The sequence below is a fragment of the Flagellimonas sp. 2504JD4-2 genome (assembly GCF_053642935.1).
In genome coordinates this window covers 863,411-921,081 of sequence record NZ_JBSIOV010000001.1, presented here as the reverse complement: position 1 = coordinate 921,081, position 57,671 = coordinate 863,411, and the positions used below count along the sequence as shown (strand labels likewise).

Here is a 57,671-nt window from a genome sequence, read left to right as displayed (position 1 = left end):
GACTTGGAAACGCGTCAACAAAAGTCTTTACGATCTCTGAAATACCAACGCTTCCTTTTTTGGTGTTTCCGGTATAGCCTTTTCTTTTGGCCCATATCACGGTCACTATCATTAAAAATAGTCCTGTTAAAATACCGGGTACATATCCAGCCAAAAACAATGCCGCTATGGACACTCCTCCACTGGCCAAAGAATAAACAATTAGGATATTACTTGGTGGAATTACCAAGCCGGTTGTCGCCGATGTAATGTTAACGGCCGCGCCAAATTCTTTTGAGTATCCTTCTTTTTCCATTTCGGGTCCGAGGATGCTTCCCATGGCCGATGCCGATGCCATTGCTGATCCCGCAATAGCTCCCATCAGCATAGCTGCAACAACATTGATCAGAGCAAGTCCACCAGGAAGTGCCCCTACCAAAGTCTTGGCAAAAGCAATGAGTCGATGCGCCATACCCCCTTTGTTCATCAGGTTCCCTGCCAGAATAAAAAAGGGAATTGCCAAAAGCGCAAAACTATCGAGCCCCGCTCCCATTCTTTGTGCAATGGTTGTTGTCGCCGGCAAAAAGGGAATACTAACCAGCATGGTCAACAAGGCTGAAATTGAGATACTCCATGCCACTGGAGTGCCTATGGCCAGCAAACCCAAAAAACTTATGATCAACACTAAAACCGGAATGTACTCCATCAAGCAGTAGGTTTTAAAATATCCGAAATTTTGTAATACACTATCAATAGCCCACTTATCGGAATTACAAGATAAACGTAAGCCAATGGTATTTGTAAAGCTGGTGACAATTGTTCCAAGACATAGGTGACATAGACCAATCTGCTACCTCCTACAATCATCGCTGTTAAGGCGAACAGTATTACCACTAATTTGACCGTAATGGACAACTTCCGTTGTGTGTCTTTGTCAAACTTCTGCGGCAACACATCAATGGCCACGTGCATGTCCTTACCTGATGCAAATGCGGCTCCAAGGATTCCAACCCAAATCATCAAATAGCGGGCAAGTTCATCCGTAAACGAACTTGGTGTGCCAATCACGAATCGCGTAAATACCTGCCACAATACATTCAAAACCATAACGGCCATTATTATAATCAATGCCCAACCCAATATTTTGTCTATAGCTTTTCTAATTTCCATGGTCAGTTTACCGCTCTTATTTGTTGTATTAAAGAATAAAGTGCTTCGTCGTTTTGATACTTCTCGTATAACCTGTCCGTTCGTTCAGAAAAAGGAATCTTGTCCGGCCTTATGATTTGAACGCCCGATTTTTGAATTGCCTCTAAGGCTTCGGCCTCGGCCTTGGCCCATAATTCCCTTTGGTAAATGACTGATGCATCTACGGCCTGTTGAAGCCAATTTTGTTCTTCCTCAGTAAGGCTATCCCAAAATTGTGTTCCTACAATCACAACATCCGGTGAAAAGGTATGCTCGTTCAGCGAATAGTATTTACAGATTTCATAGTGTTTGGATAGGTAAAAACTTGGAGGATTGTTCTCGGCCCCATCCACTACACCCTGCTGTAATGACGTATACAATTCTCCCCATGAAATTGGTGTAGGCGAACCTCCAAAACCTCGAACCATTTCCATGGCAGTTACACTTGGCATTACCCGAATCTTTTGTCCTTTTAAATCATCAGGATGCTCAACCACTTTTTCTTTGGTGTAGAAGCTTCGGCTACCAGCATCGTAAAACCCAAGGCCCTTCAGCCAATATTTTTTGCCGTCATTCAGTAATTCCTGACCAATGGGGCCATCGAATACCTTAAAGGAATGTTCCCTATCCCTAAAAAGGTATGGAAGTCCCAAAACCTTGGTCTTTGGGGCAAAGTTTTCAAGAATTCCTGCAGAGACCTTGGTCATATCCAAGCTACCGATTTGCAGCAATTCCATAGTCTGCCGTTCCGTGCCCAATTGTTGGTTGGGATATATCTCCACGGAAAGTTTGCCATCGGAAAGTTGAGCCAAATCCTCCCCCATTTTTACTAAAGCCATGTGAACGGAATGATTCACATCCAGACCATGCGCCAGTTTTATGGTCTTGGACGTTCCAACTTTATTACACCCCCATAGCAGGAAAGTTAAAGCGGCCAGAAAGAGATATTTGGACTTCCTCCTTATCATTTTTTAAGCTCTCAATTTTTTAATTAGGTCCAATGTTTCTGAAACCTTTTCTTGAAGACCTTTATAGTCTTCATTGGCAATAATCTCTTTGGAAATTAATTTTGAACCCATACCCACACAGGTTACTCCAGCATCAAACCAAGCTTTCAAATTATCTTCATCTGTGCTTACCCCTCCTGTGGGCATGATATTCGTCCAAGGTTGCGGAGCTCTTACCGCCTTTACAAACTCAGGTCCATATATTGAACCAGGAAAAAGTTTAACAATCTCGCATCCCCATTCTTCAGCTTGTGCTATCTCCGTTAGCGAACCGCAACCAGGAGACCACAATACCTTTCTTCGATTGCAGACTTTGGCAATATCTTCCCTAAAAACAGGTGTGACCACAAAATTGGCCCCCAATTGCATATATAGGGATGCTGCTCCCGCATCTGTAATGGAACCCACCCCTAAAATCATTTCTGGTAAGTCACTTTGGGCATATTTCACCAGTTCTCCAAATATCTCAAAGGCAAAATCACCGCGTGCCGTGAATTCCATCAATCTTGCCCCTCCATCATAACATGCTTTAAGGACTTTCTTTGCCACGGAAACATCGGAATGATAAAATAGCGGAACCATTCCTGTCTCCTTCATTACCATAGCTACTTCCAATCGTGAATACTGCGCCATTCCTTTCTTGTTTATCTAGAGACCCTTCCCGAGGCATCTCCTCCCATTAATTTTTCAACTTCCTCAACTGTGACCAAGTTCGCATCGCCCTTTATGGTATGTTTTAAGCAGGATGCGGCAACAGCAAAATCCAAAGCGTTTTGATCATCATCTGGATAGGTCAATAACCCATAAATTAATCCTCCCATGAAAGAATCACCTCCACCCACGCGATCCACAATATGGGTGATTTGGTACTGACGGGTATCGTACATTTTCTTGCCATCGTAGAGGACTCCCGCCCATGTATTGTGTGAAGCGGAAATAGAACCTCGCAAAGTTGTGATTACTTTTTTGGCATCGGGAAACTTCTCCATCATCTGTTTACAGACCGATAAAAATGCTTCGGCCTTCACTTCATGTCCCTGGGTGGTGATATCCAAATCTTTTGGTTTGATGCCGAAGTGCATTTCCGCGTCTTCTTCATTGCCCAAGATGATATCGCAATAGGATGTGAGCTCTGTCATTATTTTTTCACGATCCCCTCCATATTTCCATAATTTTTTTCGATAATTCAGGTCGGTGGAAACGGTAATTCCCATTTTTTTTGCTGCCTTTACAGCTTCCAGACAAGCATCTGCCGCTCCTTGGGAGATGGCCGGAGTAATTCCGGTCCAGTGGAACCATTGGGCTCCATCAAATACTTTTTCCCAGTTGATCATTCCTGGTTCTATCTCTGCAATGGCCGAATGTGCACGGTCGTACACCACTTTGCTCCCACGGCTCACCGCTCCGGTTTCCAAAAAGTAGATACCCAATCTATCCCCGCCATAAATGATGTTATCTGTGTTCACCCCTCGTTTGCGCATTTCCATTTTTGCGCATTCTCCCAAATCGTTTTTGGGTAAACGAGTCACAAAATCAACAGGAATCCCATAATTGGCCAAAGAAACGGCCACATTGGATTCTCCTCCTCCATATACAATATCGAATTGGTTGGTCTGCGAGAACCTTAAGAATCCCGGTGGGGACAACCGCAACATAATTTCACCGAAGGTGACTACTTTTTTCATGTGTCTATAAGTTTTTAAAATCGAAATATTCCTTTGCATTAAAGTAACAAATATCTCGTATGATCTTCCCGATCAAATCCATATCATTTGGCAATTCGCCTTGCTTTATTTCTTCTCCAAAAAGATTGCACAACACCCTTCTAAAATATTCATGTCTTGGGAATGACAGAAAACTTCTGGAGTCCGTCAACATCCCCACAAAACAGCTTATTAGTCCAACATTGGACAGCGCATTCAACTGCTTGGTAATTCCATCTTTCTGATCCAAAAACCACCATCCAGAACCATATTGAACCTTCCCTTTAACGGTACCATCATTAAAATTTCCTGTCATGGCCGCGAAGACCTCATTGTCCGCAGGATTGGAATTGTATAAAATGGTCTTGGCCAGTTTGTCCTTGGAATCCAGGGCATCCAAAAAACGGGACAGGTTTCTGGCCTGTGAAAAATCTCCAATGGAATCCCATCCTGTGTCGGGACCCAAGGTCTTCAACATTCTGGTGTTATTGTTTCGTAAGGGTCCTAAATGAAATTGTTGGACCCAACCATTATCGCTGTACATTTCTGAAAGAAATAACAACAGCGCTGTTTCAAATTGTTTGATTTCTTTTTCTTCAAGTTGATGTCCACTTCTCCTTTTAGTGAAAATTTTGGATACCTCAGTTGGCGTCGCCGGTTCGAAAGGTATGTTCTCCAATCCATGATCCGATAACGTACATCCATTGGCAGCAAAATATGCAACTCGTTCTGCCAAAGCTCCGCATAAATCATCATAAGAGCTTATCTCAACACCCGACACCTCTGCCAAAGTATCGATGTATTCATTGTAGTTCTGTGACCCTATCAAAATCGCCTTGTCGGGCCTGAAAGAAGTCCCCATAAACAACCTTGGGTTCTCTTCAGCCATTTTTTGATGGTGCTCCAAAGAATCCGTCGGGTCTTCGGTAGTGCAAACCACCTCTACCTTCATTTTGGAAAGCAGGGACCTGCACGAAAAATCGCTCGACCCCAACTGCTCGCTGGTTGATTTATAAATTGTTTGGGCATTGTTTTCGTTCAACAAATCGAATACATCGAAATAGCGAGCCAGTTCCAAATGTGTCCAATGGTACAATGGATTTCTAATGGTTTGCGGAACTGCCTTTGCCCAAGCCAAGAACTTCTCCTCATCGGAGGCACTTCCGGTAATGTATTCCTCACCAATTCCAACTGTTCTCATGGCGCGCCATTTATAATGATCTCCATGAATCCAAGCTTCCGAGATATTATTAAAAATACGATCGGTTGCTATATCCGCAGGAGAAAGATGGCAGTGGTAATCTATTATGGGTAAATCTTTTGCATAGTTGTGATACAGTTCCTCCGCAAAACTGTTTTGCAATAAAAAATCTTTATGTATAAATGATTTTTGCATCATGACAACAACACGTAAATTAAGATAGTCACAAAAGTTAGGGCCACTCCAAAAGCATTAACAAAGCGCCAAGGTTTCTCATCCCTACCTTTTGTTTCAACATATGCAGCTTCAGGATACATTCGCGACACCAAAAACATGATGATAAAATTCAGCACAAATTCTATTCCCCAGAGGTGGACAAAATGGATATCCACATTCAAAATAAAGGTGGTCAGAATGTAAAATGCAAAGCCAAAGAAAAGGCCCGCCTTAGCTCCAGTTTTGTTGATGTTCTTAAAGAAAATCCCCGCTATAATCACCGACGAAATGGGAATAAAAAAGATTCCATTGAGTTCTTGAAGTAAAAAATACAGGCCATCAGGGGCATAAGCGACCAAAGGCGCAACACCAATGGCCAATACCGCAAGGATGACCGAGGTGATTTTTCCGTAGTGCACCAATCTAGCATCCGATACTTCCTTGTTAATTAGTTTTTTGTAGATATCATAACAAAAAATAGTACTTGCCGAATTGAGCACACTGTTGAAGGTACTCAGTACAGCTCCCAAAACCACCGCTGCAAAAAATCCAAAGAGGTAGGTCGGCAATACCTTTTTGACCAAAAGTGGATAGATCAAATCTGGTGTATCTATATATTGATCTTGAAAATAGTAATACGCAATCAACCCTGGCAACACTATGATCAAGGGTACGAATAGTTTAAGTATGCCGGTATAAATCAGTCCCTTTTGTGCTTCGACCAAATTTTTGGCACCGAACGCTCTTTGTATAATGGCCTGGTTCATTCCCCAGAAATACAATTGGTTAATCATCAAACCTGTAAACAGCACGGAAAACGGCATCACTGAATCTTCACTTCCCACGATATCAAACTTGTCTGGCGCAAAGTCGTACACTGTGCCCAATCCACTAAGAATATTTCCATCACCGATTTGATACAAGGCAATGGCCGGAATCAATAATCCTCCCAACAAAAGTCCTACGCCATTCAAACTATCGGAATATGCCACAGCCTTTAGTCCACCAAAAATGGCGTACATGGAGCCAATAATCCCTATTACAAACACGGTAAAGAGCATAGCTCTTTCCTTTCCAATGCCGAACATTGTGGAAAAGTCAAAAACACTTTCAATGTTAATGGCACCCGAATATAAAACAATGGGCAAAAGTGTTATCACAAAGGACAACATCAACAGGAAGGCAACTATAGAACGTGTAAACCCATCATATCTTTCTTCTAAAAATTGGGGAATGGTGGCCAGTCCCATTTTAATGAACTTGGGAATAAAAAATATGGCCGCAATTACCAAAGCAATGGCCGATGTGACTTCCCAAGCGATCACGATAATCCCATTTTTATAGGAACTGCCGTTCATCCCGATCAAATGCTCGGTAGAGATATTGGTCAGAATCATAGATCCCGCGATAATGGGGCCCGTAAGACTTTTACCGGCCAAGAAGTACCCCTTGGCAGATTTAAAGTTGTCTTTGCGTAATCTGTATGTGGTATAGATGATTACGAAAAGAGTAAATCCAAAAAAGCCTATATAGGTGGCCAGCATTTGGTTGGATGGTTAGGTTAAAGGGATTAAAATTTCAGTTTTTCAGGTAAATACTTGGCCACTAAATCTTCATAATAGGGTCTCAGCGCCTTGGAATCAGGAGGCACCGGTGCCTTGGAGTACAAGTCGTATGGATTGAATTTTTTCACCCATTCGAACATCTTATGGTCATGTTCACTCATGAGATGGTCATATGCATTTTCACGATGTTGTGCATAGAATGAATGGTATCGAATCATGTACAGGGCCGGTTCCGGTAAATAGTCTTTCATGATTTGATAGAGATATTCATCATGACCCCAACTCATTTTGACATTGTCCAGACCGCAATTTTCTTCATAAACTCCATATGTATGATTGTAACGCTCGTCCTTTGAATCCGTGTTGGTTTCAAAATATTCTGGATATACAATTTTATCCGAGAATTTGCATCCCACTGGGAATGTATCGCCAACAACGGCCCACTGAGGTTCTCCAAACAAGCACAATACCTTGCCCACATCGTGAAGGAAACCCGTTAACACAAACCAATCAGGGTGACCATCAGCCCGAATAGCTTCACTGGTCTGCAACAAATGCTGCAATTGGTCCAAGTCAATATCAGGATCGCTATCGTCCACCAAAGTATTCAGAAAGTCTACGGCTTCCCATAACGACATTTCCCTTTTATCGAACTTTAAAAACTCTTTTTCCTTTTCGCAGACAAAATCATAGGTCTGATATTGGTGATTGAGTTTGTAAAATTCCCGAACGGTATCCACCCTATCCGAATTCTGATAATCCCTGAATTCTTCTTTTTCCTTTTTTGGGGCATCTGGATCGGGGTAACGTTTCAACACATCATCTTCCCAATGTTCCAAAGATTCCAAAGGGTTGTTTTTATCAATATTTTGCATGTCCGGTAGTTTTTTGAATTATCATTGATTCACAAGGGATTTTGCAATCCCTATTTCCAATCCTCTAAGCTCTGCCAACCCCCTTAGTCTCCCAATACAGGAATATCCAGGGTTTGTTTCCTTCTTGAGGTCATCTATCATTTGGTGCCCATGGTCTGGTCTCATCGGTATTTCAATATCCTTCCGACCTTCATCAAAGCGTCTTTGCTGCTCCAAAAGCACCAATTTTATCATTTCGTACATATCCGTATCGCCATCCAAATGATCGGCTTCGTAAAAATCTCCCTTTTCCGTGCGTTTAGTATTTCTAAAATGCAGAAAATGAACGCGATACGCAAACTTTTTAAAGATTTCTGACAAATTATTGTCTTCCCTAACCCCCAAGGATCCCGTACAAAAGGTTATCCCATTATGTATGGATGGAATCTTATCAAATATATATTGATAGTCTTCTTCGGTACTCAAAATTCGAGGTAAACCAAGAATCGAAAAAGGTGGGTCGTCCGGATGGGCGCAAAGAAGCACATCAACTTCTTCTGCCACTGGAACAATTTCCGAAAGAAAATGCACCAAATGCTCTTGCAGTTTGGATTTTGAGATTCCCTTATAGGCATCCAAAACGGCCTGAAAACTTTCCAAAGAATACTCCTCCTCCGCACCGGGCAAACCGGCCAGAATGTTTTTGGTCAATTTGGTAATATCCTTTGGAGTCATCAGTTCACATGCGGACTTGGCCTTTACCTGTTCTTCCGGGGAATATTCCTTTTCAGCTCCAGGTCGTTTCAGCACATACAAATCGAATGCGCTGAACGCATTCTTTTCAAAAAGAAGCGCCATTGAGCCATCTTCCAGCTCATAATCCAATGAAGTACGGGTCCAATCCAAAACGGGCATGAAATTGTAGCAGACAATATTGATTCCACAATCTGCCAAATTTCGAATGCTTTGCTTGTAATTTTCGATGTATTGTTGAAAGTTCCCTTTTTGGGTTTTGATATCTTCATGGACCGGCACTGATTCAACAACCGACCATTCCAACCCCTGAACCTCAATGCTATCTTTTCGTTTGTTTATTTCGTCTACGGGCCACACATCCCCATTGGCCATATGATGCAATGCGGTAACAATCCCGGTAGCTCCAGTTTGTTTGATATCTTGCAAAGAAACAGGGTCATTTGGACCGTACCACCTCCAGCTTTGTTTCATCCTCAACTCCATCATACGCCACTAAAAATATTAAACCCTCCATCCACTGGAATTACCGCTCCCGTCATAAATTTTGATGCATCACTACACAGAAAATGTAATGCACCGTTGAGCTCATCGGGTTCACCAAACCTGCCCATAGGCGTATTTCTAATGATATCTGCACCCCGCTCTGTAAACGAACCATCTTCATTCAGGAGTAAGTTTCGATTTTGGTTTCCAATGAAAAAACCGGGAGCAAGGGCATTGACCCTTATTTTATCGCTGAACTTCGTTGCCATTTCAACAGCCATCCATTTAGTAAAATTTTCCATAGCCGCTTTGGAAGCGGAATAACCGGCGACCCTAGTAAGCACTCTCGGTACCGCCATGGACGAATAATTAATGATGGTTCCGGACCCTTGGTCAGCCATCACCTTACCAAATACCAAGGAAGGAATCACCGTGCCGTTTAAATTCAATTGGGTCACCTTATCGAAATCTTCCAGCTCCAAATCAAAAATGGATTGTTCCGGACCAATAGTTGCACCAGGCATGTTTCCTCCAGCGACATTGAGAAGAATATCAACCCGTCCAAACTTTTCCAAAACAACATCCCGGACTTCTTCCATAGAAGTTTTGGACAAAACATTCCCTTCCAACAACAATATTTCACCGCCATTATCATGAATTGTTTTCTCCAAATCCGCACCGTTCTGCCTGTTTGTTGTCAATACGGCCAACTTAACCCCGGCTCCTCCCAAACTCACAGCTGCGGAACTACCTAAAACGCCAGTACCTCCGGTTATCACGGCAACCTTATTTGTTAAGTCGAAAATTGATTTCACAAGCTTGTTTTTTTATGCATTTAGAGCAATTCCGTGTGCGCACACGATAAAAATATAAATTCATCCCACATAATACAAATTCACAAGGCAAAAAATTATTGAAGGTTGTATATTAACGGCTTTATTTGACCTATGATCACCATTAAGGAAATAGCCAAGCTTGCCAATGTATCGCCGGGAACAGTTGACCGGGTCATACATAATAGAAAGGGTGTTTCCGAAAAAACGGCGCAACGGATACGGGAAATTATGAAGGAACATAATTTCAAGGTCAACCGCATTGCCCAATCCTTGGCAAGGAAAAAGAAATATACCATAGCCGTTCTGTTACCCGATCATGATGAAGAAAATCAATTTTGGAAGTCTCCCTTGGAGGGTATTCAAAAAGCCAAAGAGGAGGTGATGAGTTTTGGAGTGGATGTCAAAACCTTCGCTTTTGACCAAAAAAACCCCAAATCCTATATAGATTCTTTTGATTCACTCTTAAAAGCCAATCCTCAAGGTGTTGTTTTGGTCCCAACTTTTAAAAAGGAGACCAAGAAGCTTACCAGCTTATTGCTGGAAAAGGAAATTCCGTTTATCTTTCTGAATATCGCCTTGACTGGGCATGAAAACCTCTGTTTTGTCGGACAGGATTCCTTTAAAAGCGGTTTTCTGGCGGCCAAGCTCATGCAGCTTTGTCTTAACCAGAATGACCATATCCTTACCATCCACTCAAGACCTGATCTTTCCAACGTCAACAATATATCACAGCGGATTGAAGGTTTTGACCATTACTTCGCGGAACAACAGCTCAACAATGTCAACCATAAAATTGAAGTGGAGGATTTTTGGGATGCCAAAAGGTTCCCGGACAAAATTGCTTCGTTACTGCAGGAAAATCCAAAAATCACAGGAATTTTTGTACCCAATAGTAGAGCCCATATTATAGCAAAGCATATTGAAAACTTCAGGGGTCAAATCCCATATTTGATCGGATTTGATATTACGGAACATAATTCAAAGGCACTTGTAGACGGTAAAATCACTTTTTTGATATCACAAAAACCATTTCAACAAGGATATCGGTCTGTGAGCAGTCTTTCGAAGTACTTACTTTACAAAACACCACCTCAAGCCAAGATTTTATCTCCCATTGAAATTATTACCAAAGAAAATTTACCGAACGGACAGCAAAAGGAGCATGCCATATTTCCATAAGGGTTTGGCCTCTTATGTGTTTGAAATGTATCTATCTTGAAAAACCGTCAGTTCGAGTTTTCCTGTCAGATTGAACGCAGTCGAAATCAAAGGAAAAGTCCCTCTGGTTTTGCTACAAAAATTCGGATTCTCGATACAATTTTTCAGGATCGAATCCAGAAAAATCACTCGAATTGACGAATTTGAATCAAGATCTAGTTAAAAACCAACTCGTCCAAAAAGATAAAGCTGTTTCCGCCCGGAACTGCGTGCCAATCCGGATTCTTCAAGGGGCTTTCTACCAGAAGTCGTACCTTTTTCAAAGCTACCGGGTCAAAATCTATACTGTAGGCCTTTCGCTCAATAATTACAGATGGTTTCTGAACTCCAATTTTTACCGTTTTAAGTTTACTAAACGTATTCCCATCGGTGGATCCCCAAACAGTATAGCCCACGGGAAAGAATATCCAATTGTTGGGTATCGAAAGGCTGCCCACGGAAACGTTGGAGACAACGGTCGGTTCTTTGAACTCGATTGTGGCCGTCATATGTTGCGCTTCAAAGCCTACCCAATTTCCATCCACAAAATTTGTTGTCCCCCTCCTTAAGTCCATCAAGGTCTTGCCTCCTTTGGCCGCATATTTAGGGTGTGGTGCGCGCGCCAAGGACACACCGCTTATTTCCGCTTTGCTCTTTAGGAAATTAGCGTGACTTGGTTCACTGGGCTCCCAATCATTTAAGGTGGCATATGCCTTTAAAGTAGTTGTTTCTTTAACATAAAATGGCCCAGTATATTTCTTTGGAAGGGTATCATTTTTGGCATTTTCGGTAACATAATACACTTTAGCTCCCTCAAAAAACTGTTCAATCGATACCTCTACCGAATCTTTAAATATTTCGTTGTTAGCCACTATTGTGGGAGGTGAAAGGGAACTTGCGGCAAATACACTATCTGCAATCTGCCCCTGAACCCTTACCTGATTGCTTTGGTCCTTGAAAGCCAAAATCCCTTCATCCGACATTTTGGTCCTCCAAATAAAGAGTGTTTTCAGATTTGGAAATTTTGCCAAAGCCTGCAAAGCAGCATCATCGAGTTCCGTTCCATACAGGTTGATCGATTCCAAATAATCAAATTTCGCCAGCTGCTTTATTGTTTCGTTGCTAACATCGGTATGCTGCAACTGAAGATTGGTCAGGTTTTTAAAGGGCTTTAAAAGCTTAACCAATTCATCGTTGAAATTCGTATACCCCAAGTTCATGCCCACAATGTTCTTTTTATGTTCTTTTAAAAGATCAAAGTCGGCCTCAGAAACATCTTTGCGTTTCATGAAATTCACCGATATGAGGGGCATATCTTCAGAAATACGTCGCGCTGAAATCTTGTTTTGGGCAAGAATGGAAATAAATTCCAACGGAACCTCATCCACTTTTTCAGCGATCAAAGCCCTTGTGGAGGTATCCTTTTCCAAAGAGGCCAAAATGGCATCCAGTTTTGGACTCCGGGGCAAATCTTTCGTAACACAAGCAAAACAATTCTGGTTTTGCACCCACCATTCCATCAATTGCATTTCTTCTGAAGTCAACTGCACCTTTCCTTTTGGTGGCATATGGTCCTCGTCTTCCAACGGGAGTTTAAGGTGATACATAAAACGAGAGGTTTGCTCCACTTCCAAAGAATCAAATAACGATCCGGATTCCCCTCCAGCCAGCAACTCCTTTTGGGAGGTTAGCAATAATTCTCCCTTGGACTTCCCTTGATTATGGCAACTAACACATTTTCGCTGCAGTACGGGTTGGACGATATCAGCAAAAACCATGGCTTTGTTCACATCCACAATCACGGGGTCTTCATACTCCTCTTGAAACAAAAAATCTTCTCCGTGGGTAAGGCTACCTCCATAATGCCCTGTTAATGTCAAAAGCACCAACACTACAATAAAAGCAGGAAAATAAGCCCTTTGAGCTATACTTTTGGTTGACCTCTTTAGAAAAAAGAGCAGCAAGCTTCCAACTGCAAAAGCCACGGCTATCCACTTGTGATTGGACAACAAGGTTTCATCGTATCCTCCCCCATCACCTAAAAACCACCCGGAAACTACTGAAAATATTGAACTGAGGGCACCGATGCCTAAAGCAAACAAAACTGTTCCGTTATCCTTTGGTGCCGGCCTATTTTTGTAATACAGCTCCATAAGAAAGGCCAGAATCAAAATACCAATAGGTAAATGGACAAATAAGGGATGTAAATTGCCTAATTGCATGCTTCGTTTTTCGGTTATTCAATCAAAATTTCATCCACAAATGTCCAGGGCATGGTTCCTTTGCCAGGATGCCAATCCGGGATTCCTTGTAATGCATGGATGATTATGGTTATTTGGTCATATTCTCCTTTTTCCACCGGGATTTCGGTGAAACCCATTTTCTTGCTATCACCATTTTCCGAGGGTTTAAGTTTCAATTTCCCAATAGACTTATCGGCTGCTTTGATCTCGATTGCTTCAGGAAGAAAAATCCATGACCCATGATCTTGTAAGAGTCCGATCAGTACTTTTTCAATGGATGTTGTCTCTGCAAATTCAAGATTTACCACCGTTTCAGTGGTTTGAAACCCTAACCATCGATTCCCACTTCTAAAATTGAACTCGCCTTTCCTGCCATCAATGAGCGTATTGGGTCCCATTGCCTTATAGCTTTCATGCGGTTCTGGCTGAACGGATATTGTTGACCCAGAAATGTCTTTTGCCATTTTGATTATGGTTCTATCCACCACGTCGCTTGCATTAAAATCCGGATGAAAGGCCTTAACTTTTAAATGCGTAGTTGCGGAGACCATTATTGGCTCAGTATAGCTGGGTGAATCTGGGACAACCTCACTACCGTCCAAGGTATATCTTATATCATCTTCATCACTTCCACTGGATAATTTAATATGGGCACTTTCAATAAATAGCAAGGAATCCACCTCAATATTCGCCGGCGCCAGTTGTACGGCCTCAGTCATTAAAAATTCTACCTTTTTTGATTGACAGGAACTCGTCAAGACCAACAAGGAGCCTATCAAAACAAGACTGCGGACGTGTAGTCCCCATACATTCAATCTAACCCGTTTTTTGATCATACCCGATATAATTTTATGGGATAGGTGTTATAGGAATTCCATTGGGCCACATAGATATTATCGTCCTCATCAATGCATACATCATGAGGGTGTCTGAATATTTTTAACGCTTGGTGCATGTGGTTTAGATTCCCGTCCTGATAGGTAGGTGTGCTTCCTCCTGGAGCAGATATCAGTTTGTTGTTTTCATCGAGGATGGAGATGAAACCGGTTCCCTCAGAACCATCTCCCGACCATATGGTGGCCAAATACACCTGTTTGTTATGGATTACAGGCCTACAGATATAGGCCCCGGGCAAATCAATGGTTTCTAAATATTTTCCGGCCATCGAAAAACGTTTTAGCTTGTTTTGTTGCCGTGCTGTAATCAGCAAGGTTGGATTATTGATGTCCCTATCGTCTATGCAGATACCATGGGCGTTGTTAAACAGATGTTCTTCACCACCTGGTCCTCCAAATACATTTTTGACATTGCCCTTGGCATCGTAGTGAGTAATATACTGAGCACCGTATCCATCAGCCACATAGATATCGCCATTATCCGCAATGGCGGTTTCCGTAGGGATGTATTCCTCTTTCTTTTGATATTTTCCAGTTTCCTGTGGAAATGGAAAGACCTGCATCACCTTGCCGTCAATAGTGGTTTTTATGACCTCATGTCGATTGTTATCACAGATATACAAAAACTCTGTCCCATTTTCGTCATGCAGTGTGAGTCCGTGGGCTCCAGGGTAATCTGTTCCCCACGAATCCAAAAGTTTTCCGGACTTATCGTAAATAAGGACATTATTTTGAGTATGGTTGGTCAATAATATGATTCGTCCTTTTGCATCCTGCACCATTTCATGGCAATCTTGCACCGGAAATCGTTCACTGTTCAGTTTTCCCCAGTTCAGGTCAACTTTGTACTTATAATCCCCGTGTCCAATTACCGCATCTTTTAGAAATGCGGAAGAAAAAGACATGGGTCCCAATGAAGCCAGTCCAACTCCTGCCAAGCTACTTTTTTCAATAAATTTTCTGCGCTTCATCATGCCAAAATATCTTTCACTATATGCCCTTCCACATCAGTCAGTCTGAATCTTCTTCCCTGATATTTGTACGTAAGCCGTTCATGGTCTATTCCCAACAAGTGTAATAAGGTGGCTTGAAAATCATGAACGTGAACTGGATTTTCAGTAATGTTGTATCCAAAATCATCGGTCTCACCATAGACGATTCCGGGTTTTATGCCTCCACCGGCCATCCACATGGAAAAACATCTCGGGTGATGATCTCTTCCGTAGCTTTCATCTGTCAATACTCCTTGTGAGTAGTTGGTTCTGCCAAATTCTCCTCCCCAAATCACCAAGGTATCTTCCAACATACCCCGTTGTTTCAGGTCGGCCACCAATGCTGCGGATGCCTGATCGGTATCTTTTGCCTGTTTTTCGATGGCTCCTGGTAAATTATCGTGCTGATCCCATCCCATATGATAGAGCTGGATAAACCGCACGTCCTGTTCTGCCAATCTTCTTGCCAAAAGGCAATTCGCTGCATAGGTTCCAGGAATTTTGGCTTCGGCACCGTACATTTTATAAATGTAATCGGGTTCATTTTCGGTATTCATCACCTCGGGAACAGAAGTCTGCATGCGATAGGCCATTTCATATTGGGCTATTCTACTTTGAATCTCCTCATCCCCAAATTCGTTGTACTGTTTTTCGTTTAGTTCAGCAAGGTTATCAAGGATACTTCTCTTTGTTTCTTTGGAAATACCCTGGGGATCGTTCAAATACAGCACAGGGTCTTTTGCTGATCTAAATTGTACCCCTTGGTGGAGCGAGTGCAAGAAGCCATTCCCCCAAAGACGGGTGTACAATGGCTGCCCGTTAGGTCTACCTGTCCCCCTTGACAGTAAAACAGTAAAGGAGGGAAGGTTTTCGTTTTCGCTGCCCAATCCGTAACTAAGCCAAGACCCTATACTTGGACGACCAGGTTGTTGTGATCCTGTTTGAAAAAAGGTAATCGCGGGATCATGATTAATGGCTTCCGTGAACATTGACTTTACAATGCAGATATCATCCACCATTTTTGCCGTGTATGGCAACAAATCGCTTATCCATGTTCCATTCTTTCCATATTGTTTGAATCCAAAATTGGATCCCACCAACGGAAATCTATCCTGTCCGGACGTCATCCCCGTCAATCGCTGTCCATTTCGTATAGATTCAGGAAGGTCTTCCCCTCGCCTTTCGTTCAATAGAGGTTTGTAATCGAACAATTCGAGTTGTGAAGGTCCCCCACTCTGAAAAAGGTATATGACCCGTTTTATTTTTGCGGAGTGATGTGGAGAATGTAAGATTCCCTTAATTCCCATGGAGTTATCCGCTTTTACAAGCAACTCCCCTTCTTTTTGATAAAAATTGCACCCCAGTAATGTTCCCAATGCGGCTCCTCCGATTCCTAGGGCGGATTTCCCCAAAAATGCACGCCTATTCATGTTAAGGGCATTGTCGGCCAATATTTTCTTTTCTCCCATGTTATCCTCTTGATATGGTTTCGTCCAAATTTAAAATGGTATGTGCAGTCAAAGCCAAAGCCGCCAATTGATCGGCTGGAACATTTTCGGAATTTCCAAACTCCCCAATGGAAAGGTATTCCTCAGGAATCACTTCTCCGGTTTTAATTCTTTCAAGGGAGGCTTGGTATAGATTGTTTAAAATTGTCAGTTCTTCTTCTTTCGGTTTTCTCGAGGTAGCACTCTGGAATATAAAGCTGATCTGATCGCTCAAATCCGGACTAGTGGCGCTTAACGTTTTTATGGCCAATGCTCTTGCTGCCTCAATCAACTGTGGGTCGTTCAAGAGTATCAAGGCTTGAAGCGGTGTATTGGTCTCTTGTCGTTTTACCGTGCACAAATCCCTAGATGAAGCATCAAATGTCATCATACTTGGCGGGGGAACGGTTCTTTTCCAGAAAGTATAAAGGCTCTTTCGGTACAGGTCTTTTCCTGAGCTTTGCACATAGGTTGCCGTACTTCCGCCGCCACCACCTGTGGTTTCTTCCCAAATGCCTTCGGGCTGATAAGGTTTTACACTTGGCCCACCTATTTCGTCATTTAAAAGTCCACTTATTTTTAGTGCTTGATCACGAATCATTTCAGCGCTTAATCTAAGACGTGGAGCTCTGGCCAAATAAGTGTTCTCAGGGTCTTTCTCGTTCATTTCCTTGGAAATTTCGGTGCTTTGCTGATAGGTAGCGGACAAAGCCATGTATTTCATCATCTGCTTTATGTCCCAACCTTCTGTTCGAAATTTTATGGCCAAGTAATCCAATAATTCAGGATGCGAAGGCAATGCACCTTGATTACCAAAATCATAAGAACTTTCTACCAGACCTTTTCCAAACATGCGCTGCCAGATGCGGTTAATGGCTACCCTGGCTGTCAACGGGTTATCTTCATGGAAAAGCCATCTTGAAAGCCCCAATCTGTTCCGTGGAAGTTCCTCCGGAAAGGGCATGATGTCCTCGGGGGTTGCCGGAAACACCTGATCTGTTGGTTGATCATATACCCCTCTGTTCAAAACAAAAGTCTCTCTCGGAGTGGACATATCCTCCATGACCATAACCTCAACTTTGGAGCTTGAAACATTGGTCATATTTACAAAATCCAAAACGCCTTCGGCATCTTTTTTAGTGATTGCCATGTATGGTTTGGGAATGACCTGTGCTCCGTTCATCAGGCCGTCTTCGTCCAGATTATTGAAGAACCCGAACAATTGGAAATGGTCTTTTTGGCTGACCGGATCATACTTATGGTCATGGCATCGGGCACATTCCAAAGTCATCCCTAAAAATGCCGTTCCAAAAGTATTGGTGCGATCCTCTACGTATTCAATACGATATTCTTCCGGAATGACACCCCCTTCGGCGGTTATTTTGTGATTGCGATTAAACCCAGTTGCCAATATGGATTCTTTGGTGGCATTAGGGAGCATGTCACCGGCAAGTTGGTACGTAACAAACTCATCATAGGACATGTTCTTGTCAAATGCATGAATGACCCAATCGCGCCAAGGCCACATAATGCGCTCAAAATCATCTTGATACCCATGGGTGTCGGCATAGCGCGCTACTTCCATCCAATCTGCCGCCATATTCTCAGCGTATGCTTTTGTGTTCAGCAGGGAGTCGATAATTTTTTCGTATGCCCCTTCCGAATTGTCATTTACAAAAGAATTTGCTTGTCCAACGGTTGGAGGCAGGCCAGTGATGCTAAAAAAGGCACGTCGAATCAAATATTCTTTACCTGCTTTTTTAGAGGGTGAAAACCCTTTGAGGTTTAACTTCTCAAGAACGAATTTGTCGATTTCATTTTGGCTCCAATTATCCTCATCAATCTCTGGTACCTGGGATTCTTCTGGCGGTACAAACGCCCAATGTCTTTTATATACAGCACCTTGGGCCACCCATTTTTTCAATAATTCTTTTTCATAGTTCGACAAAGTAAGATTCGACTCGGGCGGAGGCATCATTAGGTTGGGGTCTTCTTCAAAAATGCGCTTTATCAATTCGCTTTTCTCAAGATCTCCAGGAACAATGGCATATCTATCTTTATTTTCACCTATGGCCGCATAAGCATCTTCAGCCTTATTCAACGAAAGACCCGCCTCTATTGCATTTTTATCCGGTCCATGACAGGTGAAGCATCGGTCGGAAAGAATAGGTTTAATGTGGAATGAAAAGTCAACACTGTCGGGAAGCTGACCAACGGAACCGGTCTCGGACATGGACACGTATTTTTCCTTCCCATCCTTGCAACCAACTAAAGCTGCGACAAGAGAGGTCAAAAAAATAACATAAACTATTTTTTTTCTTGATAAGAGAATGGTAAACATGTCAAGAGATATTAAGCTTAATTCGTCCTTTAAACTAGCTCGATAATCCTTTACAAGTTAAAATTTTTCGACCAATAACTGGGCAGCAAAGACTAATGAAAGAATTGATAACTATATAGTTATACACTTACCCAATGTGTGGAAATAACCATGAATCAATATTAGCTGGAGCTGTCATTCAAAATTCGGCTTTTAGCCTCATTTAAATAACTTCTTCCGATGACATATCTAATGCCGTCTATTTCCAAACTATTCCCCTCTATGGCCTCCACCTTGTCAATGGCTATGGTATACGACCTGTGTATTCTAATAAATTTATCCGAAGGCAACTCATCGGTGAAGCTTCCCAAGGTTCTATGAATGATATATTTTGCCGAAGTGGTTTTGATTCGGATGTAGTCCTTAAGACTTTCCACAACTACAATTTCATCGATAAAAATCTTTTGCAGCTTCTTTTTGTCCACCTTAACAAAAATGCTGGGCTTTTCATTGGACGACCCCCCACCAGATTTGGCCGATGTCTGTTTTAACCCAATGATACGGTTCACCGCTTTTAAGAAACGTGGAAAAGGAATTGGTTTAACCAAATAATCTATCGCCTCAAGCTCAAAACTTTTTAAGGCATATTCCTCATGCGCTGTTGTAATAACAACCATCGGCACTGTCTGCAACGATTTTAAAAAATCCATTCCATCCAAGATGGGCATATTGATATCCAAAAAAATGATATCTACCTCATTTTCCTGCAGGAATGATGTCGCATCAATTGCATTTGAAAAGGTCTGGACCAGATGAAGTTGTTTTACCTGTTCCACATAGTTTTTTAGCACATTTATGGCTAAAGGTTCGTCATCTACTATAATTACCCGTAACTCCATCACACTTTAAGTTTTAAATCAACATGGAACATTTTATCTTTTTCAAAGATAGAAAGTTCATAATCCTCTGGGTCATATCCCAACTCCAGTCTTTTTTTTACGTTTGATAGCCCTATCCCCCCACTGCTGGTTTTCGCTTTGCTTTTGCTGTCTTTCTTGGGAATTGTATTGGACACTTTGAAATTCAACAGATCGTCCGTTACATCCACATCTACGGAGATATGCATATCTCCAATATTTTTACTTGCTCCGTGTTTAAAGCAATTTTCAATCAAAGGAACAAGCAACATGGGAGCTATGACCTTATTGTCCATGTCCCCTGAGATTCCAACGTCTATTTGCAGCGTATCGTTAAATCGGATACGTTCCAAATCAATATAATTCTGAATGCAATCGATCTCACTTCTCAAGTCCTGTTTTCGTTTTCTTGTGGCGTATAGCAAATAACGCATCATCTCCGAAAGTTTAAGAATTACCTCGGGTGCCTTGCCAGATTTCTCCAATGTCAGGGAATAAATATTGTTCAAGGTGTTGAAGAAAAAATGGGGAGACACTTGGGATCTTAAAAACTTCAATTCCGTCAACAACTGTCTTTTTTCCAGGTCATGTAGCTTACTATTTTCCCTAAGCCAATCCACTGTGACCTTAATGGCGGTGGCAAATGCCACCACATAAAGTTCCCCTATCATCGTGGTTATAGCATAATTAAAAGTTATGCTATCCGTTATCCCGGAGCCCTCAGGCATTACGTTCGTGCTCACCAAATAATACGTAAGGTTAAACTTCACCAAAAGCATTACGAAAAGTGAGATCACCACCAAAGCCGCGTAGGTCACATACTTTCGGGTATATACAAATTTGGGCATTAAAAAATAGATGTTGAAATAGGACAATGCTATGTGAATCGGAAAACCAATAAGATTGGTTTTCACTGATAGTGTAAAATCGTTGTGGACAGCTCCCCATCGTAAGATATTGATGAGAAAATAGATAAGCCAAAAAATAATATGATGCTTATAAGTAATGCGATATTGTCTGGGGGTTTCGGCGTTTAAAAGCCCTTCCAGCTTGTCATTTATGTACATAAATTTCTAGGTGTTTTTTTGTACGGTTTTTCTGTTGTTTAGCTTTTAGGGCTGGTTATTGGTCTAATTTTATTCCTCTGCAGGCTAAAATTATAAATATTTAGGAATACAATAGCGTAACCTATAGTAACCGAAGAACCTGTTCCTTTCTTTTACTTAGCTAATTCAATTAACCCAAGTACTTTTTGTGAAAAAGTATAAAAAATATCATTACTGAAGGCTGATGGACAAATTCCTGTACATTCCAGTGTTGTTGTTATTGTTTGTAGGCTCTTCGTGCGAACAAAAAAAAACAAGTGATTTTTCCGAAAGTTTAACATCCTATGTGGATCCATTTATTGGTACTGGAGGCCATGGGCACACTTTTCCAGGCCCGACTGCCCCTTTTGGCATGGTACAACCCAGCCCGGACAATGGTACCGGAGGATGGGATTGGTGTTCAGGATACCATATTACAGATTCCATTATATCAGGCTTTGGGCAACTACATTTAAGTGGAACGGGAATTGGGGATTTGGCCGACATTTTACTTATGCCCACAAATAAATCAGTTGATATAACACGATTTGGAACTCCTAAAGACAGTCTTCCGTATACCTCGAGTTTCTCGCATACATCAGAAATCGCCTCTCCCGGCTATTATAAGGTAGATTTGGATGACGCCAATATTAAGGTCGAGCTGACAGCAAATTCATACGTTGCTTTCCACAAATACACCTACCAGACCGAAGGTTCTCCATCCTTTATTCTCGATTTGGGATATGCGGTTAACTGGGACAGACCAACCGAAAGTTCAATCCATATGGAAAGTGACACGCTTTTAACTGGATATCGATACAGCACAGGATGGGCCAAAAACCAAAAAGTATTCTTCGCAATAGAATCTTCTGAACCTATAGTAAATTCAGTTTTTGGTTCAAATGGAACTGTTTTGGACGACGCAAATGAAGTGTCTGCAACAAAAACAGGTGGACAATTCTTTTTTGACCCCAACGCTTCAAAGGAGGTCGAATTGAAAATTACCGTTTCCTCCGTAAGCATCGCCAATGCAAAACAAAATTTGATGCGGCACGGAAACTCCTCTTCTTTTGATACCGCGCAAAAAAGTGCATCGGAACAATGGGAAAGCTTGCTTTCCAAAATCAAAGTGGAATCCCCACAAGATTCCTTAAAAACCATTTTCTATACGGCACTTTATCATACCCAAATTGCCCCGGTGCTTTTTAGTGATGACAATGGGGAGTTTAGATTACAAAACGACAGTATTGTGAAGGCTGAGGGTTGGCAGGCATACTCCACACTCTCGTTGTGGGACACCTTCCGAGCAGAAAACCCCTTATTGAACATCCTTCAACCTGAAAAAGTTAATAGCATAGTTCAATCCATGCTCACCTATTATGAAGAGCAAGGTCGACTTCCGGTATGGACACTTTATGCCAATGAAACCAACACAATGACCGGTAATCATGGGGTTTCCATGATTGCAGAAGCATTTATAAAAGGAATTCGAAATTATGATGTGGACAAGGCCTACGAAGCTGTTCGCAATACCATGATGGGTGATATCCGTGGATTGGAGCCCTATAAAAAATATGGATTCATTCCTTACACCGAACAGGATGAATCGGTGACCATTAGTCTTGAGTTTGCCTATAATGATTGGTGTGTTGCCCAAATGGCCAAAGCTTTGGGAAAAGAGGATGATTATGCCTATTTCTTGGAACGGTCTTCCGCATTTAAGCGCCTCTTCGACGCTGAAACAGGTTTTATGAGAGGGCGTTCCGCGGATGAAAAAAGCTGGAACGAACCCTTTGACCCAAAATACTCCAACCACAGGGAACATACCGATTATACCGAAGGGAATGCATGGCAGCATAGCTGGTTTGTACTTCATGATGTTCCAAGTTTTATCGAATTGCATGGAGGAGATGAATCCTTTACAAAAAAATTAGAGCAACTTTTTACGGAAACTTCGGAGATTTCAGGCGATAATATATCGGTTGATATTTCAGGTTTGGTCGGGCAATATGCCCATGGTAACGAACCCAGCCATCATATCTCCTACCTGTTTAACAAGGCAAAAAAACCATGGAGAACCCAATATTGGGTAAGGGAAATTTTAAGTTCCCAATACAGTACACAGCCGGATGGTTTAAGCGGTAACGAAGATTGCGGACAAATGTCGGCTTGGTACGTTTTTAGTTCCTTGGGCTTTTACCCAATGAATCCTGCTTCAGGTCAGTACGAATTGGGCAGTCCTTTATTTAACAAGGCAACCATAGCTGTTTCAGAGCAGAAGAACTTTGTGGTTTCAGCAGAAAATACTTCATCAATCAACAAATACATTCAATCAGTAAAACTAAATGGAAAGTTATTGCAACGAACCCATATCACCCATGATGAAATTATGGCTGGGGGTACGTTGGAATTTGAAATGGGCGCAGACCCGAATAAAAATTGGGGCCTCTAGCTAAGGCCGGTACGAACATATGGATGTAATAGACATTTCAATTATAGTAATCTATGTATTGCTAACGCTTTTTATCGGAATTTGGGTTTCCAAAAAGGCTTCCAAAGGCCTGGAATCCTATTTCTTGGGCGGAAATAATATCAAATGGTATTACCTAGGACTTAGTAATGGGTCGGGAATGTTCGATATCTCCGGTACTGCTTGGATGGTCGGAATCCTTTTTCTATATGGCGTAAAGAGTTTTATGTTCATGTGGCTTTGGCCTGTTTGGAACCAAATTTTTGTTATGATGTTCTTGGCCGTCTGGATTAGGCGTTCCAACATTATGACCGGTTCTGAATGGATTCTTACCCGCTTTGGGGATGGAAAAGCAGGCAGGGCTTCACACAGTATCGTTGCCATATTCGCCATTGTATCCGTTGTTGGATTTATTGCCTATTTCTTTGAAGGTATTGGTAAGTTTTTGACCATCATATTACCTTGGGACATTCCATTGGAAATTGGCGATATGCTCTTGCTCACTTCCGAACAATCATATGCCCTTATCATAATCTTCCTTACCACAATTTATACCATTAAAGGAGGAATGTTCTCTGTTGTGGCAACAGAGGTCCTGCAATACATTATCATGGTCATCGCGGGAATTCTGGTGGCAGGATACACCTTTTTTGCTATTTCCGATGTTGAGATTAACTCCATAATATCCCAAGAATGGCGAAGCATTTTCTTTGGAAATGAATTGGGAATGATCTGGAGCGACAAATTCCAAGCGTTCAATGATCTAATTGATTCCGAGGGTTATAAAATGTTTGGGGCCTTTATAGGAATGACCCTGTTCAAAGGTTTCTTTGCGAGTATCGCCGGACCGGTTCCGAGTTATGATTTCCAACGGATCCTTTCAACCAGGACAGTAAAAGAGGCGGCCTACATGAGTGGTTTCACCAACCTTGTGCTCTATATTCCACGATATTTATTGATTGCCGGGATTGTTGTTATAGCCTTGGTTGTGTTGGCTCCCAGCATGAGTGCGAATCCTGAACTTGTAGGTGGTGATCTAGAGGTGATTCTTCCTAAAGTGATCAACTTTCACGTACCGGTGGGCATCAAAGGTCTGTTGTTGGCCGGATTGTTGGCTGCTTTTATGTCTACCTTTTCCGCCTTTGTAAATTCAGGGCCAGCCTACATTGTGAATGATATCTATAAAAAATATATCAAACCCGAAGCTTCCAATAAACATTATATCAAGGCCAGTCATATTGCTTCCTTTTTTGTGGTAGGATTAGGGGTTTGCATGGGCTTCTTTGCAGAATCCATAAACTCGCTCACCTTATGGATCACCAGTGCACTTTATGGCGGGTACGTTGCGGCCAACTTTCTAAAATGGGTGTGGTGGCGATTTAACGGCTGGGGTTATTTCTGGGGCATGGTGGCCGGGTTGGTTATTGCCACACTTCAATTTATCCTTGACCAGAACAAAGCACACATCATGGAAGGGGATTTGTTGTACAACATTGCCCACATGCATGCCATTTACCTATTTCCGATAATATTTGGATTCTCGCTTTTGGGATCATACCTCGGCACTTATTTTACCAAACCAACTGACATTTCAGTCCTAAAATCATTTTACAAAGAGGTAAAGCCTTGGGGATTATGGAAACCTGTCGTCAACCAATTAAAATCGGAAGACTCCAGCTTTGAAAAGAATAATGATTTTTGGAAGGACATGATGAATTGTGTTGTCGGTATCATCTGGCAATCCAGTATGATTTTATTGCCCATTTATTTGGTGATCAGGGATTACCCAAAAACCATTGTCGCATTGATAATATTTATAATAACTTCTATAATTTTAAAGTACACTTGGTTGAACAAGGTTCAAAAAATACCGAATTAAGTTTCCCAACCACTGTTTAATTAAACAATGAGCAATCAGATTTCAACAAAAATAGCAGCTATTCCATGGCAGGACAGACCTGCCGGCACCAATGATATTGTTTGGAGGCATTCCGAAAATCCAATTATCCAAAGAGATGCCATTCCAACCTCCAATAGTGTTTTCAACAGTGCGGTGGTCCCCTTTGGAGATGGTTATGCCGGAGTTTTCCGATGCGATAACAAAGCGGTGCAAATGAATATTTTTGCTGGCTTTAGCAAAGATGGTGTCAATTGGGATATCGACCATAATCCTATTGACTTTGAGGCTGGAAATACCCAAATGATCGATTCTGATTACAAATACGATCCCCGTGTTACTTTCTTGGAAGATCGGTATTGGATAACATGGTGCAACGGATATCATGGCCCTACCATTGGTATTGGGTATACTTTTGATTTTAAGGAGTTTTTTCAGTGCGAAAATGCATTTCTTCCCTTCAATCGAAATGGGGTACTTTTTCCAGAAAAAATCAACGGTAAATATGCCATGCTGAGCAGGCCCAGTGATAATGGGCATACCCCTTTTGGAGATATCTACATCAGCTACAGCCCAGATATGAAATATTGGGGTGAGCACAGATGTGTAATGAAAGCTTCGCCTTTTGAAGACAGTGCTTGGCAATGTACCAAAATTGGTGCAGGATCAGTTCCCATCTTGGTAGATGAAGGGTGGCTAATGATTTATCATGGGGTAATCAATACGTGCAATGGCTTTAGATATTCGATGGGAGCGGCCATTCTGGACAAGGATAACCCTGATCAGGTAAAGTATAGAACACAACCCTACCTCCTATCGCCCCAAACCTCCTATGAATGTGTGGGCGATGTTCCCAACGTGGTTTTCCCATGTGCCACGCTGCACTCGATTGAAGAGGATAAGATTGCCATATACTACGGGGCTGCTGATACGGTGGTTGGACTTGCTTTCGGGCACATCTCCGAGGTGGTACAGTTTACAAAGGAAAATAGTTTATAAAATGAAAAAATGGATGATGTGGGGAAACATAAAAAACTGATTAGCCTTGTTCTCTTTTTGGTTTATGTCGGTTGCATTTTGTTATGCGCCCAAGAAAAACCAAGAAGCTATGTAGCCTATAAGGCCATTGATTCCATTGTTATTGATGGAAAAGCAAATGAGTCCTCCTGGGCAAATGCTCCCTGGTCCGATTTGTTTATTGATATCGAAGGGCAAAAAAAGCCGACCTACGATACCCAAATGAAAATGCTTTGGGACGAAAACAATGTCTATTTCTTCGCCAAGTTGGAAGAACCACATGTATGGGGAGATATTACCGAACACGATGCAGTAATTTTCCATAACAATGATTTTGAAATTTTTCTGGACCCGGAGGCAGATGTGCATGGATATTACGAATTGGAATGGAATGTTCTAAACACTGTTTGGGACCAATATTTGACCGCTCCCTATCGAGCTGGCAATGAAACCATAAATGGATGGGAAGCATTGGGAATGAAGTCAGCGGTTTCAGTGCAAGGCACGCTGAACGACCCTTTAGATGTTGATCAAGGATGGACAATTGAAATAGCCATCCCATTCAGGGATCTGCGCACTGGATATTATGACAATAACAGCCCGAAAAACCAATTTTGGAGAGTTGGATTTTCTAGGGTCAACTGGGATTTTGATGTTTCCGATGGAAAATATTCAAGAAAGAAAAATCCACAAACTGACGAACTGCTTCATGAATACAATTGGGTATGGTCTCCGCAATATGTGATAAACATGCATGAACCTGAACATTGGGGCTATGTTTACTTCTCTGAAAATGAAGTGGGAAGTCCCCTATTTGATTTTGAGATTCCAAAGGATGAGCACATCAAATGGTATCTCTACAAATTATATCGGGATTTGATTCAAGAAAAAAACATGGATGCCAATTGGAAAAAGGATTCAGATGGAGTTCATATTGGTGTTCCAAAAGAGATTTTTGGAAAATCTATTACACCCACACTCGAAAAATACACCAAAGGATTTGTTCTTTGGACAAAAAGTCCGTTTACCAACAAGCTTTTGACCGTAACCAAAGAAGGTAAGTTCGAAAGCTATGAAAACTAGTCGTCTCACCCCTTTTATATATCAATGGGTATTGTGAACTAATCAAATAACACGATTGTAGGTAGATTAAAAATGAAGTTTGATTTCGCATATATAGGATTATTGATTTTGGTCTTAGGTTGTTCCCCTCAACCCCAGAAAATTGATGCTGTTGAATCCCTAACTGATTTTGTAAATCCATTTATTGGCACCGATGGGCCCGGAAACACCTATCCTGGTGCAACTACTCCTTTCGGAATGGTGCAGTTGAGTCCGGATATTGGTATTCCAGGCTGGGATCGTATTGCCGGATATTATTATCAAGATTCCATTATCACAGGCTTCTCGCACACACACCTTACCGGTACCGGTGCAGGTGATCTATATGACATTTTGGTGATGCCGACCAACAGTCGGTTTTCCGATAGTATCTCCGAGAACAATTACAAACCCTATTCAAAGTTTGACCATGGGAAGGAAGGTGCTTCACCAGGATATTATTGGGTAGATCTGTTGGATTACGGAATCAAAGCGGAAATGACCACGACCAGTCGTGTAGGCGTCCATAGATATACATTCCCAAAAGATAAAAACACTCAAATCCATGTAGATTTGGGTTATTCCCTCAACTGGGATAAACCAACGGATACTTTCATCAAAGTGGTCAACGATACCACTTTGCAAGGTTATCGCATGTCTACGGGCTGGGCCAGAAACCAGCGGCTATTCTTTCAAATGGAGTTCTCAAAACCATTCATTTCGAACGAGATCATCTTAAACTCCGAAGGCAATTTTTCAAAAATCATCTTGGATTACAATACAGCAGAAGATGAACAACTAGTGATCAAGACCGGTTTGTCTTCCGTAAGTTCTGAAGCTGCCGGCAAAGCTATTAAAGTTGAAGCGCAAGGAGATTTTGACCTCATCAAGAAAAACACCCAAAATATCTGGCAAAAGGAGCTTGAAAAAATCAAGATAACATCCCAAGATATCAACAAGAAGACCATTTTTTATACGATGCTCTATCAATCCATGCTGGCCCCTACTTTGTACAGTGATAGCAACAATGAATATAAAGCAGCCAACGATTCTCATGGAAAACTTAGAGCCGGAACTGATTCCATTGCCAAAGCAATTGGTTACAATCGTTATGATACTTTTTCACTTTGGGACACCTTCAGGGCCGCCCATCCGTTGTACACTTTGATCCAACCGGAAAAAGTGCCCGACATGGTAAAATCACTGCTGGCACATTACAAGGAAACGGGAATTCTTCCCGTATGGTCAATGCAAGGGAGCGAGACCTACATGATGATCGGCTATCATGCTGTTCCAGTCATAGTGGATGCCTATTTTAAAGGATTCGATTTTGATGCAGAACTCGCCTATAAGGCTTGCAAGGAAAGTGCCATGGTCAATGACCGTCAAATTGACATTTACAAAAAGAGAGGATATATTCCAGTGGATGAGGGTCATGAAAATTGGTCTGTTTCCAAAACCATGGAATATGCTTATGACGATTGGTGCATAGCTATGTTCGCTAAGGAATTGGGCAAAACAGATGATTATCAATACTTTTTGCAACGTTCAGAAAACTGGAAAAACCTATACAATTCCAAGAGGTCATGGTTACAGCCCAAAGATCCTGACGGCAACTTTATTGAACCCTTTATTCCAAAGGAATACACCCCCTATTTCTGTGAAAGTAATGCCTGGCATTACTACTGGTTCGTTCCTCAGGATGTAGAAGGCCTTATCCACGAAACTGGAGGAAAAGAGCGTTTTATACAAAAATTGGACTCCATGTTCAGCTATGCTCCAAGTGCGGAAGACAAGCTCCCCTTGTTCAGTACAGGAATGATTGGCCAATATGCACATGGAAATGAACCCAGTCACCACGTGGCCTATTTGTACAATTATGTCGACCAACCTTCCAAAGCGCAAAAGTTGGTTGGCAATATTCTGGAAAATCAATATAAAAATGAACCTAATGGGCATTGCGGCAATGAGGATTGTGGACAAATGTCTTCGTGGTACATTTTGAGTTCTTTGGGGTTCTATCCGGTGAATCCCGCGCAGGGTGTTTATGACATTGGACTTCCACAATTTGAAAAAGCCGAAGTACAAGTTGGAAATGACAAGACATTTACTATACAGAAGAAGGGCAACAACGAAGCTACTTTTGTTGCAGCGGTATATCTGAATGGAAAAAAATTGGAAAGAAGTTTCATAACCCATAAAGAGATTATGGCTGGAGGGACGTTGGTTTTTGAAATGACCCCAAGTCCTGAACAAGCTGATAAAAACATCACAAAATCACCTGAGACCGATAAAATCTATTAATACAATGGAAGCAATACGAACATATAACTTGAGAAAGCATTTCTTGGTTTTGGCAACAATTTCAGTTTTGCTTTCCTGTCAAAAAACAAAGAATAAGGATGTTGCAACTACAGAAGATCAAGAAGAAAGCTCCTTGCTTCAATATGTAAATCCGCTCATGGGTACCGATTCCGATTTCAGTTTGTCCAACGGCAATACTTATCCAGCAATAGCGACACCATGGGGCATGAATTTTTGGACTCCCATGACTTCAAAAATGGGGGATGGCTGGACTTATAAGTACGATGAGAAAACCATCCGTGGAATCAAACAGACCCATCAACCCAGTCCATGGATCAACGACTATGCGGCATTTTCATTAATGGCTGTGACCGGAGATTTAAAATATAAAGAAGATGAGCGTGCTTCGCACTTTTCGCACAAGGCTGAAACCGTAAAACCCGACTACTATGGTGTTTATTTGGCCGATTATGATGTGGTTGCCGAAGTGACGCCTACCGAACGCGCTGCCCACTTTCGGTTTACCTTTCCGGAAACTGACAATGCCTACATCATACTTGATGCTTTCTTCAAAGGTTCGATGGTCAAGGTTTTACCGGATGAACGAAAAATAATTGGCTATTGCAGAAACAATAGCGGAGGTGTTCCGGAAAATTTCCATAATTATTTCGTTGCCGAGTTCGATAAGGATTTTGAACTTACCCATACCTGGGGCGACAACTGGGAGCTACAAAAAAATTCTTTCGAAAATAAGGGAGAACATGTTGGAGCCATCATAGGCTTTAAAACCAAAAGGGGTGAAAAAGTAAATGTAAAGGTGGCTTCTTCCTTCATTAGTCCCGAACAGGCTCAATTAAATTTGGACAGGGAGCTTGGAACCCAAAGTTTTGAGGAAACAAGTGCCAAAGCAACAGCCGCATGGGAAAGAGAACTAGGCAGAATTAGAGTACGCACAAAAAACATAGATCATCTACGTACATTTTATTCCTGTTTGTACCGTGTATTACTCTTTCCAAGAAAATTTTATGAGTACAATGCTGACAATGAAATTGTGCACTATAGTCCATATAATGGACAAGTTTTACCGGGTTATATGTTTACGGACAATGGCTTTTGGGACACTTTCCGTGCAGTATTTCCTTTTTTCAATATGATGTATCCCGAATTGAACGGTCATATCATGGAAGGGTTGGTGAATACCTACAATGAATCCGGCTGGTTGCCAGAATGGGCCAGCCCAGGTCACCGCGATTGTATGATTGGTTCCAATTCCGCCCCTATTATTGCAGATGCGCACCTAATGGGCGTGGAAGGCTTTGATAAGGAGACTCTGTTGCAAGCCATGCTCAAAAATGCTACAGTTCCTGATGGGAGACCCGTAAATAGCGTTGGCCGCGCCGGTTTGGATTACTACAACGAGCTGGGCTATGTTCCTTACGATGTTGGTATTCATGAAAATGCTGCCAGAACCTTGGAATATGCCTATGCTGATTTTACCATAGCCCAAATGGCCAAATCATTGGGTAATGACGAACTGGCAAACAGCTATTATGAAAAGTCCCTTAACTACAAAAAGCTATTCGACCCCACCACAAAGCTGATGAGAGGGAAAAACAAAAACGGGGAATTTCAATCACCTTTCAACCCATTAAAATGGGGCGACGCGTTCACCGAAGGCAATAGCCTCCACTATACATGGTCCGTTTTTCATGACGTGCAAGGGCTTATTGATTTAATGGGAGGCGACAACGAGTTTGTTGGTATGTTGGATGGCGTTTTCAATATGCCTCCCGATTTTGATGATTCGTATTACGGTTTTACCATACATGAAATCAGGGAAATGCAGATAATGAACATGGGTAACTATGCCCATGGCAACCAACCCATTCAGCATATGATCTATCTGTACAATTATGCAAAACAGCCTTGGAAGGCCCAAACCAAGGTAAGAGAGGTTTTGACAAAACTCTATACTCCTGCTCCTGACGGTTACTGCGGTGACGAAGACAATGGACAAACCTCGGCTTGGTATGTGTTCAGCTCTTTGGGATTCTATCCTGTTGCCCCAGCCACCAACCAATATGTAATCGGCAGCCCGCTGTTCGACAAAGCTGTGTTGCATCTTGAAAATGGAAACACCTTTACGATTTCAGCGGATGGCAATGGCAAAAGAAATCCGTTTATCCAAAATGCCCGTTTAAACGGGAAATCGTTCAACAATACATGGATTTCCACGGAGACCGTTCAAAATGGGGGCGACCTAGAATTTACTTTGGGTCCGGAGCCAAACAAAAGCTGGGGTATTTCAGACGCTTCAGCTCCTTATTCATTATCCAATCATTAAGAATTACGAAAAAATGAAAAAATCAATTATCGCATTATGTATTCTTTTTGGATTAGGAATCAATGCTCAAACCAACAACAATAAAGTGGATCACCGTTTGGATTGGTTCAAGGAAGCTAAACTTGGGATCTTCATTCATTGGGGTTATTATGGTGTAAATGGCATTACTGAATCTTGGTCACTTTATCATAAAAAAATAACCTATGAAGATTATATGAAGCAGGGGAAAAAGTTCACCGCGGCTAACTATAATCCTGAGGATTGGGCCGAACTTTTTAAAAAAATTGGAGCTCGATATGTAGTAATGACCTCCAAACATCATGACGGTGTAGCCTTATGGGATACAGAATTAAGTCATTTAAACGTTGTGGATAAAACTCCCGCTAAAAGAGACCTCATTACCCCATACGTGAATGCACTCAGAAATAAAGGGTTGAAAGTAGGACTTTATTATTCGCTTTGTGATTGGTCCCACCCAGATTACAAGGTTGTTTTTCCGAGACCAAATACCAAAAGAGACTATCCCCAAAAAGGCCAAAAACAAATGGACCCTTGGGAGCGCTTTGTTCTATTTTATCAGGGGCAACTAAAAGAATTAAGTTCACAATTCAACCCAGATCTTTATTGGTTTGATGGTGATTGGGAAAAATCAGCTGAGCAATGGCGCTCCAAAGGCTTAAAAGATTCGTTGCTTTCATGGAATCCCAACCTTATTGTGAATTCAAGGTTGAACCAGTACGGTGATTATAGAACCCCAGAGCAAGGAATTCCAGTTGTTCGTCCAGATGGTCCATGGGAATTTTGCATGACCATGAACGACAATTGGGGATACTATCCCTCAGATAAAAACTACAAGCCCATTTCGCAGATAATAAGAACTTTTGTTGAGGTGATTTCCAGTGGCGGAAACTTATTGTTGAATATTGGACCAAAACCTGATGGCACCATAGCAAAGGAACAATTACAACGTTTGGAAAGTTTGGGGACCTGGGTCAATAAGCATCATGATGCCGTTTTCAAAACTACAGCCGGTTTACCATATGGACATTTCTACGGGCCGTCATTGATATCGAAAGACAAAAGGAAGATTTATCTATGCCTTCTCGATAATCCAAAAAATTATATTTCGTTAAAAGGACTCCAAAGCAAAGTAAAATCGATAAAAGTGCTGGGAACCAACGAAGAATTGTCCTTCGAAAGAAATGGAGGAGCTTCCTGGAAAAACATTCCAGGAATTCTGCGAATTTCCATTCCCAAAGAAAAGAACCTGGACAAATATGTAACTGTACTTGAAGTTTCTTTGGAAAATAATCTTGAATTATACCGTGGCCAAGGTCATGTTTTCCAAATGAAAAAAGAAATAATCTCCGAATCTGACAATTTGGTATTATTAGGCCATGGACCAAATTCTGAACAAAAGCCAACAAATTTCAACAAATGAGCATAAACCTAAAACTTCCGTTGATATTTCTTGGCGCCATCTTGTTATGTAATGCCCAGGTAGAACCCAGCCAATATGTAAATCCATTTATCGGCACTTCCAATTTTGGAACCACTAATCCCGGTCCCATAGCGGTAAGAGGAATGGCGAACGTCTCTCCTTTCAATGTAGTAGGGCCACAGAATCTACCTTTCGAGAAAGATAGTCGATGGTGGTCCACGCCTTATACTTCGGACAACAGCTTTTTAACGGGCTTTAGCCATGTCAATCTAAGTGGTGTTGGTTGCCCCGAATTGGGGGTTATTTTGGCCATGCCCACCACTGGAGACATCATCACGAATCATGTTGAATATGGGTCTACCTATTCTGACGAGGTTGCCAAAGTGGGTTATTATTCCAATAAGCTGGATAAATACAATATCAAAGTAGAAGCCACAGCCAGCACACGAACAGGAGTCAGCAAATATTCATTTCCCAAAGGGAAAGCCAACATTTTATTGAATCTTGGGCTTGGGCTGACCAATGAACAAGGCGCACAGATAAAAGTCGTTTCCCCAACTGAGATCGAAGGCATACGCAGTGTTGGCTCGTTCTGTTATTATAAGCCAGAAGAGGCCTATCCTGTATATTTTGTCGCCCAGTTTTCCGAACCTGCTGTCGAATTTGGCGCTTGGAAAAAACCAACAACATACAAAGGCGAAGAGGCCCAGTGGATGGGTTACAATGGAAATACCCGATTGATGAAAGGATACACCAAAGAGGTTGTTGGGGATAGCATTGGCGCTTATATGAGGTACGACTTTAAACAACCCACCCAAATAGAAATGAAGGTTGGCGTTTCTTATGTCAGCATCGAAAACGCAAGGGAAAACCTAAAAAGAGAAACAGCAGAAAAAACATTTGACCAGATTCTCGAAGCTACCCAAAAGGAATGGAACGAGCATTTGTCCAGAATTGAGGTCGAAGGCGGTTCTCAAGATGACAGAACCATTTTCTATACAGCTTTATACCATACTTTGATTCATCCAAGTACCCTGAATGACGTCAATGGGGAATATCCAAAAATGCGAACTCGAGAAACCTTAAGGACCGATGGAACCCGTTACACCGTCTTTTCCCTTTGGGATACCTATAGAAATTTACATCAATTGATGAGCTTGGTCTACCCAGAACAACAATCCAATATGGTTAAAAGCATGCTGCAGATTTATGACGAATCCGGGTGGCTACCCAAATGGGAACTGAATGCTACAGAGACCACCACCATGGTTGGAGATCCAGCGGGAATTGTTATCGCGGATACCTACTTAAAAGGAATTCAGGATTTTGATATAGAAAAAGCTTATGAAGCCATGGTGAAGAGCGCTGACCAGCTGATTGAAAATCCATTACGTCCGGGAATCAACGATTATATCACAAAAGGTTATTTGACCACTAAGACCACAAATAGCGGTTCTGTATCCACCACGCAAGAGTACAATATATCAGATTTTGCTATTGCCCAATTGGCCAAAGTGCTAAATAAGAAAGAAGATTATAAACGTTTTTCCAAGCGTTCCATTTCTTATCGCAGTCTGTTTGACAAAGAATTCAACCTGCTACGTCCTAAAAATGATGATGGCAGCTGGTTGACCCCCTATAACCCTGAAACTGGTGCAAACTTTATAAAGAACCTAGGGTTTATTGAAGGAAATGCATGGCAATATACTTTTATGGTATCACATGACGTGAAAGGGCTTATTAAATTGATGGGGGGGTCTAAACCTTTTGTGAACAAGCTGCAAGAAGTGTTTGACAAAAAACAGTTTGATATGGCCAATGAACCTGACATAGGCTACCCTTATTTGTTCAATTATGTCAAAGGTGAGGAATGGCGTACTCAGAAAACGGTTTCAGAATTGCTTTCAACCTATTTTAAAAATGCCCCTGACGGACTTCCAGGAAATGACGACACCGGAACAATGAGTGCTTGGGCCGTTTTCTCCATGATGGGAATCTATCCTATAAGTCCAGCCGATACGGTTTATGCGATAACGGTTCCAAAATTCGACAAGATTACCATTCGTTTAAATCCAAAATACTACAACAATACTTCAGTTCAAATAACGAAGGAAGGAACTCAAGGTAAAAATCTGGATATCCAATTGGACGGAAAAAAAATAAATACGCATTTTATTGCACACCGGAAACTGACCAATTCAAGTCGTTTACATTTTGTTTTGGAATAAAACCGATTATAAAGGGCATTCATCCAAATTGTCTTAAGCCTTGATTTTCTGTGAAATGGGCGCTGTATCCTTCCAAAACCCTAAATTTCAAACGTTATAGTTTCAATGTCCTTTAGCTTTTCAGTTTCGTCATTAGTCGAAATTATTTCCTATATCCTGAAGGAATTCAAATTTTTATATATCAAACATTTTAAGCTAACTTTTAGCTTAATTAACAATAACCTAACTCTAACAGTATGATCAAAAGACTTCATTACTTTTTAATGATTGTGTCGTTGCTATGCCTACAAGGCATATCGGCACAAGGGAAAACCGTTTCAGGAACGGTTACTGACGCGAATACCGGAGGTCCGCTTCCAGGTATTAATGTCGTCGAAAAAGGTACTTCAAATGGTACCTCGACGGATTTCGACGGAAATTACACTATCAACGTGGCAGGTGATTCGGCCATATTGGTATTTTCGGCCCTTGGCTACACCACAAGAGAGGTGACAGTTGGCGGGCAATCCGTTGTTAACACAACTTTGGAGGAAAGCACAGAAGCTTTGGATGAAGTAGTTGTAACTGCACTAGGTATTAGCAGGGAGAAAAAATCCTTGGGATATGCGGTAACTGAAGTAGGGGGCGATGCAGTTTCCTTGGCAAAAGAACCCAATGTGGTGAATTCCTTGGCAGGCAAGGTAGCTGGGGTCGTAGTATCACAAGGTACCTCGGGGCCAGGTAGTGGATCCCGTGTGGTAATCAGGGGGAACAACTCCATTACAGGAAATAACCAGCCACTGTATGTGGTGGATGGAGTTCCAATTGACAATACCGCTTTGGGGGCTCCAGGTGGTTCAGGTCAATTTAATATTAGCAATCTAGGTGACGGGGTTTCTGACCTTAACCCTGATGATATCGAATCCATTTCTGTATTGAAAGGTCCAAACGCAGCTGCACTTTATGGATCAAGAGCCAGTAACGGGGTAATTATTATTACTACCAAGAAAGGTACCCTTAACCAAGGTATAGGTGTCTCTTTTACTTCTAATGCTTTATTTGACGACCCTTTGGTATTACCAGAATACCAGAACGAGTATGGTAGAGGTACCGATGGCAACTTCCCTCAAATAAACCCAGACGACCCTTTAGCAACACAAGTGAATACCGTTGCAGGTGCCGGATCTTGGGGGCCAAGATTTGATGGGTCGCAACAATTGGCCTATAACGGTCAGCAAAGAGCTTATGTTGCTCAACCAGACAATGTCAAAAACTTCTTTGAAACCGGGACTAGTTTTATCAATACCGTGGCATTTAGCGGTGGTAATGAAAACACCTCTGTTCGTTTCTCATATACCAATTCGGATATCGAATCCATTCTTCCAAATTCAGGGATTGATAGGGACAACTTTAATTTAAGGGCCTTTTCCAATTTGTCTGATAAGTTGACTTTAGATGCCAGGATTACTTATTTTAAGCAAACCGCTAGAAACAGACCAAATCAAGGTACTGAAGGTGTTGCTGCTTACCTATGGCCTTTGGCAAGAAATGTAAGACTTTCTGACCTTCAAGTTTTCCAAGATATTGAGAATCCTATAAACCCAAATGATATTTACAGGGTTATAGCTCCTACTTCCTCAGGTGGAAATCCTTATTGGATTTTAAATCACGATTCCAACATAGATCGTAGAAGTAGGGTTACAGGTTTTGCAAAATTGCAATATGAGTTTACTGATTGGTTGTCGGCTTTTGTTCGTGTAGGTACGGATGACATTACCCAAGATACCGAAAGTGTTACTAGAGTGGGTCATCATTTCTTTGGTAGCGGTAGACTCAGCTTCGGTAAAAACGATAGAACAGAGACCAACTATGATTTCTTGTTTATGTTTAACAAGAATTTGAGTGACAAGTTTAATTTAACAGCCAATGCTGGCGCCAATGCACTTCGTTTTACAACAATCAGCTCCAATACTCGTGGAGAAAACTTTAAAATTCCAGGAAGACCTATATTGGCCAATACAGAAGAACTATTTGCAGACCAAGGCCAGAGAGTACAGAAAAGCATTAACTCTATATACGGATCCGCTTCCTTGGCCTATGACAATACAATTTATTTAGATTTAACTGCCAGAAACGATTGGTCTTCGGCCTTAGCTGCCGGTAACCGGTCTTATTTTTATAGCTCTGCAAGTTTAGCAGTGTTATTGAACGAGGCGTTTGATTTAGGAAGTTCGATTGATTTGTTAAAAGTGAGAGGTAGTATTGCCACTGTGGGTAACGATACAGACCCACAACAGTTGGTAAACACTTTTAGAATAGCGGCAAATGGTTTCTTGGACAATGTGGTTGTAAGCAGGCAAAATACTCTTTTTAGCGAAAGCCTTCGTCCAGAAGAGGTTACTTCTACAGAATTTGGTGCTGAGTTCAGGGCATATGGAAATCGTCTTTATGCGGATCTTTCTTATTACAACATTGAGTCCACAGATTTGATATTTGATGTGCCATTAGGAGCCGGTGCTGGATTTGACAATTTCAGAACCAATGTAGGGGAAATCACCAATAAAGGTTTTGAAATATTAGTGGGAGGAGTCCCTGTACAAACAAATAATTTCTCATGGGATACTTCCATAAACTTGGCTCGAAACAAAAATGAATTGGTGAGTTTGGTGGAAGGTCAAGATCTTTTCAATTTTAGTTCAGACAATACCAACACCGTAGCTGTAGTGGGGAGAGCGGGTGAAGGTTTTGGCGATATAGAGACCACGACTTGGCTTCGTAACGATCAAGGGCAATTAATTGTTACCTCCGAAGGTCGCCCGCAGGCTACCTCCGAGCGTGAAAAGTTTGGAAATTATCAACCAGATTTAGCTGGTGGATTTACAAATACCTTCCGCTATAAGGATTTTACTTTAAATACATTGATTGACTTTAGAATTGGAGGGGAAGTTTATTCTTTTACGGATGCTGCCCTCGATGCTTCCGGAGTTTCCGAAAGGTCTTTGCAATTCCGCGAATCTGGTATTTTGGTAGAAGGTGTTGTGGACGATGGTAACGGTAACTTTACTCCTAATACAACCACAATTAGTGCTCAAGACTATTGGGGTGCTGTAAGTGGTATAGGTTCAGAGTATGTTTTTGACCAGACCAATTTTAGATTGCGTGAAGTAAGCTTGAGTTATTCATTCCCAAGTAATCTACTGAAAAACACCTTTGTACGAAGTGCCACGTTAAGTGCAGTTGGAAGAAATTTATTATTTTTATACAAAAAGGCCGATAACTTTGACCCTGAATCAAGTTACTCTACCTCAAACTTTGCTCAAGGAGTATTGTTTTATGCCCTTCCTACCACAAGAAGTCTAGGACTTAGCCTTAATGTTAATTTTTAAAAAATTGTATGATGAAAAAAATTGAATTAATTGCATGCATGCTGTTATGTCTGATCGTAGCAACATCTTGTACCGAGAAGTTTGACGAAATGAACACGGATCAGAGCGGTTTTCTTGCTGACGAAGTAAGTGCCAAGTTCTTCCTTACGGATTTGCAGTTCCGATTGTATTCTCCTGATCGTTTTCCCTATTGGAGGGCACATTTAATTCACGCCGATCGTTATGCCGGACATTTCACATTTGGACATAACTCCTCTTGGTGGTCAGATGAGCTTTCCTATACTTATAATGCGGGTTATACTGATGCCACTTTTGGCTGGCTTAACAGTTACCTGGGAAGGATACTCAATTTTCAGGAATTTGTAGAGGAAGGTGCTGATTTGGAAAACGAGTTCATGTACGCCATGTCACTAATAATCAAAGGACTATATTATCAAATGTATACGGACACTTTCGGAATGGTTCCTTATACAGAAGCTGGTGTAGAGGGTATTTTAACCCCAGTATTTGATGATCAAGCAACCATTTATCAAGGAATTATTACAGATCTTAATCAAGCCATGGCCACTATCGGAGACACCGAAAGAACCGGAATTGGTGTTGATGATGCCGGAGAAAATGATATTTATTGTGGTGGAGATCTACAAAAATGGAAGCGTCTGGCAAATACTCTAAAACTTAGGATTGCTTTACGTGCACTTGGAGCTCCTGGAGAGAGCTTTGCTAATGCTGCTATAAATGAAGCTTTAGCAAATCCACTTCTCGATGATGCCACAGGAAGTGTTGTAATGACAAAGGATTTTGTAATCAGTCAATGGGCGGCTGCCGCATATGGCGATATTTGGCACAATTTTGGCGGCGGATCTGATTGGACCGTGGGTGCTACTCTTATCAACATGTTGCAAGACAATAACGACCCAAGATTGTCAGTCTATGCCAAACCAGCTGTTGGAGGAACATTTCTTTTTTCTGATAATCCAGAAAGTCCAGATCCCAACTATCAGGATAGATTGGATTTTATAGTTGCCGCTCTTGATCGTGCAGGTGCAAATTATACCATGTCCACGGCTGGGGGAGAAACAACAATTGAGCTTCCGGCTGGGCAGTACATAGGTCAACCCACAAGAATCAATGGTGATACGTATCCATATGTACGCTATGACTTGTTTAGCACACCAAGTGATCTAGTTATACAAGAAAAAGGTAGTCAAGTTGATGCCTATCCAGAAATTATCCTGACCAGTGCCGAATCTTATTTTCTACAAGCGGAAGCCGCTGTTAGAGGATTATCATCTGGAGGTGATGCCCAGGCCCTTTTTGAAGCTGGCATTAGACAAGCCATGAGTTTGTGGAATATTCCTGGTGGCGATATTGATACTTATATTGCAAACGAGGCAGCCGCCGATATCTCAGGAGGTACAACTGACGAGAGATTGGAAAAAATAGCCCACCAAAGATGGTTGGTTAGCTATACAGATGGTTTCGAAGCTTGGGCTGTTGTTAGGGATACTGGTTATCCTTCAGAGTTAGCAGCCGGGGTATCTGACCAAGTTATTTTCGGTCTAGGAAATCTAAACGGTGCATATCCCCAGAGGTTGAGATATGGCGGAGGTGCCCAAGACAATCCAAATTATGACGCTGCGATTTCTGCTCAAGGTCCAGATGTTCAAGCTACAACCCTTTGGTTTGCACAATAAAAAGCTTGCTGTAAAGTAATCCATTAAGTAGATTAATTTATAGTTTGAGTTAGTTTTATTCATAGTTAATTATAGTAAAGGAAGAGCAATCTTCCTTTACTTTTTTCTACCAGATTCAAAAGGAACTGGTCTTATGCTTAATAAAATTGAAAAATGAAAATTAGATTTAGATTGTTGTATCTCATTGCTGTACTATTGGCTACTTCCTGTGATAGAAAAAGCCAAAAGGGGCATTTAACCCTTTTTGAGGAATTGGATAGCGACAGGACCAACGTACATTTTGTAAATAAGATTGTTGAGAATAAAATCACCAACTCCTTTCATTATGAATATGTGTACATTGGAGGAGGCGTTGCTGTAGGGGATCTCAATAGCGATGGATTGGATGACATTTACTTTATTTCCAATCTTCATGCTAATAGACTATATCTAAATGAAGGAAATTTTAACTTTAAAGACATCACCAAAGTCACAAATACACAAGGTAAGAAAGGATGGTCCACCGGTACTAATATGGTGGATATTAACAATGATGGGCTTTTAGATATTTACATTTGCAAATCAGGACCTTATACCTCAAAATCATTGTTAGCCAATGAATTGTATTTGAACAAGGGCAATGGAACGGATGGCATACCCATATTTGAAGAAGTGGCTGCCCAGTTTGGGTTGGCGGATAGCAGCAATTCCATTCAATCTGCTTTTTTGGATTACGATAGAGATGGGGATTTGGATATGTATTTAATGAATCATAACCCCCAAAACATAAGTTCCTTTGATACCGAAAAGTGGTCTCCACTAGGGGATAAATTCTATAGGAATGATAACGGAAAATTTGTGGATATCACCAAAGAAGTGGGCATTTATTCCAACGCTATTTCCTATGGATTGGGCATTGGTGTAAGTGATCTTAACAATGATGATTGGCCGGATATTTATGTTTCCAATGATTATGATGAGCCAGACTATTTGTACATCAACCAAAAAGATGGCACTTTTAAGGAAGTAGCGAAAAAAGCCACCAACCATTTTTCCAATTTTTCTATGGGAAATGATATTGCTGATTTCGATAATGATGGCTTTATGGACATTATGACCTTAGATATGGTAGCTGAGGATAACTATGGGATGAAGACCAGCATGGCCAGCATGAACCCCGAAAAATTTGAAAGAAATGTAAAGGCAGGCAAACACTACCAATACATGTACAATGCCTTGCAAAAGCACAGTACCTACATAGACTCCTCAGGTATTCCCCACTTTTCAGATGTGGCGCAGATTGCTGGAATCTCCAATACGGATTGGAGTTGGGCTCCCCTCTTGGCTGATTTTGACAATGATGGGTTAAAAGATCTTTTTATTACCAACGGTATAAAAAGGGATTTTAGGAACAAGGATTTTTATGAAGGAATGGAGAAATATTTGAAGGAAAATCCAGGTGCTCTTTCAGACGAAAAAAAAATCATGCATCTTGTAAATACCACTCCCCATCGTCCCTACAAAAACTACTTTTTTAAGAACGAAGGAGGGCTTAGTTTCAGTAATGCATCTTCAATATGGCAAGCCAATCCCAAAAGCACGTATTCCAATGGCGCCGCTTATGCAGATTTGGATAACGACGGAGATTTGGATATTGTAGTAAACAATGTGGATGCCAAAGCAACGGTATTCAGGAATAATTTAGATTTACGGGAACCCTCCAATTACTTGAAGCTACAGTTCAAAGGTCCATCCCAAAATTCCATGGGAATTGGAACTAGGGTAAGAATCTATTCCAACGGTCAGGAACAGGTCTATGAAAATTATAGCGTTCGAGGTTATCAATCTTCTGTTCCACCTAAGATTCATGTCGGATTGGGAAATGAAAAGTCTGTTGACTCACTTATCATCATTTGGCCAGGAAAAAAGGTCCAACGTATTTACAATCCAAGTATCAATAGCTCAATAACCATAACATATAATCCTGAGCAAAATCAAATGGGCGAAGAACAATTAATTGAAAACAAAATGTTCCAATCCGCTGTTTTGGGCATCGATGTTTCACATATTGAAAATGAATACGACGATTACGAATCACAGGTGCTGCTGCCCCATAAAATGTCAACCTTTGGCCCTGCTTTGGCCGTTGGAGATGTTAATGGGGATAAAAGGGATGATTTGTTTTTGGGTCAAAGTACCGGAACTCCCTCTACCCTATATATTCAAAAATCCGATGGCACATTTCAACTGCAACAAACATTTGATAAAGAAGCCATTTACGAAGATGTGGATGCCCAATTTTTTGATTTTGACAATGATGGTGATAATGATCTTTTAGTTGCTTCAGGGGGCAATGAATTTGAACCTAATTCATCCAATTATGTTGATCGTTTATATGAAAACCGTAATGGAAGATTCGTACTAAGAAAAGATCTGTTCCCGCAGATTGCTGTAAGCAGTTCAAAAATTCGCATCTCGGATTATGACAATGATGGCTTTAATGACATTTTTATAGGTGGTAGATTCGTTCCGCATGACTACCCCTCCCCTGCTAGTAGTTATCTTTTCAAAAATGAAAACGGAAAATTTATCAACGTAACCGAAAGTGTGGCATCAGAGCTTACCGACATTGGACTTGTTACGGATGCCACCTGGACCGATTATGATCAAGACGGTGATCTAGATCTTACCGTTGTGGGTGAATGGATGCAGCCTACCTTTCTTACCAACAACAATGGAAAGTTCAGCAAGGAGAATTTAAGCTCGCTCGAAGGACTCGACGGATGGTACTTTTCTATAAAATCCCTTGATTTGGACAATGATGGTGACGAAGATTTCATATTAGGTAATCTTGGGCAGAATTATAAATACAAAGCAGATGAAAAAAATCCTTTTGAGGTTTATTATCACGATTTTGACGACAATGGCAAAAAGGATCTGGTGCTCGGGTATTATAATTTTGGGGAACTTTTTCCGGTAAGGGGCCGGGAGTGTTCTTCACAACAAATGCCTTCCATAAAAAAAATAACCCCCTCATATGATCTTTTCGGTAAATCTACGATTGCAGATATATATGGTCCGGAAAAGCTCTCAAAAGCGCTTCATTTAGTCTCCTATAATTTTAAAAGTGGAGCTTTGATCAACAATGGCAATGGAAATTTTGATTTTGTCGAATTCCCGGAAATGGCCCAAATTTCTTCCATAAATACGGTTTTGGATCAAGACCTTGATAATGATGGCCTGAAGGATTTGATCATTGCCGGAAACCTATTTGCTTCTGAAATCGAAACCCCTCGAAACGATGCGGGTTACGGAATGGTTCTTAAAAGTAGTGGTGACGGACATTTTCAAGCAATTAATGCAGATATAACCGGATTGTTTCTGTCACAGGACGTCAAAAGTTTAAATTTCATCAACATTTCGGATGAACTTCATGTAATGGCAGGAAACAACGGCGCTGCGCTGCAATTAGTAAAATTATCTTCAACTCCAACACCCTGATTTTGACAAACCAAACTAATGTGATTGGAGTCGATATCGGAGGCACCCATATTTCTTCGGCCGTTGTCGCATTGAACCAAAAGAAATTGTTGCAAGAAACCTATGCCACAAGCCATGTGGCCAACATGGAGTCTAAAACTACAATTCTTGAAACCTGGGCCAATTGTTTGAACCAAACCTTAAGAGCAGCAAATGGATTTCAGTTGATGGGCATCGCCTTTGCCATGCCCGGACCATTTGACTACGCCAATGGAATAGCAAAATATCCAGAAGGTTTTAAATATGGTGCACTATATGGTTCTGGGATTGAAAAAAGTTTAAACCCGCTATTGGACCACGAGACGGTATTACCTATTCGTTTTTTGAACGATGCCACTTCTTTTGCGGTGGGAGAAGCCTGGCTTGCCGAGAGCGAGGGTTATAAAAAGCAACTTTGCGTTACCTTGGGAACAGGTTTGGGCGCTGGTTTTATTGATAATGGAATTCCGGTCACTTCAGGAGATAAAGTTCCTCCCAATGGAATACTTTGGAACATTCCTCACAAAGATGGCATGGCGGACGATTATTTTTCCACCCGTGGTTGTGTCAATGCCTATACCGAAATTTCAAGAGAAACCGTTAAGGGCGTCAAGGAACTTGCCGATGCTTTTGACACTAACCCCAAAGCTAAACAAGTATTGAAGGATTTTGGCCGTGATCTGGGTGATTTTCTTTCCCCGTGGCTTAAAAATTTTGATGCTGATGCCCTAGTTCTTGGTGGTAACATTTCCAAAGCTTATTCCTGCTTCGGGAATACACTGCAGCAGGTGCTCAATGCAAATGGACTATCCATAGCCATTAGAATATCGGAACACATGGAAAAAGGTGCCATAATAGGTTGTACACGTCTATTTGATGATTTCTTTTGGGAGTCGGTTAAAAACAATCTGCCAAGTATTTAATACCATAAAACCTTTGGATAATCCTTAGGAGTTACTTTATCATTTTCAGGTTTACCACCTCTTGCTCGGTCAAATAACGCCAATGGCCTCTTGGAAGGTCCTTTTTGGTCAATCCGGCAAAGATGACACGATCCAATTTGATCACATTGTATCCTAAATGTTCAAAAATGCGTCTTACAATACGGTTACGACCACTGTGGATTTCAATACCAATCTCCTTTTTAGGCGCTCCTTGAATATAGCTTACATCGTCCACTTCAACGGAACCATCTTCCAAAGTGAGCCCCTCTTCGATTTTTCGTAAATCGGCCAAAGCAACATTTTTATCCAAATGCACATGATAGATCTTTCGAATCCCATGCTTTGGGTGGGTCAACTTTTTGGTAAGATCTCCATCATTTGTGAACACCAACAGTCCAGTTGTATTGCGGTCCAGCCTGCCTACCGGCAATAAACGGGCTTTTGAGGCGCTGGAAATCAATTCCATCACTGTTCGTCTGCCTTTTTCATCACTTGTAGTGGTGATAAAGTTCTTGGGCTTGTTCAGCAGAATGTATTCCTTTTTCTCTGGATTGAGTTTTCTGCCATCAAAGCGAACATCATCGGTCAGCTTTACTTTGTAACCCATTTCAGTTATTACTTTTCCATTCACAGATACATTACCTGCTGCGATATAAGTATCCGCTTCCCTTCGTGAACAGATTCCTGCATTGGCCACATAACGGTTCAGACGAATCTCGTCGGGGTTTGATTTTTTTACCGGTTTTTGAGGTTTCTTTCTAAATCCCTCTTGTTTGGAAAATGTTTTCTTGGGATTTCTCTTTCGCGGATTTCCAGAAGGCTTACTGCCCCTGTTATAGTCTGATTTCGCCATCAGTCATAAATTTTTTGCAAAAGTAGTGTTTTTAATCTCTTAAACACCCTACAAGGAACCGAATTACATCATACTTCATTCTTCAAATTCAACCGTAGATTGTCGCTCCCGATTCACACTCAATTTGGTCACATCAGGCCGGGAATAATGCCCTACGGGGTCGAAATTCTGGCGTTCTTCATAAACGCGATTAAAGTCCAAGGTTTCATAAATCAATCCTTCTTTGTCGACCACGGGTTGAATGATCCACTCGCCATCCGGTCCGGCAATACAGGAACCTCCATTGGCCAACACCTTTGGTGCTTTTTCCAAAATCTTGTTCAAATGCGGCGTATTCTTAGGAAAGTCCGAGCTGCGCATCAAAGAGGAAACTGAAATCACATAACTTCGTGATTCCCTGGCAATAAACCGGGTAATATCTTTGGTATTGTGCAATCCACCTGGCCATACGGCAACGTGCAGATTTTCTCCTTGACCATACAATGCCGTTCTGGGTAATGGCATCCAATTTTCCCAACAATTGAGTCCCCCTACGGTGAATTGTTTTAACGGGTGTACCTGAAGTCCATTGCCGTCTCCGGGAGCCCAGGTCAAGCGTTCATCATAGGTTGGTTGCAACTTTCGATGTACCGATTTTATCTCGCCATTCGAATTTATATAGACCAAGGAACAATATAAACTATGTCCCCCCCGATCTTTGGCGCGCTCCATCATTCCCAAATACAGCGCTATTTGATGGGCTTTGGCCAACTTACAAATGGAATCCAATTCCCCAGCTTCAATCTGTATGGAGTTTCGGGCATAGTGGGCATGCAGTTCCTTATTTACTTTCAAATTCCAAGCGGCTCCTTCAGTATAGGCCAGCCAAAAGGGATATCCTGGCAAAAAGCCCTCTCCAAATACCAAAAGCTCGGCACCATTGGAGGCTGCCTCATTGATAGTAGCTTCAATTTTTTTAAGTGTCCCTTGCTTATCCAACCAAACGGGCGCAATCTGCGCCATAGCAACCTTTAAAAGATTTTCCATTAAAGAATCCTGTTTAAGACCAAATCCACATCAATCAATAGAATACTGAAAACACCGGCCACGATGATGAATTTGAGAATATTATGCAACCAAACATAGTGTTTTTTGCCCTTGGCTTTTCCCAATAAAACAATAAAAAGGCCCAAAAGTATAATGCAACTGTAAAAGTAGATGTACATGTACCCCACATCAAAATAGTTGATGAGCAAAAGGGCAGGTACCAGGGTCAATAAACTCAAAAATCCGATTAGGACCTTTGAAAAGCGGGGGCCATATAAAATGGGGATGGTCTTATAGTTCTGCGCCATATCCCCAGCCATATTTTCCAAGTCCTTGATCATTTCCCTGGCCAAAATCAATAGGGTCAAGAACATTCCATGCACAAAAATGACCTTCTCAAAATTTTGATAGTACACAAAAACCACAAAAAACGGTGCAATCGCCAATGATGCTGAGACCAAATTTCCAACAAATGGAATCCTCTTGAGTTTGTGGGAGTAGAGCCATATTCCGAAAATATAGGCCGAAAAGAAAAAGACCGCCCTAAAGGAGATATAACTTGCCGCAAAAACCGCCAATAGATTAAGGATAAAGTATGTGGTCAGCTTAAACCGCTGACTTACCAGCCTATCGAGCATACTTTTCCTGGGCTTGTTGATCAAGTCTTTCTCGGCGTCATAAAAATTGTTGATGATATATCCGCTGGCAATGACCAACGCGGATGCCGTAACGATCAAAAAGAGGTTGAGGTCAAATATTACCTCTCGTAGCGGTAAATCAGGTGAAAGAATATAAATTGACGCTAAATACTGCGCAATGGTTATCACCAAAATGTTATAACCACGGACAACGGAAAACAAACTCAACAGCTTAAACAGCAGGAGTCTATTTTTTCTACTAAGCATACAATGGATTTAGAAGTGGTATACCACTTCCAATTTGTGTCCTTCCAATGCCTTTTTGGCACGTTCAAAGTCTTGGGTAAAGCCCAAAATATAACCCCCGCCACCAGAACCACAGAGTTTCAGGTAATAATCGTTGGTCTCAATTCCCTGACGCCACAATTTGTGGAATTTAGAAGGAATCATGGGCTTAAAATGATCTAACGCAACGTGTGAAAGCTGTTTCAAGTTTCCAAACAGGGATTTAATATTTCCATTCAAGAAATCCTCGACACAAGCATCGGTGTGTTTCACGAATTGGTTCTTGATCATATTGCGGAAACCTTCCTGCTTCATTTTTTCCATGAAAATCTGGACCATTGGTGCAGTTTCCCCTGTCATTCCGCTATCCAACAAAAAGACAGCTCCCTTGCCCTCTTTATTTTGGGAAGGAATACTCGTCGATTCAATATTGTCTTTGGAGTTGATAAGAATAGGCAAGCTCAAATAACTGTTCAAAGGATCTAACCCAGAAGATTTGCCATGGAAAAAGGATTCCATTTTTCCAAAAATCTCCTTGAGCTTCAATAATTTCTCGCGGGTCAAATTTTCCAGGACGGTAATTTTGTCCGTGGCATATTTATCATAAATGGCCGCCACAAGGGCACCGCTACTTCCTATACCATAACCTTGGGGAATTGAACTATCAAAGTACATTCCCTTGGCAACGTCCTTTTCCAGTGTATCCAAATCGAAGGAAACCAAACCTTGTTCTTCTTTTTGGAGTTTTCTCAAATAGGTTGTAAATCCCTTAAGGCTTTCGTTCGATTCTTTAGCTAAATCAGAAGGATTGTCATCGGTCTTAAGTGCCCCCTTAAAAAAGTTGTAGGGAATTGAAAGACCTTTGGAATCTTTTATAATTCCGTACTCTCCAAAGAGTAAAATTTTAGAATAAAATAAAGGTCCTTTCATATGCTTTACTAAGATACAATTATTTTGTTTAATGAATTTTGAAAACTAATAAACAAAAATAACAATCTGTTTTTAATCCAATTTTCGAGCTCCATCACCAATACGATCGCAAATATAGTGTCCATTCTCACAATGCGCAACCAATTCATTCTGAATAAATTGAATTGCCTGCTCCTTTACCGACTCAGGATAAAGTACATGAACATTGGCTCCAGCATCCAACGTAAAACAAATCGGAACTCCTGTATCCTTTCTGAAGCCCCATATTTTATGGATAATTTCCAAGGTATCGGGCTTCATCAATATAAAATAAGGCATGCTCGTCATCATCATAGCATGTAGCGTAAGTGCCTCACTTTCTACTATTTCAATAAAATCTTCCACGTTTCCTTCGGAAAAAATACCATTCAATTTATCGAGGTTTTCATGCGCTTGCCCGAATCTATTTTCGGCAAACGGGTGATTGTGCATCAAATTATGACCCACTGTACTGCTCACTTGCTTCTCCCCTTTGTGCACCAACAAAATAGTATCATGGAAGTTTTTAAAAACCGCATTCACCTCATACGGATATTTAATTCCAAACAAATCGGAGCTTTCGGCTATCCCCTGATAGCTTCCCCATTGGATCAAATCCCCTTCAATACTTCTACAGGCACTTCCTGAACCCAAACGGGCCAAAAACGAGGCCTTTTTATTAAAAAAAGCTTGATCCATTCCAGGGTCAAGTCTTTTTTCAATATCCATCAAACATAATGACAGTGCTGCCATTCCGCTTGCAGAGGACGCTATGCCGCTACTATGCGGAAAGGAGTTGGAAGTTTCTATTTTAAAGTGATACGATACTAAGAAAGGTAGATATTCTGCGATGCGTTCGAAAAAGGTATGAATTTTTGGTTTGAAATCTTCCTTGGGTTTACCATCCAAAAGTAGATCAAAGGAAAATTGCGAAACATCCTTCTTTTTAGCATAGCTGACCGAGGTTGTGGTTGCACAGGCATCCAAGGTGAAACTTATGGAAGGATTGGCCGGTATTTGATTTGCCCTTTTACCCCAATACTTCACCAGGGCAATATTGCTTGGTGCTTTCCAGGTAACTTTTCCTTCTGCTGGTAAGTCGGCATATTGATTTGGCAGAAAGCCTTTTTCAGTCATGGATCAAAACCTTTGGGCAAATATAAATGAAGCCGCTCGCTTCGCGCCTAAAGGATACAAATAAATTCTTATTTTAGACAAAGTTGCACCAACCATGAAAAAAAAGAAAGTTGTTAATATTGGAATTGCTATTGCCATCTGCTTATTGATCGGCTTTCTTTCCAGCTTTGCCACCCAAAGTTCCGTCAATGATTGGTACACCACCTTAAACAAGCCTAGTTTTAATCCTCCAAATTCAGTTTTTGCACCAGTTTGGACAGTTTTGTACGTGCTGATGGGTGTTTCGGCAGGTATTGTGTGGTCCAAGGGCTTTCATCATGTTTGGGTAAAAACCGCACTGTATCATTTTGGTTTTCAATTGCTTCTCAATGCCTTATGGAGTATTGTATTTTTTGGATTAAAAAGTCCGTTTTGGGCTCTTCTTGTAATCCTGGCCCTGCTCACTTTGATTATTTTGACCATGAAATGGTTCAAGGTGGTAAGTAAGGTAGCAGCTTTTTTATTGATTCCCTATTTGCTCTGGGTATGCTTTGCCACAGTTCTGAATTACAACATTTGGATGTTGAATTGAAGCTTAGTTCCCTTTTGCTAAGTCAACCATTTTTAGCATGGTTCTCAGATTGCGTGCGGTAGCTTCCACTTTTAATTTTCGTTCAATCAAGTTATTACTGAGCTTAGCCTTGCCATATCCGGCTTTGCAGCGTAGATAAACGCAATTATCGGTAATTGTAAAATCTTCGTTTTCAAATTTAACCTGGCTAAATGCTCCTACCAAATCAGAGTTCGGTTTGGTTTTGAGCATCACGTAGTATAAACTTTTTGTATCGGGCTCGTCTGCGTATGGATTGGACTCTAAAATCTGCTCTAGTTCATCCAAGGTCAGCACCAAGATAGGAACATCAAACCCAAAAGCGTCCAAAATGGTTTTGTTAATTGTAATCTCCAATTTTCCAATGTCAGTCTCATCTGATTCGAATACAAGATTCCCACTTTGAATATACGTAACAACATTTTGTAGTCCACCGTCTTCAAGTACTTGTTTTAACTCGACCATTTTAATTTTCTTCTGTCCACTTACATTTATCCCTCTAAGAAACGCTATAAAAGATTTCATGATTTGTTAATTAAACTCGATTAGGTTACCCAATTTATTTTATTAAATTCAAGCACGCTAAATTAACCACAATGAGTCAATATATCCTAGCCCTAGATCAAGGCACCACAAGTTCCCGAGCAGTGGTTTTTGACAAAAAGGGAACCATAGTCTCCGTAGCGCAAAAAGAATTTACACAGATTTTTCCCAAACCGGGATGGGTAGAACATGACCCCAATGAGATTTGGGACACCCAATCAGGTATGGTCACTGAAGCGTTGGATAAACAAAAAATAACTGGAGAGCAAATTGCTGCCATAGGTATCACAAATCAACGGGAAACCGTGGTGGTATGGGACAAAAATACCGGAGAGCCTATTTACAATGCCATTGTTTGGCAGGATAAGCGCACTGCTGGCTATTGTGATGCGCTGAAAAGTCAGGGGAAATCACAAATGATTCGTGAAAAAACGGGGTTGGTGATTGACGCCTATTTTTCGGGAACCAAAGTGAAATGGATTCTTGATAATGTTGATGAAGCCAGAAACAAGGCCGAAGCAGGAGATTTGGTTTTGGGAACCATAGATACGTGGTTAATTTGGAAAATGACCAACGGAGCCCTTCATGTTACTGATGTCACCAATGCTTCGCGTTCGTTGCTATTCAATATCAATTCCATGTCATGGGACAAAGAACTTTTGGACTTGTTCAGTATCCCAGAAAGTATGCTTCCTGAGGTAAGACAATCCAGTGAAGTTTATGGAAATACGAGTGGCGATTTTTCTGTTTCCAATGTGCCGATTTCCGGAATAGCCGGAGATCAGCAGGCAGCATTGTTCGGACAAATGTGCACCAAACAGGGAATGGTCAAGAACACCTATGGTACAGGATGTTTTATGTTGATGAATATTGGGGATCAGCCCATTGTATCAAAAAACAATCTACTTACCACCGTTGCGTGGAAAATAAATGGTAAAACTACATACGCCCTTGAGGGCAGTATTTTTATCGCCGGAGCCGTAGTGCAATGGCTCAGGGACAGTCTAAAAGTAATCGAATCTTCCTCGGATGTGGAACAATTGGCTGCTTCCGTGGAAAGTTCCGATGGGGTTTATTTTGTCCCTGCTTTTGCAGGTTTGGGTGCTCCGCATTGGAACCAACATGCGCAGGGAACCATTTTTGGATTGACCCGTGGCAGCACGGATGCCCATATTGCAAGAGCGGCATTGGAATCTATAGCATATCAAACCATGGACATCCTAAAGGCTATGGAAGCGGATTCTGGAATTTCGGTCAAAGAACTTCGTGTTGATGGCGGTGCTACCGTGAACAATATGCTCATGCAATTTCAAGCCGATGTATTGAACACTTCAACGGTTCGACCCAAAATTGTTGAGACTACAGTAATGGGAGCCGCGTATTTGGCCGGATTGGCGGTCGGCTTTTGGAAAAGCCCAGAGGAAATTCAGGACATTTGGCAAACTGACACCCATTTTAATCCTTCACAGGAAAGGGAAACCATAGAAGCAGGAATCAAAGGATGGTACAAGGCCATCGATGCCCTAGAACATTGGACCAAGAATAACTAAACCAAAATAATATGACTCCTTTTATTGCCGAGATTGTCGGCACGTTCTTATTGATTTTATTGGGCGTTGGCGTAAATGCCAATGTCTCATTAAAAAATACTTATGGAAATAATTCTGGTTGGATCGTGATTACCACCGGATGGGCTTTTGCTGTTTATACCGGTGTCGTTGTTGCTGGCCCTTACAGCGGAGCGCATATGAATCCAGCGGTTACCATTGGCCTTGCCCTTGCCGGTGAGTTTCCTATATTTGATGTTCCCAATTATATTTTGGCGCAATTTATTGGAGCCATGCTAGGTGCATTCTTTGTATGGCTGGTGAACAAGCCTCAATTTGAAGCTACGGAAGACGGCAACACCAAAAGAGGGGTTTTTTGTACCGCTCCAGCCATTTCAAATACTTTCACCAATGTTTTGTCAGAAGCACTGGGCACCTTTGTTTTGGTTTTTGCAGTACTCTATTTTACGGACGCCGTTTCAACCAAAGACAATACCATAATAGGCCTTGGATCCTTGGGTGCTTTACCAGTTGCCATTATTGTCTGGAGCATTGGGTTGTCCCTAGGAGGAACAACCGGTTATGCAATCAATCCTGCACGGGATTTGGGACCAAGAATTGTTCATGCTCTGTTACCGATTAAAAACAAAGGTTCAAACGGATGGGGGTATTCCTGGGTTCCGGTTGTGGGGCCAATATTGGGAGCTGCCATTGCCGCCGGAATGGCAATCTATCTTGGTTAAGTTTCAATTCGAAGTAATGGCTTGGGCAGCAATATAAGCGCCGGTCCAGGCATTTTGAAAATTGAACCCTCCCGTGATGGCGTCAACGTTGATGATTTCACCCGCAAAATAAAGGCCTGGAAGTTTTTTACTTTCAAAGGCTTTAAAGTTGATTTCTTTTAAATCAACACCACCGGCTGTCACAAATTCTTCTTTGAAGGTACTTTTCCCCCGTACCTTAAAGGAGCATTCGGTCAATTGCAATGCCAAGTTTTGAAGTTGTTCTTTGGTAACATCCGCCCATTTCAAGTCTCTTTCAATTCCTGCAGCGCCCACCAAATTCGTCCATAGCCTTCTGGGGATATCGACTGCTTTGGTCCTCAAAACTGTCTTTTTCGGCTCAACATCCTTGACCTTCCTTAAGTAGTTTTCCATTGACCCTGTGGAATAATCCGGAGTCCAATTCACATTCACCCGAAACCTATAATTATACTGATGTAAAATGTTGGCCCCCCATGCTGAAAGTTTAAGAATTGCCGGACCACTAAGACCCCAATGCGTAATCAAGACCGGACCCTCTGATTCCAATACCGGTTCTTCCCGGTTTACACTTTTAAGTTTGATCTTGATATCAGGAGCGAATACCTTTTTTGATGGAATCTCCACTTCTGCCTGCACACTTATACCCTGAATGCCTTTGATTCTATCGTCATCGATATTAAATGTGAACAAGGAAGGTACCGGAGGGACGATATTGTGCCCGAGCTGTTCGAGCATTTTCCATATTTTGGGATTACTCCCGGTGGTTAGGAGTAGTTTGCTGGCAACATAATGTTTGTTCATTGTGGTTACCTGCCAACCTTCTCTTTTTTCAGTTCTTTTTATCTGTTTTACGGCACTGTTCTTTAGCATGGTTATGCCCAAACGTTTGATTTCTTGCAAGAAACAGTCAATAATCGATTGTGATGAATTGCTCTGAGGAAAAACACGTCCATCGTCCTCGATTTTCAAGGGAACTCCACGTTCTTCAAAGAAGGACATCACGTCACCTGGGGCATGCTTATGAAACGGTCCCAAAAGTTCTTTTTGACCTCTTGGATAATGGGTAACAAGTTCACTCGCCAAAAATTCCGCATGGGTCACATTACAACGCCCACCACCGGAAACTTTAACTTTGGAAAGCACAGTTTTCCCTCTTTCAAAAATGGCTATTTTAAGGTGTGGTGCCCTTTCTGCAATATGGATGGCAGCATAAAATCCGGCGGCCCCACCTCCAACTATAATAACATCAAACATTAATGCACGCGCTCCGGGTAGTTGGAAATTATACCATCCACTCCTAAATCCTTCATTTTTTGTATATCCTCAGCCTCATTGACCGTCCATGTATAGATCTTGAAGTTTTCTTTGTGAATTTCCGCTACATTTTCCTCATTCAAGGTTTTAAAATCAGGATTTATAGCTACCGCCTTCAACTCTTTGGCCATAGCAATAGCATCCAAAGGATTTTCCTCCGTCAAAACAGCAATCTTGATGTTATTGTTCAGCTGGCGAAATTTCTCCAATTCATCCCACCTAAAACTGGAAATGATGAAATTTTCTGCATCCCAACCTCTTGAACTACTGTAATAATCCGTGATAAAGTTCACCCTATCCGAAGTATCCGCGCCTTTCAATTCGATATTCAAAGCAACTTGGTTGTCGATTAATTTCAAGACATCCTGCAATAGCGGAATCTTGTGGTTTCCATCCAAAACAAGCTGTTTCATATCCACAACATTGTAATCTTCAATACGTCCGCCTCCATTGGTCAACCTTTCTACCCTCTCATCATGAAACACAACTATCTCTCCGCTTTCAATTTTGAACACATCGATTTCGATCATATCAACACCCAGATCCAAAGCCTTTTGAATCGAGGCCAAAGTGTTTTCCGTTTCATGTCCCATCGCTCCCCGATGTCCAATAACCAAAGTGGTATCTGTCATAGTGCAACCAATTAACAAAAAAGAGGCCATTGCAGCCTTCATTAGGTGTAGTTTTATTTTCATTTTTTGGATTTGAATTAGTCCTTAAAAATACAATATGAAATTGATATTCTAAGTACAAACCAAAATGTAAAACTGATACAATTTTAACTTGATAATACGAATTTGATATTTTTATATATCACTTTTTATCAATATGTTAAAATATATTTAATACTTTTGCCGAATTAATAACCAATAAAATAACTAGCATGTTTTCAAAATCTAATTTGATCGCAACTGTGGTAGCCACAATTGTGATGTTCGTTCTTGGATACCTATTATGGGGAATGGCCGCAGAAAGTCTAATGGGCGATCACGTTATTACCAACGTAATGAAAGATCCACCAGATTTTCTCTTCATCGTTTTAGGAAACCTTGTTTCAGCATTTGCCTTAAGCAATCTTTATGGTAAATGGGCGCGCGGACATCACAGCGCAAAAGAAGGAGCAGAATTCGGAGCTTGGATTAGCCTTTTTGCTGGTCTGGGAACTGCCTTGATCTGGTATGCCACTGCCAACATGTTTGATTTGACTGGTCATTTGATTGACTTTGTTTTGGCCTTAATATTTTTTGTGGTCACAGGTGTTGTCATTGCAATTGTACATCAAAAAACAGCAACAAAAGAGGGGTAAAGTAAACTAACCGACCCTAAACCATAGGTGGATTGCTTTGCAATCCACTTTTTTTATTCCTTTACCTTAAATATAAACGATTCCAAAGGTTGAAGGGTCATTGCAATACTTCCTAGGTTCCCCTTCACTGAAAGTGTGGCATCCGCCGCATTGTAAAGTGCTTCTTCCAGTGGATAATCACCTGCTCGCAGTTCCCATTTCTCAATAACATCGGCCGGAATCTTTAAATCAAAAGTATAGGAATCTGCATCATCAAAATTGGATATGACAATCAGTTTTTCATTTTCGGACCAACGCACATAGGACAATACTTTATGGTTATAGTTTTCTGTATTGTCTTTATTGAAAAAATGGATTTCCTGGTATTCGCCCATTAGGGCATCGCTGTTGATGGTAAAATTCAAAAGTCGTTTGTAAAAATCACGAAGGTCTTTTTCATGGTCGGATAGTTGTCCGCCATCAAACTTTTTGTTGTTCATCCAACGCTGATGGTGGGGTACACCGATATAGTCGAATATGGACGTGCGGGACGGTTTTCCGAATCCGGCTTCTTCCGCCCCTGGCTCGCCGACCTCTTGTCCAAAATATATCATTGTTGGTGAGGTGCTAATGGTTGCCGATACCACCATGGCCGGCTTGCCCAGTTCAGCTTTTCCGGCAAAATCGGGACTGGCTATTCGTTGTTCATCATGATTCTCCAAAAAATGGAGCATATGGTGCTCTATGTCCGCCATTCCTTTTTGGACAACGGGAATGTGATCTGTCCATCCGTAGCCTTTCATGATATGTTTTATGCTATCGTACAGCTCCACCTTATCATAGAGGTAATCCATTTTTCCCTTGTGGATGTAATCACGATAAAGACTTGGGTTGTACACCTCAGCCAATAAAAAAGCATCAGGGTTTTTCATTTTGATGTTGGAATTGAGATAGCTCCAAAATTCAACAGGGACCATTTCTGCCATATCAAATCTGAACCCATCAACCCCAAAATCCAACCAGTATGAGGCAATATCCCTAAACTTGATCCAAGAATCCGGAACGGTTTTTTCGCTCCAAAATGAAAAATGCGCTTTGTAATCTTCTTGTTCATACCCTTCGGGCAGTTGATCAAAATCCTCTGTTCCATCGGATCTAACTCCATAATTCACTTTCACCGTCTCGTACCAATCGTTGAAATGGGGCTGAGCCAATCTAGATCCATTTCCGGTCCACTTGGCGGGAACTTCATCAAACTTTCCATCTACAATAGCATGGCTCTCTCCTCCTAGGGGTAAATAACCATCTTGCCATTCCGGCACCGTGAACGGGGTATTGGGAACATAATAGAAGTTGTTGTTCTTGGCATATTCGATTGAAGTATCGTCATCCGCTCCAAAATCCGAAACTCCATCCGGATTGGTCAATCCCTCATAGTTTCGCGCAACATGGTTGGGAACGATGTCAATAATAACCTTCATCCCAGCATGATGTGTCCGCTCTATGAGTTC

At 41.4% G+C, this 57,671-nt stretch carries 43 protein-coding genes (2 of these 43 running past the window's edge); 17 read left to right on the top strand and 26 right to left on the bottom strand.

What is annotated here, in order from left to right; translation table 11 throughout:
• The 10 genes in view from ACULLH_RS04230 to ACULLH_RS04185 are tightly spaced (at most 26 nt apart) and all read right to left on the bottom strand, a layout consistent with a single transcriptional unit that may run on beyond the window.
• Nucleotides 1-685: the 5' portion of a TRAP transporter large permease gene (locus tag ACULLH_RS04230; protein WP_454087480.1), read on the bottom strand. 620 nt of this gene lie to the left of the window's left edge; the window shows 685 of its 1,305 coding nt (coding positions 1-685); the start codon lies at nucleotides 683-685; its stop codon lies off the left edge, out of view.
• Nucleotides 685-1,149: a TRAP transporter small permease gene (locus ACULLH_RS04225; protein WP_454087479.1), complete on the bottom strand. Its 465-nt coding sequence runs from the start codon at nucleotides 1,147-1,149 to the stop codon at nucleotides 685-687. The genes ACULLH_RS04230 and ACULLH_RS04225 overlap by 1 nt, the downstream gene beginning before the upstream one ends.
• A gap of 2 nt (nucleotides 1,150-1,151) precedes the next feature.
• The gene (locus tag ACULLH_RS04220) at nucleotides 1,152-2,135 is read right to left on the bottom strand and encodes a TRAP transporter substrate-binding protein (protein WP_454087478.1); all 984 of its coding nucleotides are present in this window, start codon (nucleotides 2,133-2,135) and stop codon (nucleotides 1,152-1,154) included.
• 3 nt (nucleotides 2,136-2,138) lie between these two features.
• Complete coding sequence (locus tag ACULLH_RS04215) at nucleotides 2,139-2,807, bottom strand: bifunctional 4-hydroxy-2-oxoglutarate aldolase/2-dehydro-3-deoxy-phosphogluconate aldolase (RefSeq protein ID WP_454087477.1); 669 nt, start codon at nucleotides 2,805-2,807, stop codon at nucleotides 2,139-2,141.
• An 11-nt stretch (nucleotides 2,808-2,818) separates the two neighbouring features.
• On the bottom strand, nucleotides 2,819-3,859 hold the full coding sequence (locus ACULLH_RS04210) for a PfkB family carbohydrate kinase (protein WP_454087476.1): 1,041 nt from the start codon (nucleotides 3,857-3,859) through the stop codon (nucleotides 2,819-2,821).
• 4 nt (nucleotides 3,860-3,863) lie between these two features.
• The gene (uxaC, locus tag ACULLH_RS04205; RefSeq protein ID WP_454087475.1) at nucleotides 3,864-5,276 is read right to left on the bottom strand and encodes a glucuronate isomerase; all 1,413 of its coding nucleotides are present in this window, start codon (nucleotides 5,274-5,276) and stop codon (nucleotides 3,864-3,866) included.
• The gene (locus ACULLH_RS04200) at nucleotides 5,273-6,838 is read right to left on the bottom strand and encodes a solute:sodium symporter family transporter (protein ID WP_454087474.1); all 1,566 of its coding nucleotides are present in this window, start codon (nucleotides 6,836-6,838) and stop codon (nucleotides 5,273-5,275) included. The genes uxaC and ACULLH_RS04200 overlap by 4 nt, the downstream gene beginning before the upstream one ends.
• Nucleotides 6,839-6,864: 26 nt before the next feature.
• A complete protein-coding gene (locus ACULLH_RS04195; protein ID WP_454087473.1) occupies nucleotides 6,865-7,734 on the bottom strand; it encodes an inositol oxygenase family protein in 870 nt (289 codons plus the stop codon).
• 21 nt (nucleotides 7,735-7,755) lie between these two features.
• Nucleotides 7,756-8,940 (bottom strand): mannonate dehydratase, encoded by a 1,185-nt coding sequence (gene uxuA, locus ACULLH_RS04190; RefSeq protein ID WP_454087951.1) that lies wholly within the window; start codon nucleotides 8,938-8,940, stop codon nucleotides 7,756-7,758.
• An 11-nt stretch (nucleotides 8,941-8,951) separates the two neighbouring features.
• Complete coding sequence (locus tag ACULLH_RS04185; RefSeq protein WP_454087472.1) at nucleotides 8,952-9,767, bottom strand: SDR family oxidoreductase; 816 nt, start codon at nucleotides 9,765-9,767, stop codon at nucleotides 8,952-8,954.
• Between the two features lie 132 nt (nucleotides 9,768-9,899).
• Between ACULLH_RS04185 and ACULLH_RS04180 the strand changes: the two genes are divergently transcribed.
• Entirely contained in the window at nucleotides 9,900-10,967 is a 1,068-nt protein-coding gene (locus ACULLH_RS04180) for a LacI family DNA-binding transcriptional regulator (RefSeq protein ID WP_454087471.1), read from the top strand.
• Between the two features lie 194 nt (nucleotides 10,968-11,161).
• Here ACULLH_RS04180 and ACULLH_RS04175 read toward each other — a convergent pair whose 3' ends face one another.
• The 7 genes from ACULLH_RS04175 to ACULLH_RS04145 form a co-directional block, all read right to left on the bottom strand.
• Entirely contained in the window at nucleotides 11,162-13,207 is a 2,046-nt protein-coding gene (locus ACULLH_RS04175; protein WP_454087470.1) for a DUF2231 domain-containing protein, read from the bottom strand.
• Between the two features lie 14 nt (nucleotides 13,208-13,221).
• Complete coding sequence (locus ACULLH_RS04170; protein ID WP_454087469.1) at nucleotides 13,222-13,947, bottom strand: chitobiase/beta-hexosaminidase C-terminal domain-containing protein; 726 nt, start codon at nucleotides 13,945-13,947, stop codon at nucleotides 13,222-13,224.
• A 113-nt stretch (nucleotides 13,948-14,060) separates the two neighbouring features.
• Complete coding sequence (locus ACULLH_RS04165; RefSeq protein ID WP_454087468.1) at nucleotides 14,061-15,098, bottom strand: 6-bladed beta-propeller; 1,038 nt, start codon at nucleotides 15,096-15,098, stop codon at nucleotides 14,061-14,063.
• Nucleotides 15,095-16,585, bottom strand: a complete 1,491-nt coding sequence (locus tag ACULLH_RS04160) for a DUF1501 domain-containing protein (RefSeq protein WP_454087467.1) — start codon at nucleotides 16,583-16,585, stop codon at nucleotides 15,095-15,097. Before ACULLH_RS04160 ends, ACULLH_RS04165 begins: the two co-directional genes overlap by 4 nt.
• Before the next feature lies 1 nt (nucleotide 16,586).
• Nucleotides 16,587-18,836: a PSD1 and planctomycete cytochrome C domain-containing protein gene (locus ACULLH_RS04155; protein ID WP_454087466.1), complete on the bottom strand. Its 2,250-nt coding sequence runs from the start codon at nucleotides 18,834-18,836 to the stop codon at nucleotides 16,587-16,589.
• A gap of 269 nt (nucleotides 18,837-19,105) precedes the next feature.
• On the bottom strand, nucleotides 19,106-19,822 hold the full coding sequence (locus ACULLH_RS04150) for a LytR/AlgR family response regulator transcription factor (RefSeq protein WP_454087465.1): 717 nt from the start codon (nucleotides 19,820-19,822) through the stop codon (nucleotides 19,106-19,108).
• Nucleotides 19,822-20,907, bottom strand: a complete 1,086-nt coding sequence (locus ACULLH_RS04145; protein WP_454087464.1) for a sensor histidine kinase — start codon at nucleotides 20,905-20,907, stop codon at nucleotides 19,822-19,824. Before ACULLH_RS04145 ends, ACULLH_RS04150 begins: the two co-directional genes overlap by 1 nt.
• A gap of 223 nt (nucleotides 20,908-21,130) precedes the next feature.
• Between ACULLH_RS04145 and ACULLH_RS04140 the strand changes: the two genes are divergently transcribed.
• The 12 genes from ACULLH_RS04140 to ACULLH_RS04085 all read left to right on the top strand — a co-directional run bounded on the left by ACULLH_RS04140 (nucleotide 21,131) and on the right by ACULLH_RS04085 (nucleotide 45,210).
• Entirely contained in the window at nucleotides 21,131-23,377 is a 2,247-nt protein-coding gene (locus tag ACULLH_RS04140) for a GH92 family glycosyl hydrolase (RefSeq protein WP_454087463.1), read from the top strand.
• A 19-nt stretch (nucleotides 23,378-23,396) separates the two neighbouring features.
• On the top strand, nucleotides 23,397-25,274 hold the full coding sequence (locus tag ACULLH_RS04135) for a sodium:solute symporter family protein (protein WP_454087462.1): 1,878 nt from the start codon (nucleotides 23,397-23,399) through the stop codon (nucleotides 25,272-25,274).
• 27 nt (nucleotides 25,275-25,301) lie between these two features.
• Nucleotides 25,302-26,291, top strand: coding sequence for a glycoside hydrolase family 130 protein (locus tag ACULLH_RS04130; RefSeq protein ID WP_454087461.1), 990 nt, complete (start codon nucleotides 25,302-25,304; stop codon nucleotides 26,289-26,291).
• A 9-nt stretch (nucleotides 26,292-26,300) separates the two neighbouring features.
• A complete protein-coding gene (locus ACULLH_RS04125; protein ID WP_454087460.1) occupies nucleotides 26,301-27,392 on the top strand; it encodes a carbohydrate-binding family 9-like protein in 1,092 nt (363 codons plus the stop codon).
• Nucleotides 27,393-27,464: 72 nt separating this feature from the next.
• Entirely contained in the window at nucleotides 27,465-29,714 is a 2,250-nt protein-coding gene (locus ACULLH_RS04120; RefSeq protein WP_454087459.1) for a GH92 family glycosyl hydrolase, read from the top strand.
• 4 nt (nucleotides 29,715-29,718) lie between these two features.
• Nucleotides 29,719-32,058, top strand: coding sequence for a GH92 family glycosyl hydrolase (locus tag ACULLH_RS04115; protein WP_454087458.1), 2,340 nt, complete (start codon nucleotides 29,719-29,721; stop codon nucleotides 32,056-32,058).
• A 13-nt stretch (nucleotides 32,059-32,071) separates the two neighbouring features.
• A complete protein-coding gene (locus ACULLH_RS04110) occupies nucleotides 32,072-33,499 on the top strand; it encodes an alpha-L-fucosidase (RefSeq protein ID WP_454087457.1) in 1,428 nt (475 codons plus the stop codon).
• The gene (locus ACULLH_RS04105; protein WP_454087456.1) at nucleotides 33,496-35,727 is read left to right on the top strand and encodes a GH92 family glycosyl hydrolase; all 2,232 of its coding nucleotides are present in this window, start codon (nucleotides 33,496-33,498) and stop codon (nucleotides 35,725-35,727) included. The genes ACULLH_RS04110 and ACULLH_RS04105 overlap by 4 nt, the downstream gene beginning before the upstream one ends.
• Before the next feature lie 236 nt (nucleotides 35,728-35,963).
• Nucleotides 35,964-39,092: a SusC/RagA family TonB-linked outer membrane protein gene (locus ACULLH_RS04100; RefSeq protein WP_454087455.1), complete on the top strand. Its 3,129-nt coding sequence runs from the start codon at nucleotides 35,964-35,966 to the stop codon at nucleotides 39,090-39,092.
• 8 nt (nucleotides 39,093-39,100) lie between these two features.
• Nucleotides 39,101-40,789 carry a SusD/RagB family nutrient-binding outer membrane lipoprotein gene (locus ACULLH_RS04095; RefSeq protein WP_454087454.1) on the top strand — a complete coding sequence of 563 codons (1,689 nt, stop codon included), beginning with the start codon at nucleotides 39,101-39,103 and terminating at the stop codon, nucleotides 40,787-40,789.
• Nucleotides 40,790-40,942: 153 nt separating this feature from the next.
• Nucleotides 40,943-44,269: a VCBS repeat-containing protein gene (locus ACULLH_RS04090; RefSeq protein ID WP_454087453.1), complete on the top strand. Its 3,327-nt coding sequence runs from the start codon at nucleotides 40,943-40,945 to the stop codon at nucleotides 44,267-44,269.
• Between the two features lie 2 nt (nucleotides 44,270-44,271).
• Entirely contained in the window at nucleotides 44,272-45,210 is a 939-nt protein-coding gene (locus ACULLH_RS04085) for an ROK family protein (RefSeq protein ID WP_454087452.1), read from the top strand.
• A gap of 31 nt (nucleotides 45,211-45,241) precedes the next feature.
• Here ACULLH_RS04085 and ACULLH_RS04080 read toward each other — a convergent pair whose 3' ends face one another.
• The 5 genes from ACULLH_RS04080 to ACULLH_RS04060 all read right to left on the bottom strand — a co-directional run bounded on the left by ACULLH_RS04080 (nucleotide 45,242) and on the right by ACULLH_RS04060 (nucleotide 50,118).
• Complete coding sequence (locus ACULLH_RS04080) at nucleotides 45,242-46,084, bottom strand: pseudouridine synthase (protein WP_454087451.1); 843 nt, start codon at nucleotides 46,082-46,084, stop codon at nucleotides 45,242-45,244.
• 75 nt (nucleotides 46,085-46,159) lie between these two features.
• A complete protein-coding gene (locus ACULLH_RS04075) occupies nucleotides 46,160-47,110 on the bottom strand; it encodes a carbon-nitrogen hydrolase family protein (protein WP_454087450.1) in 951 nt (316 codons plus the stop codon).
• On the bottom strand, nucleotides 47,110-48,015 hold the full coding sequence (locus ACULLH_RS04070) for a geranylgeranylglycerol-phosphate geranylgeranyltransferase (RefSeq protein WP_454087449.1): 906 nt from the start codon (nucleotides 48,013-48,015) through the stop codon (nucleotides 47,110-47,112). Before ACULLH_RS04070 ends, ACULLH_RS04075 begins: the two co-directional genes overlap by 1 nt.
• A 9-nt stretch (nucleotides 48,016-48,024) precedes the next feature.
• Nucleotides 48,025-48,963 carry a mevalonate kinase family protein gene (locus ACULLH_RS04065; RefSeq protein ID WP_454087448.1) on the bottom strand — a complete coding sequence of 313 codons (939 nt, stop codon included), beginning with the start codon at nucleotides 48,961-48,963 and terminating at the stop codon, nucleotides 48,025-48,027.
• A 72-nt stretch (nucleotides 48,964-49,035) separates the two neighbouring features.
• Complete coding sequence (locus tag ACULLH_RS04060) at nucleotides 49,036-50,118, bottom strand: diphosphomevalonate/mevalonate 3,5-bisphosphate decarboxylase family protein (RefSeq protein WP_454087447.1); 1,083 nt, start codon at nucleotides 50,116-50,118, stop codon at nucleotides 49,036-49,038.
• Nucleotides 50,119-50,212: 94 nt separating this feature from the next.
• On the opposite strand from ACULLH_RS04060, the gene ACULLH_RS04055 reads away from it, so the two are divergent.
• On the top strand, nucleotides 50,213-50,689 hold the full coding sequence (locus ACULLH_RS04055; RefSeq protein WP_454087446.1) for a TspO/MBR family protein: 477 nt from the start codon (nucleotides 50,213-50,215) through the stop codon (nucleotides 50,687-50,689).
• 3 nt (nucleotides 50,690-50,692) lie between these two features.
• Here the strand turns inward: ACULLH_RS04055 and ACULLH_RS04050 are convergent, their stop codons facing one another.
• Complete coding sequence (locus ACULLH_RS04050; protein ID WP_454087445.1) at nucleotides 50,693-51,232, bottom strand: DUF1697 domain-containing protein; 540 nt, start codon at nucleotides 51,230-51,232, stop codon at nucleotides 50,693-50,695.
• 71 nt (nucleotides 51,233-51,303) lie between these two features.
• Here ACULLH_RS04050 and glpK point away from each other — a divergent pair, with 71 nt between their 5' ends.
• On the top strand, nucleotides 51,304-52,800 hold the full coding sequence (glpK, locus tag ACULLH_RS04045) for a glycerol kinase GlpK (RefSeq protein ID WP_454087444.1): 1,497 nt from the start codon (nucleotides 51,304-51,306) through the stop codon (nucleotides 52,798-52,800).
• A gap of 11 nt (nucleotides 52,801-52,811) precedes the next feature.
• The gene (locus ACULLH_RS04040) at nucleotides 52,812-53,540 is read left to right on the top strand and encodes an MIP/aquaporin family protein (RefSeq protein ID WP_454087443.1); all 729 of its coding nucleotides are present in this window, start codon (nucleotides 52,812-52,814) and stop codon (nucleotides 53,538-53,540) included.
• Nucleotides 53,541-53,543: 3 nt separating this feature from the next.
• On the opposite strand, the gene ACULLH_RS04035 is transcribed toward ACULLH_RS04040, so the two are convergent.
• Both ACULLH_RS04035 and ACULLH_RS04030 read right to left on the bottom strand, forming a co-directional pair.
• Nucleotides 53,544-54,815, bottom strand: coding sequence for an NAD(P)/FAD-dependent oxidoreductase (locus ACULLH_RS04035; protein WP_454087442.1), 1,272 nt, complete (start codon nucleotides 54,813-54,815; stop codon nucleotides 53,544-53,546).
• Entirely contained in the window at nucleotides 54,815-55,570 is a 756-nt protein-coding gene (locus ACULLH_RS04030) for a glycerophosphodiester phosphodiesterase (RefSeq protein ID WP_454087441.1), read from the bottom strand. The genes ACULLH_RS04035 and ACULLH_RS04030 overlap by 1 nt, the downstream gene beginning before the upstream one ends.
• 188 nt (nucleotides 55,571-55,758) lie before the next feature.
• Here ACULLH_RS04030 and ACULLH_RS04025 point away from each other — a divergent pair, with 188 nt between their 5' ends.
• A complete protein-coding gene (locus ACULLH_RS04025) occupies nucleotides 55,759-56,181 on the top strand; it encodes a hypothetical protein (protein ID WP_454087440.1) in 423 nt (140 codons plus the stop codon).
• Between the two features lie 53 nt (nucleotides 56,182-56,234).
• Here ACULLH_RS04025 and ACULLH_RS04020 read toward each other — a convergent pair whose 3' ends face one another.
• A protein-coding gene (locus tag ACULLH_RS04020; protein WP_454087439.1) for an alpha-amylase family glycosyl hydrolase crosses the window boundary here: on the bottom strand, nucleotides 56,235-57,671 show its 3' portion. The gene runs 435 nt beyond the window's last position; 1,437 of the gene's 1,872 nt are visible here — the last part of the coding sequence; the start codon falls outside the window, past its right edge; it ends in the stop codon at nucleotides 56,235-56,237.

Bases quoted from the DNA above. Each gene is read 5' to 3' on its own strand.
- ACULLH_RS04225 (WP_454087479.1), bottom strand. From the start codon at position 1,149: ATGGAAATTAGAAAAGCTATAGACAAAATATTGGGTTGGGCATTGATT.
- ACULLH_RS04220 (WP_454087478.1), bottom strand. From the start codon at position 2,135: ATGATAAGGAGGAAGTCCAAATATCTCTTTCTGGCCGCTTTAACTTTC.
- ACULLH_RS04215 (WP_454087477.1), bottom strand. From the start codon at position 2,807: ATGGCGCAGTATTCACGATTGGAAGTAGCTATGGTAATGAAGGAGACA.
- ACULLH_RS04210 (WP_454087476.1), bottom strand. From the start codon at position 3,859: ATGAAAAAAGTAGTCACCTTCGGTGAAATTATGTTGCGGTTGTCCCCA.
- uxaC (WP_454087475.1), bottom strand. From the start codon at position 5,276: ATGATGCAAAAATCATTTATACATAAAGATTTTTTATTGCAAAACAGT.
- ACULLH_RS04200 (WP_454087474.1), bottom strand. From the start codon at position 6,838: ATGCTGGCCACCTATATAGGCTTTTTTGGATTTACTCTTTTCGTAATC.
- ACULLH_RS04195 (WP_454087473.1), bottom strand. From the start codon at position 7,734: ATGCAAAATATTGATAAAAACAACCCTTTGGAATCTTTGGAACATTGG.
- uxuA (WP_454087951.1), bottom strand. From the start codon at position 8,940: ATGAAACAAAGCTGGAGGTGGTACGGTCCAAATGACCCTGTTTCTTTG.
- ACULLH_RS04180 (WP_454087471.1), top strand. From the start codon at position 9,900: ATGATCACCATTAAGGAAATAGCCAAGCTTGCCAATGTATCGCCGGGA.
- ACULLH_RS04175 (WP_454087470.1), bottom strand. From the start codon at position 13,207: ATGCAATTAGGCAATTTACATCCCTTATTTGTCCATTTACCTATTGGT.
- ACULLH_RS04170 (WP_454087469.1), bottom strand. From the start codon at position 13,947: ATGACTGAGGCCGTACAACTGGCGCCGGCGAATATTGAGGTGGATTCC.
- ACULLH_RS04165 (WP_454087468.1), bottom strand. From the start codon at position 15,098: ATGATGAAGCGCAGAAAATTTATTGAAAAAAGTAGCTTGGCAGGAGTT.
- ACULLH_RS04160 (WP_454087467.1), bottom strand. From the start codon at position 16,585: ATGGGAGAAAAGAAAATATTGGCCGACAATGCCCTTAACATGAATAGG.
- ACULLH_RS04155 (WP_454087466.1), bottom strand. From the start codon at position 18,836: ATGTCCGAGACCGGTTCCGTTGGTCAGCTTCCCGACAGTGTTGACTTT.
- ACULLH_RS04150 (WP_454087465.1), bottom strand. From the start codon at position 19,822: ATGGAGTTACGGGTAATTATAGTAGATGACGAACCTTTAGCCATAAAT.
- ACULLH_RS04145 (WP_454087464.1), bottom strand. From the start codon at position 20,907: ATGTACATAAATGACAAGCTGGAAGGGCTTTTAAACGCCGAAACCCCC.
- ACULLH_RS04140 (WP_454087463.1), top strand. From the start codon at position 21,131: ATGGACAAATTCCTGTACATTCCAGTGTTGTTGTTATTGTTTGTAGGC.
- ACULLH_RS04135 (WP_454087462.1), top strand. From the start codon at position 23,397: ATGGATGTAATAGACATTTCAATTATAGTAATCTATGTATTGCTAACG.
- ACULLH_RS04130 (WP_454087461.1), top strand. From the start codon at position 25,302: ATGAGCAATCAGATTTCAACAAAAATAGCAGCTATTCCATGGCAGGAC.
- ACULLH_RS04125 (WP_454087460.1), top strand. From the start codon at position 26,301: ATGGATGATGTGGGGAAACATAAAAAACTGATTAGCCTTGTTCTCTTT.
- ACULLH_RS04120 (WP_454087459.1), top strand. From the start codon at position 27,465: ATGAAGTTTGATTTCGCATATATAGGATTATTGATTTTGGTCTTAGGT.
- ACULLH_RS04115 (WP_454087458.1), top strand. From the start codon at position 29,719: ATGGAAGCAATACGAACATATAACTTGAGAAAGCATTTCTTGGTTTTG.
- ACULLH_RS04110 (WP_454087457.1), top strand. From the start codon at position 32,072: ATGAAAAAATCAATTATCGCATTATGTATTCTTTTTGGATTAGGAATC.
- ACULLH_RS04105 (WP_454087456.1), top strand. From the start codon at position 33,496: ATGAGCATAAACCTAAAACTTCCGTTGATATTTCTTGGCGCCATCTTG.
- ACULLH_RS04100 (WP_454087455.1), top strand. From the start codon at position 35,964: ATGATCAAAAGACTTCATTACTTTTTAATGATTGTGTCGTTGCTATGC.
- ACULLH_RS04095 (WP_454087454.1), top strand. From the start codon at position 39,101: ATGATGAAAAAAATTGAATTAATTGCATGCATGCTGTTATGTCTGATC.
- ACULLH_RS04090 (WP_454087453.1), top strand. From the start codon at position 40,943: ATGAAAATTAGATTTAGATTGTTGTATCTCATTGCTGTACTATTGGCT.
- ACULLH_RS04080 (WP_454087451.1), bottom strand. From the start codon at position 46,084: ATGGCGAAATCAGACTATAACAGGGGCAGTAAGCCTTCTGGAAATCCG.
- ACULLH_RS04075 (WP_454087450.1), bottom strand. From the start codon at position 47,110: ATGGAAAATCTTTTAAAGGTTGCTATGGCGCAGATTGCGCCCGTTTGG.
- ACULLH_RS04070 (WP_454087449.1), bottom strand. From the start codon at position 48,015: ATGCTTAGTAGAAAAAATAGACTCCTGCTGTTTAAGCTGTTGAGTTTG.
- ACULLH_RS04065 (WP_454087448.1), bottom strand. From the start codon at position 48,963: ATGAAAGGACCTTTATTTTATTCTAAAATTTTACTCTTTGGAGAGTAC.
- ACULLH_RS04060 (WP_454087447.1), bottom strand. From the start codon at position 50,118: ATGACTGAAAAAGGCTTTCTGCCAAATCAATATGCCGACTTACCAGCA.
- ACULLH_RS04055 (WP_454087446.1), top strand. From the start codon at position 50,213: ATGAAAAAAAAGAAAGTTGTTAATATTGGAATTGCTATTGCCATCTGC.
- ACULLH_RS04050 (WP_454087445.1), bottom strand. From the start codon at position 51,232: ATGAAATCTTTTATAGCGTTTCTTAGAGGGATAAATGTAAGTGGACAG.
- glpK (WP_454087444.1), top strand. From the start codon at position 51,304: ATGAGTCAATATATCCTAGCCCTAGATCAAGGCACCACAAGTTCCCGA.
- ACULLH_RS04040 (WP_454087443.1), top strand. From the start codon at position 52,812: ATGACTCCTTTTATTGCCGAGATTGTCGGCACGTTCTTATTGATTTTA.
- ACULLH_RS04035 (WP_454087442.1), bottom strand. From the start codon at position 54,815: ATGTTTGATGTTATTATAGTTGGAGGTGGGGCCGCCGGATTTTATGCT.
- ACULLH_RS04030 (WP_454087441.1), bottom strand. From the start codon at position 55,570: ATGAAAATAAAACTACACCTAATGAAGGCTGCAATGGCCTCTTTTTTG.
- ACULLH_RS04025 (WP_454087440.1), top strand. From the start codon at position 55,759: ATGTTTTCAAAATCTAATTTGATCGCAACTGTGGTAGCCACAATTGTG.